The 50,095-nt window shown below is 45.0% G+C and carries 53 protein-coding genes and 1 pseudogene; 21 read left to right on the top strand and 33 right to left on the bottom strand.

What is annotated here, in order from left to right:
• Positions 1–173 precede the first annotated feature (173 nt).
• From H7708_RS13080 to H7708_RS13070, 3 genes are all read right to left on the bottom strand, one after another.
• A complete protein-coding gene (locus H7708_RS13080) occupies positions 174–1,610 on the bottom strand; it encodes a serine hydrolase domain-containing protein (protein WP_223671313.1) in 1,437 nt (478 codons plus the stop codon).
• A gap of 484 nt (positions 1,611–2,094) precedes the next feature.
• Complete coding sequence (locus H7708_RS13075) at positions 2,095–2,847, bottom strand: ceramidase domain-containing protein (protein WP_223671312.1); 753 nt, start codon at positions 2,845–2,847, stop codon at positions 2,095–2,097.
• A gap of 508 nt (positions 2,848–3,355) precedes the next feature.
• Positions 3,356–3,745 carry a hypothetical protein gene (locus H7708_RS13070; protein WP_223671311.1) on the bottom strand — a complete coding sequence of 130 codons (390 nt, stop codon included), beginning with the start codon at positions 3,743–3,745 and terminating at the stop codon, positions 3,356–3,358.
• A gap of 247 nt (positions 3,746–3,992) precedes the next feature.
• Between H7708_RS13070 and H7708_RS13065 the strand changes: the two genes are divergently transcribed.
• From H7708_RS13065 to H7708_RS13055, 3 genes are all read left to right on the top strand, one after another.
• Positions 3,993–4,484, top strand: a complete 492-nt coding sequence (locus H7708_RS13065) for a phage integrase N-terminal SAM-like domain-containing protein (RefSeq protein ID WP_223671310.1) — start codon at positions 3,993–3,995, stop codon at positions 4,482–4,484.
• Between the two features lie 66 nt (positions 4,485–4,550).
• Positions 4,551–5,510 carry a transposase gene (locus H7708_RS13060; protein WP_223671309.1) on the top strand — a complete coding sequence of 320 codons (960 nt, stop codon included), beginning with the start codon at positions 4,551–4,553 and terminating at the stop codon, positions 5,508–5,510.
• A gap of 216 nt (positions 5,511–5,726) precedes the next feature.
• Positions 5,727–5,975 carry a hypothetical protein gene (locus H7708_RS13055; RefSeq protein WP_223671308.1) on the top strand — a complete coding sequence of 83 codons (249 nt, stop codon included), beginning with the start codon at positions 5,727–5,729 and terminating at the stop codon, positions 5,973–5,975.
• A gap of 205 nt (positions 5,976–6,180) precedes the next feature.
• On the opposite strand, the gene H7708_RS13050 is transcribed toward H7708_RS13055, so the two are convergent.
• Positions 6,181–6,744, bottom strand: a complete 564-nt coding sequence (locus H7708_RS13050; protein ID WP_223671307.1) for a tetratricopeptide repeat protein — start codon at positions 6,742–6,744, stop codon at positions 6,181–6,183.
• A gap of 837 nt (positions 6,745–7,581) precedes the next feature.
• Positions 7,582–7,732, bottom strand: a pseudogene (locus H7708_RS13530) (RHS repeat-associated core domain-containing protein); the annotation flags it as partial.
• A 220-nt stretch (positions 7,733–7,952) separates the two neighbouring features.
• Here H7708_RS13530 and H7708_RS13040 point away from each other — a divergent pair.
• Together H7708_RS13040 and H7708_RS13035 are read left to right on the top strand one after the other, a co-directional pair.
• Complete coding sequence (locus tag H7708_RS13040) at positions 7,953–8,231, top strand: type II toxin-antitoxin system TacA family antitoxin (RefSeq protein ID WP_223671305.1); 279 nt, start codon at positions 7,953–7,955, stop codon at positions 8,229–8,231.
• Positions 8,224–8,721 (top strand): GNAT family N-acetyltransferase, encoded by a 498-nt coding sequence (locus tag H7708_RS13035; RefSeq protein WP_223671304.1) that lies wholly within the window; start codon positions 8,224–8,226, stop codon positions 8,719–8,721. Before H7708_RS13040 ends, H7708_RS13035 begins: the two co-directional genes overlap by 8 nt.
• 61 nt (positions 8,722–8,782) lie before the next feature.
• Here the strand turns inward: H7708_RS13035 and H7708_RS13030 are convergent, their stop codons facing one another.
• Together H7708_RS13030 and dbpA are read right to left on the bottom strand one after the other, a co-directional pair.
• The gene (locus H7708_RS13030; RefSeq protein ID WP_223671303.1) at positions 8,783–9,367 is read right to left on the bottom strand and encodes a tyrosine-type recombinase/integrase; all 585 of its coding nucleotides are present in this window, start codon (positions 9,365–9,367) and stop codon (positions 8,783–8,785) included.
• 259 nt (positions 9,368–9,626) lie between these two features.
• Positions 9,627–11,009: an ATP-dependent RNA helicase DbpA gene (gene dbpA, locus H7708_RS13025; protein WP_223671302.1), complete on the bottom strand. Its 1,383-nt coding sequence runs from the start codon at positions 11,007–11,009 to the stop codon at positions 9,627–9,629.
• 274 nt (positions 11,010–11,283) lie between these two features.
• On the opposite strand from dbpA, the gene H7708_RS13020 reads away from it, so the two are divergent.
• Positions 11,284–11,517 carry an HlyD family secretion protein gene (locus H7708_RS13020; RefSeq protein ID WP_223671301.1) on the top strand — a complete coding sequence of 78 codons (234 nt, stop codon included), beginning with the start codon at positions 11,284–11,286 and terminating at the stop codon, positions 11,515–11,517.
• Between the two features lie 22 nt (positions 11,518–11,539).
• Positions 11,540–11,872 (top strand): Tll0287-like domain-containing protein, encoded by a 333-nt coding sequence (locus H7708_RS13015; protein WP_328798991.1) that lies wholly within the window; start codon positions 11,540–11,542, stop codon positions 11,870–11,872.
• 25 nt (positions 11,873–11,897) lie between these two features.
• Here the strand turns inward: H7708_RS13015 and H7708_RS13010 are convergent, their stop codons facing one another.
• Together H7708_RS13010 and H7708_RS13005 are read right to left on the bottom strand one after the other, a co-directional pair.
• Positions 11,898–13,115 (bottom strand): bifunctional alpha/beta hydrolase/OsmC family protein, encoded by a 1,218-nt coding sequence (locus H7708_RS13010; protein WP_223671300.1) that lies wholly within the window; start codon positions 13,113–13,115, stop codon positions 11,898–11,900.
• Positions 13,116–13,225: 110 nt separating this feature from the next.
• A complete protein-coding gene (locus H7708_RS13005; RefSeq protein ID WP_223671299.1) occupies positions 13,226–14,956 on the bottom strand; it encodes a DUF3592 domain-containing protein in 1,731 nt (576 codons plus the stop codon).
• A 189-nt stretch (positions 14,957–15,145) separates the two neighbouring features.
• Here H7708_RS13005 and cfa point away from each other — a divergent pair, with 189 nt between their 5' ends.
• Positions 15,146–16,327, top strand: coding sequence for a cyclopropane fatty acyl phospholipid synthase (gene cfa, locus H7708_RS13000; RefSeq protein WP_223671298.1), 1,182 nt, complete (start codon positions 15,146–15,148; stop codon positions 16,325–16,327).
• A gap of 533 nt (positions 16,328–16,860) precedes the next feature.
• Positions 16,861–18,036: an enoyl-ACP reductase FabV gene (gene fabV, locus H7708_RS12995; protein ID WP_223671297.1), complete on the top strand. Its 1,176-nt coding sequence runs from the start codon at positions 16,861–16,863 to the stop codon at positions 18,034–18,036.
• Positions 18,037–18,424: 388 nt separating this feature from the next.
• On the opposite strand, the gene H7708_RS12990 is transcribed toward fabV, so the two are convergent.
• From H7708_RS12990 to mpl, 5 genes are read right to left on the bottom strand one after another with little or no spacing between them, the layout of a single operon-like run.
• A complete protein-coding gene (locus H7708_RS12990; RefSeq protein ID WP_223671296.1) occupies positions 18,425–19,018 on the bottom strand; it encodes an LON peptidase substrate-binding domain-containing protein in 594 nt (197 codons plus the stop codon).
• The gene (locus H7708_RS12985; RefSeq protein ID WP_223671295.1) at positions 19,011–19,772 is read right to left on the bottom strand and encodes an ABC transporter permease; all 762 of its coding nucleotides are present in this window, start codon (positions 19,770–19,772) and stop codon (positions 19,011–19,013) included. Before H7708_RS12985 ends, H7708_RS12990 begins: the two co-directional genes overlap by 8 nt.
• Positions 19,769–20,704, bottom strand: coding sequence for an ABC transporter ATP-binding protein (locus H7708_RS12980; protein WP_223671294.1), 936 nt, complete (start codon positions 20,702–20,704; stop codon positions 19,769–19,771). The genes H7708_RS12985 and H7708_RS12980 overlap by 4 nt, the downstream gene beginning before the upstream one ends.
• A 45-nt stretch (positions 20,705–20,749) precedes the next feature.
• Complete coding sequence (locus H7708_RS12975) at positions 20,750–21,370, bottom strand: flavin prenyltransferase UbiX (RefSeq protein WP_223671293.1); 621 nt, start codon at positions 21,368–21,370, stop codon at positions 20,750–20,752.
• Positions 21,363–22,721 carry a UDP-N-acetylmuramate:L-alanyl-gamma-D-glutamyl-meso-diaminopimelate ligase gene (gene mpl, locus H7708_RS12970; protein WP_223671292.1) on the bottom strand — a complete coding sequence of 453 codons (1,359 nt, stop codon included), beginning with the start codon at positions 22,719–22,721 and terminating at the stop codon, positions 21,363–21,365. The genes H7708_RS12975 and mpl overlap by 8 nt, the downstream gene beginning before the upstream one ends.
• A gap of 320 nt (positions 22,722–23,041) precedes the next feature.
• Between mpl and H7708_RS12965 the strand changes: the two genes are divergently transcribed.
• Complete coding sequence (locus tag H7708_RS12965) at positions 23,042–24,307, top strand: 6-phosphofructokinase (RefSeq protein ID WP_223671291.1); 1,266 nt, start codon at positions 23,042–23,044, stop codon at positions 24,305–24,307.
• Positions 24,308–24,354: 47 nt separating this feature from the next.
• On the opposite strand, the gene H7708_RS12960 is transcribed toward H7708_RS12965, so the two are convergent.
• Complete coding sequence (locus H7708_RS12960) at positions 24,355–24,972, bottom strand: energy transducer TonB (protein ID WP_223671290.1); 618 nt, start codon at positions 24,970–24,972, stop codon at positions 24,355–24,357.
• A gap of 144 nt (positions 24,973–25,116) precedes the next feature.
• Here H7708_RS12960 and H7708_RS12955 point away from each other — a divergent pair, with 144 nt between their 5' ends.
• The gene (locus H7708_RS12955) at positions 25,117–26,577 is read left to right on the top strand and encodes a rhomboid family intramembrane serine protease (RefSeq protein WP_223671289.1); all 1,461 of its coding nucleotides are present in this window, start codon (positions 25,117–25,119) and stop codon (positions 26,575–26,577) included.
• A gap of 39 nt (positions 26,578–26,616) precedes the next feature.
• Here the strand turns inward: H7708_RS12955 and H7708_RS12950 are convergent, their stop codons facing one another.
• On the bottom strand, positions 26,617–28,053 hold the full coding sequence (locus H7708_RS12950) for a hypothetical protein (RefSeq protein WP_223671288.1): 1,437 nt from the start codon (positions 28,051–28,053) through the stop codon (positions 26,617–26,619).
• Positions 28,054–28,206: 153 nt separating this feature from the next.
• A complete protein-coding gene (locus tag H7708_RS12945; protein ID WP_223671287.1) occupies positions 28,207–30,210 on the bottom strand; it encodes a sodium-translocating pyrophosphatase in 2,004 nt (667 codons plus the stop codon).
• Positions 30,211–30,479: 269 nt separating this feature from the next.
• On the opposite strand from H7708_RS12945, the gene ppa reads away from it, so the two are divergent.
• A complete protein-coding gene (gene ppa, locus H7708_RS12940) occupies positions 30,480–31,010 on the top strand; it encodes an inorganic diphosphatase (RefSeq protein WP_223671286.1) in 531 nt (176 codons plus the stop codon).
• 69 nt (positions 31,011–31,079) lie between these two features.
• Here the strand turns inward: ppa and H7708_RS12935 are convergent, their stop codons facing one another.
• The 4 genes from H7708_RS12935 to H7708_RS12920 form a co-directional block, all read right to left on the bottom strand.
• Positions 31,080–31,598 (bottom strand): hypothetical protein, encoded by a 519-nt coding sequence (locus H7708_RS12935; RefSeq protein ID WP_223671285.1) that lies wholly within the window; start codon positions 31,596–31,598, stop codon positions 31,080–31,082.
• A gap of 5 nt (positions 31,599–31,603) precedes the next feature.
• Positions 31,604–32,074, bottom strand: a complete 471-nt coding sequence (locus H7708_RS12930; RefSeq protein ID WP_223671284.1) for an RNA polymerase sigma factor — start codon at positions 32,072–32,074, stop codon at positions 31,604–31,606.
• A 520-nt stretch (positions 32,075–32,594) separates the two neighbouring features.
• Positions 32,595–33,602, bottom strand: a complete 1,008-nt coding sequence (locus tag H7708_RS12925) for a DUF2333 family protein (RefSeq protein WP_223671283.1) — start codon at positions 33,600–33,602, stop codon at positions 32,595–32,597.
• Positions 33,603–33,635: 33 nt separating this feature from the next.
• Positions 33,636–34,034, bottom strand: a complete 399-nt coding sequence (locus tag H7708_RS12920) for a copper chaperone PCu(A)C (protein WP_223671282.1) — start codon at positions 34,032–34,034, stop codon at positions 33,636–33,638.
• A gap of 115 nt (positions 34,035–34,149) precedes the next feature.
• Here H7708_RS12920 and H7708_RS12915 point away from each other — a divergent pair, with 115 nt between their 5' ends.
• The gene (locus H7708_RS12915; RefSeq protein WP_223671281.1) at positions 34,150–34,833 is read left to right on the top strand and encodes a fumarylacetoacetate hydrolase family protein; all 684 of its coding nucleotides are present in this window, start codon (positions 34,150–34,152) and stop codon (positions 34,831–34,833) included.
• Between the two features lie 31 nt (positions 34,834–34,864).
• On the opposite strand, the gene H7708_RS12910 is transcribed toward H7708_RS12915, so the two are convergent.
• From H7708_RS12910 to dusA, 6 genes are all read right to left on the bottom strand, one after another.
• On the bottom strand, positions 34,865–35,773 hold the full coding sequence (locus H7708_RS12910) for an MBL fold metallo-hydrolase (protein ID WP_223671280.1): 909 nt from the start codon (positions 35,771–35,773) through the stop codon (positions 34,865–34,867).
• A gap of 103 nt (positions 35,774–35,876) precedes the next feature.
• Positions 35,877–37,019: a phospholipase A gene (locus H7708_RS12905; protein WP_223671279.1), complete on the bottom strand. Its 1,143-nt coding sequence runs from the start codon at positions 37,017–37,019 to the stop codon at positions 35,877–35,879.
• Positions 37,020–37,130: 111 nt separating this feature from the next.
• Positions 37,131–37,670, bottom strand: a complete 540-nt coding sequence (locus tag H7708_RS12900; protein WP_223671278.1) for an SRPBCC family protein — start codon at positions 37,668–37,670, stop codon at positions 37,131–37,133.
• A 77-nt stretch (positions 37,671–37,747) separates the two neighbouring features.
• Complete coding sequence (locus tag H7708_RS12895; RefSeq protein WP_223671277.1) at positions 37,748–38,734, bottom strand: hypothetical protein; 987 nt, start codon at positions 38,732–38,734, stop codon at positions 37,748–37,750.
• 1 nt (position 38,735) lies between these two features.
• Entirely contained in the window at positions 38,736–39,707 is a 972-nt protein-coding gene (locus tag H7708_RS12890; protein ID WP_223671276.1) for a hypothetical protein, read from the bottom strand.
• 16 nt (positions 39,708–39,723) lie between these two features.
• Positions 39,724–40,695, bottom strand: a complete 972-nt coding sequence (dusA, locus tag H7708_RS12885; protein ID WP_223671275.1) for a tRNA dihydrouridine(20/20a) synthase DusA — start codon at positions 40,693–40,695, stop codon at positions 39,724–39,726.
• Positions 40,696–40,849: 154 nt separating this feature from the next.
• Here dusA and H7708_RS12880 point away from each other — a divergent pair, with 154 nt between their 5' ends.
• The gene (locus tag H7708_RS12880) at positions 40,850–41,401 is read left to right on the top strand and encodes a DUF2799 domain-containing protein (protein WP_223671274.1); all 552 of its coding nucleotides are present in this window, start codon (positions 40,850–40,852) and stop codon (positions 41,399–41,401) included.
• Between the two features lie 44 nt (positions 41,402–41,445).
• Here H7708_RS12880 and htpX read toward each other — a convergent pair whose 3' ends face one another.
• The 5 genes from htpX to dnaB all read right to left on the bottom strand — a co-directional run bounded on the left by htpX (position 41,446) and on the right by dnaB (position 46,154).
• Positions 41,446–42,342, bottom strand: coding sequence for a protease HtpX (gene htpX / locus H7708_RS12875; RefSeq protein WP_223671273.1), 897 nt, complete (start codon positions 42,340–42,342; stop codon positions 41,446–41,448).
• 217 nt (positions 42,343–42,559) lie between these two features.
• On the bottom strand, positions 42,560–43,261 hold the full coding sequence (locus H7708_RS12870) for a PepSY domain-containing protein (RefSeq protein WP_223671272.1): 702 nt from the start codon (positions 43,259–43,261) through the stop codon (positions 42,560–42,562).
• A 1-nt stretch (position 43,262) separates the two neighbouring features.
• Positions 43,263–43,676, bottom strand: a complete 414-nt coding sequence (locus H7708_RS12865; protein ID WP_223671271.1) for a secondary thiamine-phosphate synthase enzyme YjbQ — start codon at positions 43,674–43,676, stop codon at positions 43,263–43,265.
• Positions 43,673–44,758: an alanine racemase gene (gene alr, locus H7708_RS12860; RefSeq protein WP_223671270.1), complete on the bottom strand. Its 1,086-nt coding sequence runs from the start codon at positions 44,756–44,758 to the stop codon at positions 43,673–43,675. Before alr ends, H7708_RS12865 begins: the two co-directional genes overlap by 4 nt.
• Positions 44,759–44,762: 4 nt before the next feature.
• A complete protein-coding gene (gene dnaB / locus H7708_RS12855) occupies positions 44,763–46,154 on the bottom strand; it encodes a replicative DNA helicase (RefSeq protein ID WP_223671269.1) in 1,392 nt (463 codons plus the stop codon).
• Between the two features lie 245 nt (positions 46,155–46,399).
• On the opposite strand from dnaB, the gene H7708_RS12850 reads away from it, so the two are divergent.
• The 7 genes from H7708_RS12850 (at position 46,400) to H7708_RS12820 (ending at position 49,971) form a co-directional block, all read left to right on the top strand.
• Entirely contained in the window at positions 46,400–46,792 is a 393-nt protein-coding gene (locus H7708_RS12850; protein ID WP_223671268.1) for a thiol-disulfide oxidoreductase DCC family protein, read from the top strand.
• 31 nt (positions 46,793–46,823) lie between these two features.
• Complete coding sequence (locus tag H7708_RS12845; RefSeq protein ID WP_223671267.1) at positions 46,824–47,558, top strand: peptidoglycan recognition protein family protein; 735 nt, start codon at positions 46,824–46,826, stop codon at positions 47,556–47,558.
• 19 nt (positions 47,559–47,577) lie between these two features.
• A complete protein-coding gene (locus tag H7708_RS12840; RefSeq protein WP_223671266.1) occupies positions 47,578–47,997 on the top strand; it encodes a hypothetical protein in 420 nt (139 codons plus the stop codon).
• Between the two features lie 64 nt (positions 47,998–48,061).
• A complete protein-coding gene (locus H7708_RS12835) occupies positions 48,062–48,763 on the top strand; it encodes an aspartate/glutamate racemase family protein (RefSeq protein WP_223671265.1) in 702 nt (233 codons plus the stop codon).
• A 4-nt stretch (positions 48,764–48,767) separates the two neighbouring features.
• Positions 48,768–49,175, top strand: a complete 408-nt coding sequence (locus tag H7708_RS12830; protein WP_223671264.1) for a hypothetical protein — start codon at positions 48,768–48,770, stop codon at positions 49,173–49,175.
• A 40-nt stretch (positions 49,176–49,215) separates the two neighbouring features.
• Positions 49,216–49,617 (top strand): GFA family protein, encoded by a 402-nt coding sequence (locus H7708_RS12825; protein WP_223671263.1) that lies wholly within the window; start codon positions 49,216–49,218, stop codon positions 49,615–49,617.
• Positions 49,618–49,665: 48 nt separating this feature from the next.
• Positions 49,666–49,971: a hypothetical protein gene (locus H7708_RS12820; RefSeq protein WP_223671262.1), complete on the top strand. Its 306-nt coding sequence runs from the start codon at positions 49,666–49,668 to the stop codon at positions 49,969–49,971.
• A gap of 15 nt (positions 49,972–49,986) precedes the next feature.
• On the opposite strand, the gene H7708_RS12815 is transcribed toward H7708_RS12820, so the two are convergent.
• On the bottom strand, positions 49,987–50,095 hold a 109-nt coding region (locus tag H7708_RS12815), incomplete at its 5' end, for an IS3 family transposase (protein WP_223669690.1).

The following is a 50,095-nucleotide window of genomic DNA, read 5'->3' as shown; positions in this document are numbered from 1 at the left end:
CGCTTTCTGTAATGTGCTTGACGGCCTGAATTTTAAATTCTTCGGTATATCGCTTGGATGACATTTCATTCTCCTCTTTAGCTTCATTGTATAGCTAAAAAGTGTCTAGGAATATCGGGGCGATTCACACTTTCGCTTCTATTACACTTATAAAACTAGTGATATTTTCTGTTTTATTCAGTTTCGGGATAATCAATAAAGACAAGCTTATCACTCTTGTCAAGATAAACAGTCGTGTAAAGCACTTTCTTCCCGTTTAAGCGATAGTATCTTAAGGTTTGTATATCCACACCAAAGAATTCTACTTTTTGGTCCTGGAGATCCCTTTCCCCCAAGAACGTAATTGACTCCGTGCTCGATATGGATTCTTTCAAAGGTTTGGAATAATAGGAAAATGGAAAGTTCATATGAATATTTACGTTTTCTTTTTTTGAATTTATTGTTTGAAAAATTTCAAGATGAACATTAGTTAAAGCCATATTGGAGTCTTTGACAGCAAATTTTTTTGATAATTTCTCCAATTCAGGATAGTAAAGCGATGCCAGTTCCTTGGCCAAGGTAAAAGTCGCACTGCCACGTAAGTTGGTTAGAATGATCACCACAAATTTATCTTTAGGAACAAGAAGAGCCTGACTGCTGAATCCGGTCCTGAACACTCCACTATGTTCAGAAACGGCGAGTCCCCCCAAGGGCCAATTCATCCAGCCAGCTCCGTAAGAAACCTTGTCACCATTGTCCAGCCGTGTTGGTTCGAACATCAGGCTCCTGGACTGATCGCTTAAAAAATCGTCCGTAAAGAGGGCATTGTAAAACTTCAACAAGTCATAGGCGGTGGTTCGAATGCCAGCATCGCCTCGGCCATAGGCTACCGGAGCTATCAAAATTCCATTTCCTATTCCTGAAACAGGACCGTTTATGATTGCGGGATCATAGTCAAAATAACCAGAAACCCTGTGCGGTATGATCTTGTAAGGGTGATCAACAAATGTTTCTTTCAGCGATAATGGGCCTAAGATTTTTTCTTCAAGGTATTCTTCGTATGAACTGCCAGCAATCCTTTCAATTACAATGCCGAGGACAAAATGACCACTTGCATAACGGTTGTCTGTACCAGGTTTGAATTTTAGTTCTTGGTTGAAATGAACTTTAAGGAATTCCTCATTTGTCTGTGTTTTAAGAAACATTTCATTTGACTTATTCCAGTCATGCAACTCCCAATCTTCAACCAGTCCCGAAGAGTGCATAAGAAGATGCTTTATGGTCATTGTCTGCCATGAATCAGGAGCTTCCGGGATGTACTTCTTCACGGAATCTTCCAAGTCCAGCAATCCATTTTCTGCCATCAATAAAATCGCTGCTGCTGTATACGTTTTACTCATTGACGCTATAGCAAAATTCGAACTCTTGGTAATGTCAGCATCAAGTTCTACATTCGCTTTACCATAATACCCCTCATCAATAACTTTTCCGTCTTTCGCAATCAGGAAAACCATTCCTGGAGTATTAGTTGACTCCATTCTTTGCCTAACTATCCGTTCTGCTTCGTTCTCACAATAGACAGTACAATTTTGCAGGAAAAAGATTAAGGATATTAATATACTATTTCTCATTTAGTCCCTGTTTAGAGTTAATGGAGAATTTATTGGATCAGGATACATTTACTCTCTTTTGGTTCCGTCACTTTAACTACAATACAATATACTCTGATTCAATACACTCGCAACTTTTAATCAACAACACAGGTTTACTCTTGCATAGAATCTGGCGAATAAAACTATCTACCATCAATTTTCCGGAACTCATGTGTTCCGCAGCCGCATCCGTTCTGGTCACTAGTGAATGCGCATGCCATATAATCATCTGAAGCTTTTGCTGTATCAATGGTGGTTCGGATCTAACTCAATCTTGCCCAACCATTTCGTCACAATATCTCACGGCTATTTCACTGGCGTAAAATTACTATCTTCCGTTGAATAAAATGCACCTGCTGCAATCAAAAAAATAACACCAGATAATAAATATAAATAAATGAATTTAATGTTTTTCATGTTTAGCCCCCCTAAGTAAAGCCTATCGAGTTAAGCGAATTAATGTTCACCGATTAATTAACCTTGTAGGAATGGCATAAATGAGACACAAGACCGCAACAGCGGCCGCTACGTGCTTGATAGCGTGGCCACTCATAACTGCGGTTGCGATGAATATCTGCCCGTCGAAATACTCAAAAGCTTTAGCCAATAAGTAGAAGCCGAACGCCCATAGCAAGAGTCTGCTGCTGAGATAGCGTTGCCGAAACATGGCGAGCGTGAGCGGAATGAGCAGAACGGGTAAAAACTGGACAATGGCATAGGATCGGAGATCACCCTTGCCAAGCGATTCGGTCCATGCCCAATACAATGTGGCTGCGGCTCCAACCAATACCAAAATCCAAACCAGCTGTGGACGAGGGGTACGCAGTACACGCTCACCAAGCAGCAGCGACAGCAAGGCCATGAAGGCCACAGTCATCGGCAGCCTGTCCCACAGCAACGTCTGGTTTGTTGGGGCGTAGTGATAGTAGGCCGAGCCAAAACCAACCAAAACGATTCCAACACACAGAATTAAATAGGCATTAGCGCTCTCTTCGTGCAATAACCTAGGGTAGCGAAGCAACCCCAGAGTACCAACTATCACAAAAGGTAGGTTGGACGCCACGTTCCAGAAGTTGCTAATACCAGCAATATGACGCGAATCTGCGAAGAAATGGTAGTTAGGGTCTTGAGCAATAGGATCAACGAAAAACAGAGCCACGACAGCGGCAGCTGAGATGAGGATAAGGATTACACAGCGGTGTTCGTGAGATAACATTCTTGCCCCAAGTTGTGACCAAGCCGTTAACGCCTTGCTTAACGGCAGCCGAAGCGAAGCGTAGGCTGTCCGGTGGAGGCCGCGCTTTTGGCGGCCGGAACGAATTACAGCAACTTGTTACATGTTTGCTGGAAAAACATTAGGGGCGGTGTCTCGCCCCCTTTGCCCACTACCTAAACCAGCAAGATGATAGCTATGCGAATAGCCCACTTAACTAGCTCAGGGTGTATTCTGACTGTCAATTCAATCGTCATGAATAATCCTCAAGAGCAGATCCAAAGTACAGGTGAGGAACGGTAATTAGCCGCTCAGCACCATGACGAACCAAGACGCCTTGCTTGGTCGGTGGATGATAGATGCCACCTAATCAGAGCCACTTTTGCCTACTTTTATACTTGAAGAGTCAGAAATTCCCCTTTCTCGATTTACATGTAACGCCGCTCAGCACGCGCGGCTACGGAATGGAGGCGAAGCCGCAATGGAGTAGCCGTCGCCGTGACTGGCATTGTTATGCACCCTTCTCGCGCTTAGATTTGGCATAGTTTATCTGCTGAACAATAGCCGTACCAAAGTCGAGGTGAGAGGGTTGATTGTTGATTAGAATGTCAGGTGCTTTGCCCCAATGACAAAAGGGTGTTGCGATAACTAATTGCCCGCCATCTCTCCAAGCCACAACTACATCCAGTTGATCCCATTCAACGAACCAATCTTCGGGTATTTTTGACCAAGGCAGACCGCCGGATATTTTAGGCTCAATAGCTTCGGATGCGGCGGCCCCGATTTCCTTTCTATCTGCAGCGGAATGCAGCAAATATAGCGAATCATCCCGACGCCGAATGAACGTGATTTCACCTGTGACGTAATTCGAATAGATGTCTACTGCGTGATCTGGATTCATATTCTGCTATGCATAACATTATATTACCGGACAATGCCGATAACCTTTTGATTTTAAATTGATTATTTTTAATGTCTGCTTTTGTGGCTAATACCAAGCAAAACGGACAGTTCTGTTCTGGTATCCCTTTTCCCAACAAATTTACAAACACTATGGTTAATTACTTACAAACCTTATAGTAATTGGCTCTTTTGTAATTGCAATCACTTTTTTAGTATATAGTCTCAGTTAACAAACAGGACAAGGAATGTCTGGTTCTCCTTTTTTACAATCTATACGTTATTATCTAAGAACCAACCATTACAGTTATCAGACTGAGAAATGCTACCTTTATTGGATCAAGGATTTTATCCGTTATTTTCGTATGGAGCATCCACAAAACCTTTCAGATTCAGACGTGAGCAATTACTTATCTTTTCTGGCGGTTAAGCGTAATGTCAGTAAAAGTACGCAAAAGCAAGCGTTAAATGCGTTAGCTTTTCTTTATAGGAATATTATCGGTAATCCGTTAGGTATTCTGCCCGGAATTACACGCTCAAAAAAGCCTATTCGTTTACCAACTGTTTTCAGTCGTGAGGAAGTCTCTCGTATTTTTTCCACTCTAACGGGGGAATACAAAGTTATTGCTTCCTTATTATATGGCAGCGGCTTGCGCGTTACTGAGGTTTTATCTTTGCGAATCAAGGATACAAACTCTAGGACACCCACAATTATTTCGCACAAGCATAGCAGAGATTAGCCACTGACTATTGCGGGTTACTTGTCTATGCTTTACCTATGGATAACAACGCTAAGGATGGCGTTTATGACGGTGGCTCGAAGCCGATTAATTGATATAAACTCAACACCTTATTACCACATCACTTGTCGCTGTGTGCGCCGTGCTTTTCTGTGCGGTGTTGATAACTATACGGGTAAGGACTATGAGCATCGCCGCAGTTGGATTGAGGATAAGCTGTTTGAGCTAACCTCAGTCTTTGCGATTGATGTGGCGGCCTATGCCATTATGAGCAATCACTATCATCTGGTGTTGCGGATTGATAAGGAGCAAGCCGAGGCATGGTCAACACGGGAGGTGTTGGAGCGCTGGACACAATTGTTTAACGGCAGCATGGTTGCTCAGCGGTATTTAGCCGGAGCACCTTTGGGTGAAGCCGAGCTGGAGGTGCTGGGTCAGCTGGTTGATGAGTACCGTCAACGCCTGATGAATATCAGTTGGCTGATGCGCATTCTCAACGAGTCCATTGCTCGAATGGCCAACAAGGAAGATAACTGCAAAGGAAAGTTCTTCGAGGGACGCTTTAAATCGCAGGCTCTGCTGGATGAAGCCGCCCTCTTGTCCTGCATGGCCTATGTGGATTTAAACCCGGTTCGGGCCAAGATGGCGAAGACACCGGAAACATCCGATTACACCTCTGTGCAAGCACGTATCCAGCAGGAACCCAGCAAAGCCTTACTGCCCTTTATCGGCAATGAACGACAAGAGCAACCCAAAGGCATTGCCTTTCACTTAACCGACTACCTTGAATTGGTTGATTGGTCAGGACGAGCGATTAGACAAGGGAAACGAGGCAGTATTCCAGCATGCCTCCCTCCTATCCTTGAGCGACTCAACCTGACCGAAGACGACTGGTTACTCCAAACTCAGTTCTTCGAAAGACGTTTTAAAAGAGCAGCCGGACACTGGTATACCCTAAACAAGCTTGCCAAAAATCTGGGTCAAAGCTGGCTCCAGGGTAAAACGTTAAAGCTCAAAACCACGTAACAACAATTCCGATTTGAAAAATCCTAGTCATCAAGACCACTTGAAGCCGACTCCTGTCTGACGTTCAGGTAACAATGTCAAAACTATCCATTTAGACCAAAAAGCAGACATTTAAAACCAACCAACGAACCTCTCAAGCTGTGCCCTTAACGTCAAAACACCCAATGACTACCAAAGACAAATTGTGGGTGTCCTAGATTTTCATTAGATGACACAATGTCCAAAGAGCTGGTGGAATTTTTCCCCGTATTTGAACACTTCCTCAATCAGTCCGAGTTAATCCGCCAACGCTATAATGAGGTCCCGCTGTGTAAATACCTTTATAACTTCTTTTTGCTGCCACCAAAGCAACGAAAATCTGTCATGGATAAAATTCAGGCGTTGGTCGCTCAGGAAGATTTTTCACCCTCACACTTTACTCAACTAGCGTTGCTCCAGAGCGGTGAGTTTAATATAAAACGCTAGCTTCTAAGAATGCCTTGGGAACTCAAACCGGTTTTCACTGGGAACGCAAATCAGCAGGCATTCGGATTTTTAGCGGTGTCAGCAGAGTACTGGCACCGCCCCCACTTCCGAGTTCTGCTGCCCACACTTCCGAGTCCAAACCGAACCGCCATCCGAGGGCTGCTGGCGAATCTCCGAATCAAAACTAATTACGTGTACGGCACTTTTACTTTTTAGTACAAGTTCCTAGCTTTTCAACGTTTTCTTCGTTTTGCACTTTCTTTTCAATTTTATCAATCTCATCTTCACTTAAAATATTGATGAAATTATCACAAAACTTTTTATCAAAGACTTCAAGATCAGAGTTTGCTTTCACAAACCAGTAATATGCAAGAGGTATATCTTTGTCCAAGTATTCACCATCGAAAAATAATTGACCTAGCATTACCCTCGAGCCAACGATCCCTTGCCTTTCAGACTGCATAAACCAATAAAGTGCTTTAGTTATATCCGGCTTTTTACCAAAACCATAATAGTTTATGTGTGCCAACCTAAATTGAGATAGAGGGTTGCCATCAAAGGCTTCTTTTTTGCATACTTTTGTTACTTCATCTTGTAAGTTACTTATATTTTTTTCTGAACCCTCAGCTTTTTTAAGCTCACTAACTAAGCTTGGATATAAATTATATAAGTCCTCACAGTCACTTTTTTTATTAAAAGCAAAAGCAACTTCACAACTTATTAACGATATTAACAATACTGTCAATCTTATATTAATCATTCTCATCATAACGATACGTTCCTGTAATTGGGTCTTCGCTACATGTTAAATTACAAGCAGTTTTGACTGTATCAATGTGCCACAAGTTCACTCCGACATTCACACCTTTACCATAAATACCAAGTTTTTTCATTACTGGACTCATTCGAGGATGCTCCTCTAAAACTTCTCGGACTCTTTCTAAATTGCCAGCCATATTTTCTATATCTTGAGACATTCCATCGACACTATCAGTCAAAATTGCAATTGCAACGCACATACTCATACAGCCTGGTGTATTACTTGCAACCGGAATCTGGTCTTTAGTAGCAGAAGGGCCTCTCATAGCTTCTGTAAGAGCTGCTTTTTCCATCTGCCACCATCCGTTAGGCCCAACCACCATTCCAGGAGGACGCGGCCCACGATCTGACGCACTACCTTTCTTTAATGGTGGATAATTTGGGTTATTAAACTTACTACTAGACTTATCATCAGTCCCACCGAATGAAACTTGATTATCTGGGCTACCTTCAAAATCATCATAATTATCACCGCCACCTCCATAAGCTGCATTTTGACCAGCTGGTAGAGATGCGAACGCTGAATTACTATGATCTTCAATATTAGGAGTATTTATACTTGAAGGACTTCCGATTTCTTCAATCTTCCCAGACCAGCCAGAACCTTGATTGAAACTCATGCTCGTTTGAACACCATTACTCGTACTGGAAACGCTATCAACTTGGTAGGTATTGCCATCCGTAGTATTTACGTGAATAGAACCATCATCATTTACCGTAATATTATCGACCTCATCCATCGACATATTCCCCAAATCACAATTGTTTCCAGCATCATCACAAGCCACATACCCACTCGGATCTGTCCCTGCAAGTGGATTATTCATGATATAGCTGTAGGGGTTCATCGACTGGCTGTTGCCAGGGCTTTGAATGAATGGATCGACAGAGAGGAATCGACCGAGATTGTAGTCGTACGCGCGTCCATTCATATGTATTGTTGAATCCCTTCGATAATCCAGAACCAAGCTACCCTCAAGCCAATTCTCTGAAAATACAATAAGTTAAAGAGCTAAAGCAATCGCGTTAGTTTACTCGGTCATTTCTATTTATTCAAAGCCAAATCCTGCTTTAAACAAAGTGGTGACAAAATGGTACCGGTTTGGTAATATAAGCATTGGTACCATTTTGGCACCATCTATTGAAGAGGTATTTATTATGGCAAATGCACAAGAACGAGACCGTATTACGGCTCGTGTTCCCAAGCACATCAAAGACGATATTCAAGCAGCTGCTGATTTGGTCGGCTCGCAACTCAATGACTTTATTGTGCAAGCCGCATTGGCCAAAGCACATGAAATTATTGAGCGAGACTCTATGGTAAAGCTGACTCTGGCGGACTCTGAGGTATTCTTTAATGCTATCGACAACCCTCAAGATCCAAACGCCAAGTTAAAAGCTGCTGTTGCACGCTCACGGGAAATCGGTCTTGCTTAAGATAAGCCCGCTTTCGCGGGCATTTAATCGAGAAGACTTTGACTGTGGTTCTGAATCCCTCAATGTATTCCTAAAATCCTTAGCATTCCAGTCGCAAAAGAAAGCGACCTCTCGAACTTATGTATTACATTCTGAGGAAACCAAGCGCACCATCTTGGGTTTCTACACCTTGGTAGTTTGCACCGTATCCTCTGAAGCTTTACCCGAAGCCTATGCAAAGAAGTACAAGCCGAATATGCCTGGGGTGAACCTTGCTCGACTGGGCGTCAATACAGACTTTCAAGGCCAGGGCTATGGCGCTCACTTAATGAGCAATGCCTTATCGAAAGTATTAGAGCTTTCTGAAATCGCAGGCGCCGCAGCCTGCTTTGTCGATGCGAAAGAAGGCGCCAGAGACTTTTATTTAAACTATGGCTTTATCCCTCTGTCTTCCGATGCAAACCGACTCTTTCTTCCTATTAAGAGTATTAAGACGTTATTTAATACATAATAGTCAGACGGGTTCCCAGACTCAGATTAAACGCTACCTGTAATCGCTCAGTACCTATCATTCACTCATGGCGCTGTTCTCCTGTCTTATCCTGGGCATACGGGTGCGTTTTAAAATACACCTCCTTGAGTTTATTGGGACTAACATGGGTATACACTTGGGTTGTGGAGATATCAGAATGACCCAGCATACTTTGGATGTGTCGAATATCGGCACCATTTTCATGCATCAACGTTGCTGTAGCATGCCGCAACAAATTACATGCTCCATGCCGGTGAATGCCAACCTTCTGCATATACTTTTTCACCACATGCCCTAATTGGTACCGACGCATCCACGTCCCTTCTTTGGACAAAAACGGTGTTTCTCCAGAGCTAGGATGAGCCAGTTTAGGGCGCACTTCAATCAAGTAGCGCTCAATCCAGTAACAAGCCCTGGCTGCAATGGGGACACGCCGGTCTTTATTGCCCTTACCTTGACGCACCGTTAGCATGCGACCCTCAAAATCAATATCACCCACATCCAAGTGAGCCAGCTCCGAAGAGCGAATGCCTGAGGCAAATGAGGTTTCAAAAATGGCTCTGTCTCGAACGGGATGGGTACTACTAATCTTGATTTGATAATAAATTTTATCCAGCTCGCTCAAGGTAAAGTAACCCGTGGGTTAAACTCTAGGACACCCACAAAAATATCAAGTCTCAAGATAAACTCTAGGACACCCACAATTATTTCATTTCTTTCAAAGACGCTGGATCCAGCGGTTATCTAAGGGATTTCGACAAAGGGGCTTCTGTTAGTCGCTTAAGGTCATAGTGCGGGCAGGTAATTCTCCATGAATTGCTACTGTGACCGAAGGAAATGCCCGTGGTACATTCCCCACATCCTGGTGGGTCAGATGACAAACTTTAAATCTTTCTCGCTCTAAACTTTTTACCTTTCATTTTGCCTTTATTCAAAAGCTGTAAGGCTGTGTCGAGAACATCGGTTTTAACGGCGACGTAGGCCCAACTGTTGGCGACCTGGATCTTACCAACGTCGTTGCCTTCGATGCGGTAGTCGGCGGTGAGTGCGCCGAGGATATCACCGGGGCGGAGTTTTTGTTTTTTGCCGCCGTCAATCTGGATGGTCGACATGGGCGCTCTAAAAGTCGGTTCTTTTAAAAGCTTGGTGTCGGGCAGTCCCCAGGTTTCTAACTCCTGTCCTAGATACTCGCCGAGTCGTTTCAGTTTATGCTTTTCTTTATCGATCACTATCGAGCAGGCGTGGCCTTTGTTGCCGGCGCGACCAGTACGACCGACACGATGCACGTGGACTTCCGGGTCGCTGGCGATATGGTAGTTAATCACCAAATCCAGCGAGTCGATGTCTAGGCCTCGGGCGGCGACGTCAGTGGCGACCATAATCGAGACGCTGTTGTTACTGAAACGGATTAATGCCTGATCACGTTCTTTCTGATCCAGATCGCCGTGTAGCGCCAGGACACTGAAGCCGCTCTGTTTTAGATACTGGGTCAGGTCTTTGACGTGGCGCTTGGTGTTACAGAAAATCACAGTTGAGTCTGGGCGGAACTGTAATAACAGTAATCGCACCGCGACATCGCGCTCGCCTTCGTCGCTGATTCGGTAAAAATCCTGCTCGATACTGGCGCTGGTGTGCTGCTCTTTCGCATGGATCAAAGTCGGCTCATACATCACGCGCTCGGCGATGGCCTGAATCTCTTTAGGGTAGGTTGCGCTGAATAATAATGTCTGGCGCTGCCTTGGGATTTCTTCGACGATATTATCCATGGCATCCTGAAAGCCCATGTCTAACATTCGGTCTGCTTCGTCGAGAACCAGTGTCGATACCGAATCTAAATCCAGCGTCTGCTTATCCAGATGGTCGAGAATACGTCCCGGTGTACCGACCACGATATGGGCGCCATGCTTTAATGAATCGGCCTGTGGTCGCAGTGGCGTACCGCCACACAGGGTTAAGACTTTTACGTTGGCAATCGGTCGTGCCAGACGTCGAATTTCTTCCGCTACCTGCTCCACCAGCTCACGCGTCGGGCACATCACCACCGACTGTACCGAGAAATTTTTCGGATCGAGCTTTTGTAGAATACCTAAACCAAATACCGCCGTTTTACCCGAGCCAGTTTTGGCCTGAGCGATAACGTCCTGCCCTTCCAATACCTGCGGCAGGGCATCGGCCTGAATCGGAGTCATCCCCTCGAAACCTAACTCGGCGAGATTAGCGATTAGCTCCTGCTGTAGATCGAGCGTCGAAAATGCGGCATGACTCATGGCGATATCCTAATGGTTTCTTAGTTGTTTAGAGCAATCTGTTATTGCTTGTGTGAGAGCTGGATGAATCTTTCAGAACTGGGTTGGTCAGGCTGTTAGACAGAGAAGCAGTCTCTTATGCTGGGTGAATTATATACAGCCTTGGAGTGATGTAAAAGCGTTATCTTTCCTGTTATTGCATAAGCACTCCTTCTTAATTCGACTTGTTTGATTAAAATCATTGAGGAATCACTACCGAGCGATACAATAAAAGAAATATTCGTCGGAGTTGTCTATGAAAAAGGTTATCGCCATTCTGGTTATCCTTGTTCTGATCGCGGTTGGCGGTTATGCGGGCTGGGAATATTACAAGGAATCGCAAGAAAAGTTATGGGCAGAGAAGTCTGAGCTGGCAGCGAAAACCCTAAAGCCAATCAAGCAAGCGTTTAAATCGACCTTAATGCACGGCATGCAGCAGGGAGTGGTCGAGGCGGTCAACTACTGTAACCGAAGCATCAGGTATCACTGAAAAGCTTCCCGAAGGCGTTGAAGTGGGACGCACCAGCCATAAGGTACGTAACCCGAAAAATAAGCCGGATGCGTTGTTGGAAGGCCCCTTAAATTATTATCTCGAATTAGCCCAGGAAGAGAAGCAGGGGCGTCCCCAGATTACACAGCTTCCCGATAACAGCTGGCTTTACGTCGAGCCCATTTATGCGCAGCCAATGTGCCTAGCCTGTCATGGCTCGAATATCGACTCGAAGGTTAAGACGGTTATTGATGAAAAATATCCCGATGACGAAGCCTTTGGCTTTGAAGACGGCGATTTCCGTGGCATGTTCTGGATGAAGTTTAAAGAAGACTTTGGTGAAGACGAGTCGTAACAACTTCCCCCGTCATACGGAAGAGCTAGTTATTCGGCTCTTCCAGTTCGGTTTCGATAATAACTTTTTTATGCAGAGTTTGATGTACCGGACAGCGATCAGCAATCTCCAACATCCGTTGGCGCTGTTCGTCGGTAATGTCCGCTTCGATAATAATACTGCGCTTAAACTTATCGATCTTTCCCTTCTTTTCTTCACAATGCTCACAGTCTTGCGCATGAACCTTGTCGTGGCTGACGTTAACGATAACTTTAGAAACGTCGAGTTTTTTATGGCGTGCATACATATTCAAGGTCATGGCGGTACAGGTACCAAGGGCGGTGGACAAGAAGTCGTAAGGGTTCGGCCCAAGATTGGTTCCGCCGACATGTTCAGGTTCATCGGCTAGAAACTCATGACCATTAGCATTGACTCGACTTAAGAATCCTTCGCTCGCTTGGTTAGCAACGACCACTTCATCTTTCTCGGCTTTCAGTTTGGGCTGTTTGTTGATATCAATATACCTTTTTGCCCAACTGGCCAGCACATGGCCTGCATACAACGAGTCTTCTTTTTTACTCAGCAAATGATCGGCGTTATCCAGAGTAATAAAACTTTTCGGATGAAGCGCAGATTTATAGATTGCTTCCGCTTCGTCGATCGATACCGTATCGTCCACTGGCGAATGCATCACCATCAGCGCCTTGCGCAGACCATGAATATCGATGGCATATTGCCTAACATCATCCACAAAACCCTGCTTAAAAGTGAATGGTCTTCCCGCCAGTTCGATAGTCGCCTCCCCTTTCTGCTTTAAAGTTTCGAGCTGAGGTTCAAGCTGATGTAATACATGCTCTGGAGAAGATGGCGAGGCGATGGTCGCTACGGCTTTAGCTGATGGAATATTTTTCGCGGCGGCTAAGATCGCCGTACCGCCAAAGGAGTGACCAATGATAATTTGCGGCGCTTCATAGTTATCGCTTAGAAACTCTGCAGCGTCGATCAAGTCATTGACGTTAGTCGTAAAGCTGGTATCTGCAAACTCCCCTTTGCTGCCACCAAGACCAGTAAAATCAAAACGTAGCGTAGCAATCCCTTCATCCGCCAGTGCATTAGCGATATTGACTGCGGAATTTACGTTTTTAGTACAGGTAAAACAGTGGGCGAAAAGCGCATAAGCGGCTGTCACTGTGTGTTCCGGTTTGTGCAGAGCACCCGATAATTCCACGCCCGCTCGCGTCTTGAAGGTTACTTTCTCTTGCATAGCTCACTCCAACCATTGCCGTTTCACTATTATTAACAGCTTTCTGCCGAAATTACGAATCATGCTTATTGGAGCGAGCCTGATGCGAGGCGTTACAACCCCGCCTTACTCTAGCGAGTCATACCCAGCTCGCGTTTAAGCTTATCAATAAAGCCCTCAATATCAGCGCTATGTGTTAAGTATTTAGCCAGCACAACCTTTTTACCGTCGTTTAGTTCAGCATAGATGTTGTAGTAACGCTTGTTACCCACAGACATATTACTGCGCGATGAGATGTCCTTAACCGAGCTTCGGGGGATGGCCTGAGTCTGATCCGCTGATAGTAAACCTGCGGCAACATGTAATGTACCTGAACCAACTGTTACTTCTGTTCGATAAAACATGACGTTTAATGAGAAATAAAGCATCAGGAGGCCGATCAGACCAAAAGCGATTAAAAAGATAATCGGCGCTCCCATAAAATAGGAGCCGACTCCAGCACCCGAAAATACCAAGCCAAAAATTAACATCGAAATCGCTGCAGACTTTTGCCTCAAGGCAGGAAAATAATAACTGGTCCCCAAATTATTAATAGTTTCTTCAATGCCTAATCGTCGCCAATCACCCGCCCCATTATCGCTAAACGAATTATCAGAGTCCGTGCTCATAAACAAATCTTCTTCCGCAGGTTCGATAGCCTCACGGTGAGCCACAACGAAAGCCGGAACATCAAAAGCTAACTTCAAATCAACGCCAGGTTGTTTACGTTCGATCAACAAGACCCACTCGATTTTGTCGGAGGGGTTAGAGTCATCAGACTGCGGCTGATTCTTAGGGATGTCGAAATTAAATTCAAAACGATGGCTGCCATCAAATTGATTTTCAGCATAGGTGCGCTGATCGCTTTGCCATAGAATGGTCGTCCGTGTGCTTCTGTTCTTGCCGGTGCCAGTTTTGTATTTACGCTGACAGGTTAGGGTAATAACGGCTTCGGCATTCATCTCAAGAGGACCTCTAACCATCACCTCCCCTCTTGTTTTACCGCCAATCGCAAACGGCATGTCTTTTAGCACCATCTGCGACTGACCGTATTTTTTATGTCGTAAATAGAGCGTTACCGCGATAGCCAATAAAATAAGGCCGACCAGAGGGAATAGAAAAACCAGTAGCTTCTCTGGCTTATCCATCAGGTTGCCTTCCTGCATTACCGCAATCACTCCAGGGAGGCTAATCCCATTCCAGACGATGGCAAAAAATAAAAGGAACAAGAATCCGCTGCGGGTATTGGCCGACAGGCGATTACTCTGCCACTCTTCTCGCCATAACCATGGCTCGGAGTGGTGCTCGTCCTGTAGCCCTTGCTGTCGTTGTAGTTTCCGTCCAGAACGCCATGCAAAAATCATAATGCCAAGACCGACACCACCAAATACCAAGAGAAAGATACTTTGGAAACCCAACATGCCCCAGCGCATGGTGCGATCAACCACCGCTTGTGTCGGATCTTCCGGGTTAACCAATGCAGTCACGGTTCGACCCTTCTCCTCCGCGCTATTCAGACGATAGTACAGCTCCTGCTGATAGTGGCCGATATTGTCCGTACCACTGTAAAAAGAGAGCTGGTTAGATTGATATTGCTGTCCCTGAAACTCATATTGAAAATGTCCCGTCACACCATAAGTGGTGCTGCCTTCATCGTCCGTTGAAACCGTCTGGTCGATAGCAGACACCTGCGCGCTCACAGGCACCCAGTCGCCAGAGCGCCAGATGTCATAGGCAGAAGATAACCCCCAAGCGAAAATCCCTAAACCAGCTAGAAAGAAAATGCCGCCAAAGATAGTGGCACAACCGCTCCCTTTTTTCATTATAAACCTAACCTGTATCGTTAAAGTCCGCTAAAAATAGCAGAAAACGGGCAAAATAGGAAAGTGCATACCAACTTCGTATACCTGTTACACCCAGCATACCCTCACTATTAACAGATTGATTTGCACCATTTATAGTAAATACGTTAGGGTATTCTCAGGTTATCGAATAGGCACAAGGTCGTATCTATGAGTGAGTTACCGGATAACAAACCATCTTCAGCGTCTGCAACCAGAGAAGAGTCCTCTATTGCACCTCCCCCTGCAATCCTCTCTGAGCTTGCTCAAAAAGCCGGCGTGAACTTTAATGGCTCCCAGCCCTGCGATATTCAGGTTCTTAACGATACCGCATATCACCGCATCCTGACTCAAGGCTCCCTGGGCCTCGGCGAGAGCTATATGGATGGCATGTGGGAGTGCCAGCAACTGGATGAGTTATTTCACCGACTACAAAGAGCTGAAGTCGAAAACCAGCTGGGAGGAGTGGCGCGGTTGCGACTCGCCATCGAAGTGATACGACAGAATCTGTTCAATCGACAGAACGAAAAACGCGCCTATGAAGTTGGCGAACGCCATTATGATATCGGCAACGACATCTTCGAAGCCATGCTCGATCCAACCATGAACTACTCCTGCGCCTACTGGGCTAATGCCAACGATCTGGAACAGGCGCAGCTGGATAAGCTCGACCTTATCTGCCGCAAACTGGAGCTGAAACCCGGAGAAAGCGTACTCGATATCGGCTGTGGCTGGGGCGGTTTTGCGCGTTTTGCTGCGGAAAATTACTCGGTCAAAGTCCACGGTATCACCATTTCAAAAGAGCAAAAGAAACTGGCCGAACAACGTTGCCGCGATCTCCCCGTGACTATTGAGTTGCAGGACTACCGTAAAGTCAACGGCCAATTCGATAAGATCGTCTCCATTGGCATGTTCGAGCATGTGGGGCCGAAAAACTACGCGACTTATTTCGATACCGTGTTACGCCTGTTAAAGGATAGCGGCCTGTTTTTATTACACACCATCGGCAAATACAAAAGCACTCCTCACGTCGATCCCTGGATTAATAAATACATTTTCCCCAACGGCAAAATCCCATCTGCAGTTCAAATCAGTAAGGCGCTGGATGGGCGGCTCAATATAGAAGACTGGCACAACTTTGGGCCCGATTACGAGAAAACCTTACTCGCCTGGTGGCAGCGCTTTAACAATGCCTGGGACACATTATCGAAAAACTATGATCAGCGCTTTTATCGCATGTGGAAATATTACCTGCATTGCAGCGCTGGTTTCTTCCGCTCCAAACAGGGCCAGCTTTGGCAATTGGTATTAAGCAAAAGAGGACGCCGCGGAACCTATCGTTCGGTTAGGTAATTCCAATGCCACTACTTATTGTTAAGGAGCTTACTCTTTGCATAGCTAAGTATCCACAGCAAAGTTGTTACCTGAATGCCCACAGATATAACTGTGGCTAATATGGCTATAGTCAAGGTGACATTACCTTGATACCAATCCCTGAAAGTTTCTACCGATAACATCAGCACCACTCCTATCAGGATATACAGAAAAAATATCAAGAATTGAGAAAACGTTTTTTTAAAGTGGAGGAACATAATAGCCAGCAGGGATATCAGGAACAATAAGATTATGACGACTTCTTTAGTGAAATTGTCTGAAAAGCTAAAAGGCAGAGTTAATGCAATCATTTTGTAGCCAGTAACATATAGCAGGTATGTTACTGCTAGCCAAAAGACGATTTTTATTGTTTTTAGCATGTCCTTTCCCACTTACTAAACTGTTTCTCATAAACTTTATCACACATACCGACCTCTTTGTCGCTGGTAGTACCTTTTCAACCTAAAAACACGTTACAATAGCGCCATATTTTTATTTGGAGTTCTACTTTTATGATTATTAAGCCGAAAGTACGTGGTTTCGTTTGTACCACGGCGCACCCTCAGGGTTGCATCGCTCACGTTAATGAGCAGATTGAGTATGTTAAAAATAATAAACCTGCTGGCGAAGGCCCAAAGAATGTATTAGTTATCGGTTCTTCTACGGGTTATGGCTTGGCATCGCGTATTGTGTCGGCGTTTGGTTATGGCGCAAAAACGTTAGGCTTGTTCTTTGAAAAAGAGCCTACCGAGAAAAAGCCGGGTACGGCAGGCTGGTACAACAACCGTGGATTCGAGATTGCAGCTGATGAAGCAGGTCTTTGGAATAAAAGCATTAACGGCGACGCTTTCTCGAATCAGGCCAAAGAAGACGCGATTAAAATCATCAAAGAAGAGATGGGGAAAATCGATTTAGTAGTTTACTCGTTAGCTTCTCCGCGTCGTCAGGATCCAGAAACGGGCAAAGTCTATAAGTCTGTGCTTAAGCCTATCGGTGAAGCGGTCACTGAGAAGACATTAAATACAGATAAAGGTTTGGTCCACGATATTTCTATCGACCCAGCATCTGATGAAGACATCCAGAACACTATCAAAGTGATGGGCGGCGAAGACTGGGAGCTTTGGATGAAGGCGCTGGACGAAGCCGGTGTCTTAGCTGATGGCGTTAAAACCACGGCTTATACCTATATCGGTAAGAAGCTGACTTGGCCAATTTATGGTCACGCGACAATTGGTAAGGCTAAAGAAGATCTGGATCGCGCGTCTCATGCCATTCATGAAAAGCTACAAGAAAAATATAATGGTACGGCGAACGTTTCGGTCTTAAAAGCTGTGGTAACGCAAGCAAGCTCAGCGATTCCTGTGATGCCACTATATATTTCGTTGCTGTATAAAGTGATGAAAGAAAACGGTGTGCACGAAGGTCCTATCGAGCAAATTTATCAGCTCATCGTCAATCAGATGTTTGGTGACGACGCGACTTATGACGATACTCGCCGCTTCCGCGTCGATTTGAAGGAGCTTGATGACAAGATCCAGGGTGAGGTTGAGCGTCTATGGGACATCGCGACAACAGAAAATATCGACGAGATCTCGGACTACAAAGGCTACCAGCACGAATTCTTTAAGCTGTTTGGCTTTGAAGTTGATGGTGTGGATTACGATAAGGACACCAGTCCTATCGTGTAACCTTATACCGCTTTATATTAAAAGGCGTCCTAAAGGACGCCTTTTTTATTAAGTCATTTCAGACACATTTAAAGTCACATATGCATCAATTTAACTAATCCTTTCCAATTCAATGCAGATGTGATTTTTCGTTAAAGTCACCTACGCATCAACTGTCAATTTTCTTTACAACCCCTTGTAAATCAAAGACCTCATTCGTGGACTGGTTAACATTTTAACCATAACAGGCATGGAAAATCAGAATAAATAGAGTTAATCTATTTAACAAGTTTGAGCATCATTGTCTTCCCTAACAAGCTAATTGCTCTACGGAGCGAAAAGACAAAGGTTTATCAATGCGCAAGCCATTAGCCCACCACCTGGTGGGCATTTTTTTGTCCAAAAATAACTATTTCAACCAGGCCAGTATTTGATATAACGTCGCGATGCGAGTGTTCAGATCACTCTCTTCAAGGATAGCCTGTTTTTGCTGTTCGCTGACGGGCAGGAATTCCGTTAAACGCTCCACAATAAAATCCATGTGTTGCCAACGCTCCGGACTATCGAGGATCTCAACCTGTGGGTGTTGCGCCAGGTCATTCAGTAGTTGAATCAGTTCGCCCTGCTCATCCTTAATGGGCTTCGGCTCCATATTACCAATAAGCGACACGTTAGCGCTGATTAAGTTGTCCGGCATAACAGACGAGGAATTAATCTTAAAGCGTTGTTTACCCAGGCAAGTAATCAACAGAATACCGTCATCTTTTTGATCAAAATCGACAATTTCAACATAGGTACCGACCGTGTAAGGTGTCGCCGGGATACCGGTCTCATTACCCTTTTTGATTAAACAAACGCCAAAGCCCTCATTATTCGAGAGCTGTTTGGCAATCATGTCCAGGTAGCGCTGCTCAAATATTTGTAGGCGAAGCACGCTCTCTGGAAATACGACCCGCCGTAGCGGGAAGATCGGAAGAACTCGATTGTCTACCGTATCAGGCACGGAGACCAATACCTCGATTCAACAAGTAGATGGCAAAGCTGGTTAGCAGCGCAATGAAAACCAGAATGATGGCAAAGGCCACGCCGATCTGGATGTCCGAGCTACCGAGAAAACCATAACGGAAGGCATTCACCATGTAGATGATAGGGTTCAGTTTCGATACCCCCTGCCAAAACTCAGGCAATAGACTGATAGAATAGAACACACCACCTAAATAGGTCAATGGAGTCAGGATAAAGGTCGGTACGATGGCGACATCGTCGAACTTCTTGGCGAAAACAGCATTAATTAGGCCACCGATAGCAAACAGCACTGAGGTTAAAAAGACTACGCTGAAAACAACCCAGATATTATGGATCTGTAAGTCAACGAAGAACGAAGCAATGATAGTAACGATCAGTCCTGTCAGTAAGCCGCGTAAAACACCGCCGCCAACATACCCAGCAAGAATTACCCAATTGGATACCGGAGAAACCATCATTTCCTCAATCGAACGCTGATACTTGGAGCTAAAGAATGAGGAGACGACATTTCCGTAGGAGTTAGTAATCACTGACATCATGATCAAGCCAGGAACGATGTATTCCATATAGTCGAAACCATCCATCTCACCAACTCTCGAACCAATCAGGTTGCCGAAAATCACGAAATACAAAGTCATGGTGATCGCTGGTGGTAATAAGGTCTGTGACCAGATACGGGTCCAACGCATAATTTCTTTAACAACAATCGTTTGGAAGGCGACTAAGTTCATGCTACAGAACCTCCTTTTGGACTCTCAACCAGTCTGACAAATAACTCCTCAAGACGATTGGCTTTATTGCGCATACTTAATACCGTAATGTCATGTTTACTTAATTCCTGGAATACACCATTCACGCCAGCGCCTTTATGCACATCGACTTCAATGGTGGTTTCGTCACGGACCCGCACATCGTAGCCGTTTAACTCCGGCATTTGCGTCGGCAGACCAGTGGTATCCAGCACAAAAGTTTCCATATCCAGCTTGGCCAGAAGCCCCTTCATGCTGGTATTCTCGGCGATTTCACCATGGTTGATAATGGCGATATTACGGCATAAACTTTCCGCTTCTTCCAGGTAGTGTGTGGTCAATACGATAGTGGTCTTTTTCTCTTTATTCAGGTTTTCCATGAAATCCCACATCGAGCGACGCAGCTCAATATCCACACCTGCTGTAGGCTCATCTAAAATCAAGAGTCTGGGTTCATGAATCAAACCACGTGCAATCATCAACCGGCGTTTCATTCCACCGGACAATTCACGCGACTGTGCATCACGCTTATCCCACAAACCCAGCTGTTCAAGCAATGGCTGTGCACGCTTCTTAGCTTCTTTGCGCGAAATACCATAGTAGCCTGCCTGCTGCAGTATAATCTGCTCAACGCCTTCAAACATATTGAAGTTGAACTCCTGGGGAACCAGACCTAACTGTTTCTTGGCATTGGTCAGATCGGTATCAATATCATGGCCAAACACTTCGACCTTGCCCGCGCTTTTGTTGACCAGCGAGCTGATAACTCCGATTGCAGTGGATTTACCGGCGCCGTTAGGCCCTAAGAGTGCAAAGAAATCACCTTCCTCTACTTCAAGGCTAATGCCTTTCAAGGCCTGAGTACCATTATCGTAAGTTTTGCATAAGTCTTTGATGGATAATGCTTTTGTCATTATTTACTCTTCGTTGTTATAGCTTTAGCTATCGTAATTGAATAGTTAGTTGCCATTGTATCCCCAGCGATGACCGAGATTGTGCTTAATATCCAGATGGTCGAGGATCCTCGCCACCATAAAGTCGACCAAGTCATCAATCGACTTCGGATCATTATAAAAACCGGGAGAAGCCGGCATAATGGTGACGCCCATTCGCGACAGGCGCGTCATGTTTTCCAGATGGATGGTGTTGAACGGCGTTTCACGCGGTACTACAAGCAATTGACCTCGCTCTTTCATCACCACGTCGGCTGCACGCTCAATCAGGTTATCCGAAGCGCCATTGGCAATCGCACTCAAGGTGCCAGTGCTACAAGGGCAGATAATCATCTGCTTCGGTGCGCTGGAGCCGCTAGCTACTGGTGACATCCAGTTATCGCTGGAAAAGGCCTGAATTTTACCTGCTTCAAGATTAAGTTGCTGTGATAATTCCTTTTCAATACTGCTCGGCGACTTGTTAACCTGCACCCCACACTCTGTCGCCAATACCACCCGCGCGGCACTGGACAACATTAAGTAAACTTTATCGTAGTGCTGGGTGAGTTGCTGCAACAATCTCAACGCATATGGAGCTCCCGATGCCCCGGTGATCGCTAGCGTAATTGCATTAACTGAACTATTCATTATGCGCTAATTGCTCCAATAACTTGCCGTGAATACCACCAAACCCACCATTACTCATGACCAGTATTTGGTCGCCCGATTGTACCATTTTTGCCACGGCTTGCAGAATGTCCTCAACCGTACTTAATATTTGGACACTTTTCAGTTTATCAAGTTGTTGTTGCGGAAACTGCCACTCAAACTCAGCCGGTTTGTGAATGATCACTTCGTCTGCTTCAACTAGCGCCGGGATAAGCGTATCTTTATGGATGCCCGAGCGCATGGTGGCCGAGCGCAAATCTAAAATAGCGATAATTTTTTTCGCGCCAACTTTCTTGCGGAAACCTGACAGAGTCGTTTTAACTGCCGTCGGGTGATGCGCGAAATCATCATAAACCGCGATACCGCCCGCTTCGCCCTTGAATTCCATACGACGTTTAACATTTTTAAACGCGGATAAAGCATCACAGCAATGATGTGCCGGCACGCCAGCGTGACGCGCTGCAGCGATCGAAGCCAGGCCATTGACCACATTATGCATACCAATCAATTCCCACTGAACCTCGCCCTGCTTGGCGCCAGCAAAAAAGACTTCAAACTGACTGCCGTCCTGTTGCAACAACTTAAACTGCCAACCATCGTCGGGACCGATCAATTCTTTCTGCGACCAGAAGCCCATCTTAATCACGTCCTGCAGGTGCTGTTCATTGTCAGGATATATCACCAGCCCATTCCCCGGCACGATACGGATCAGATGGTGGAATTGAGTTTTGATCGCCTCAATGTCTTTAAATATATCGGCGTGATCGAACTCGAGGTTGTTCATGATCAGGGTGCGCGGACGGTAATGTACAAACTTGGAACGCTTATCGAAGAAGGCAGTGTCGTATTCATCGGCTTCGACCACAAAGAAAGGCGAGTCGGTTAGTCGCGCCGACAGACCAAAGTTCTCGGGAACACCACCGATTAAAAACCCAGGATTGAGGTTGGCATATTCCAAGATCCAGGCCGTCATGCTCGCCGTCGTGGTTTTACCGTGCGTACCAGATGCTGCCAGCACCCACTTATCTTTTAAGATATTCTCCGCAAGCCATTGTGGTCCGGAGCGATAGTTTAAGCCCTGCTCCAGCACACACTCGACTGAAGGATTACCACGCGACATGGCATTACCCACCACCACACAGTCGGTGTGCTCAGGAATGTGCTTGGGCTCAAAACCCTGAATCAGCTCAATTCCCTGCTCCTCCAGCTGAGTACTCATGGGTGGATAAACGTTCTGGTCACTACCACTGACCGATATGCCCTGCTGCTTTGCCAACAACGCAATCCCGCCCATAAAGGTGCCACAAATACCTAGAATATGAATATGCATCGAATATTTGGAATCTATTGTTATGAAACTTTGCTGACAATCATAAGCCAAGCATGATTTTTCGTCATCTTTTCGGGAAAGAAATCTTAAAATACGGTAAAATCGCCACAATTTTGCGGGTTTCTTGGCCCAAAGTATCAAATTCAGTAAATGAGCTGAACTATTCGCGTAACGAGCACAACAGCAAGCGCGGCAAAATTAGCGATAAACGATGATTTTATGAATAGATAAATGAAGAGTTTTGAGCAAATTTTAACAATGCTTGCGGTAGCGCAGTAGCTAATAGAAAGCTCGATAGCACAGTTTTCAAAGGAAATTCTATGCCTAAGAAAAAGTACAACGCCTTCTACGCCCAGTCTGGCGGCGTAACAGCAGTGATCAACGCAACCGCCTGTGGCGTGATTGAAACAGCTCGTAAGTCACTTAACATCAATAAAGTTTACGCAGGTCGTAACGGTATTATCGGTGCCTTGCGTGAAGAGTTGATCGATACCAGCAAAGAGAGTAAGAAAGACATTGCTGCACTGAAGCACACTCCCTCGGGTGCCTTTGGTTCATGTCGCCATAAGTTGCGCAGTATTGAAGAAAACAAGGCGGAGTATGAGCGCTTAATCGAAGTATTTAAAGCTCACGATATTCGTTATTTCTTCTATAACGGCGGCGGTGACTCACAGGATACCGCACACAAGGTATCGCAATTGAGTGAAAAGATGGGCTTCCCCATCATCTGTATTGGTATTCCAAAAACTGTAGATAACGATCTACCAATTACCGACAACTGCCCGGGCTTTGGTTCAGTCGCGAAATACGTTGCCGTTTCGATCCGCGAAGCCGCCTTCGACGTTAAATCTATGGCAGAAACATCGACCAAAGTCTTCGTTATGGAAGTTATGGGACGTCATGCTGGCTGGATTGCTGCCGCAGGTGGCCTGGCCTGCGAAAAAGAAGGCGATGCGCCGCACATTATCCTATTCCCGGAAATTGCCTTTAATAAAGAAAAATTCCTGAAGAAGGTCGAGCGTACGGTCAAAAAACATGGCTATTGTGCTATCGTGGTTTCTGAAGGTACGGCCTATAAAGACGGTACTTTCCTCGCTGACGCCGGCACTGTCGATGCGTTCGGCCATAAACAACTGGGCGGTGTGGCACCAGTTGTTGCAAACATGATCAAAGACGAGCTGGGTTATAAGTATCACTGGGCCGTCTGTGATTACCTGCAACGTGCCGCTCGCCATATTGCATCTGCGACAGATGTTGACCAAGCTTATGCCATGGGTCAAGCCGCCGTTGAATTTGCAGATGCGGGCAAAAATGCTGTCATGCCGACCATTGTTCGCAAAAATACAAAAAGCTATCGCTGGACGGTGGGTGAAGCAAAGCTGGCTGACGTAGCAAACGTTGAGAAGATGATGCCACGTAAATACATTAAACGCGATGGCTTCGGTATTACCGAAGAATGTCGTGAGTATTTGCAGCCTCTGATTGAAGGGGAAGCGTACCCGCCATACAAGAATGGCTTACCGCAGTACGTTGAACTAAAAAACGAACTGGTCAAAAAAAAGCTAAAAACCAAGTTCGAGATCTAGAACGGTAAAGGCCCCAACGGGGCCTTTTATTTTTGGTGCTCGGTTAGCTACTGATTATCCATATTAAACTCGATTTTAACCGTCTGTCCTCGACTGGCGACAGACTGCCCATTGCTCAGGGCCGGCTTAAACTTCCATTTTTTCAATGCCCTCATCGCCTCTCTATCGAATATTTTTCTGGGCTCAGAATCCATCACTGAGATGTTCGATAAGGTGCCACTGGCATCGACGTCATATTTCAATAGAACCCAACCTTCTACTCCTTCAATTTGAGCTTTTACCGGGTAATTGGGTTGAGTCCTGTACATTGGCATGACACTGGCATCCTGAACAGCTAACATTCCTTCCAGCCCAATACTAACACCGGTTAAAGGTGCGACTTCTGGGACGAGTGTCGAAAAGCTTTCGGCATCAACCTCAACTTCGGCCGTCTCAATAACCTGGCCCGTCGTGGATGGTGTCTGCTCAATGACCGGAAGTTTGGGTGGTTCTGGCCGACTTTTTGGAGGTTCTGGCTTTTCTTCTGGCATCGTCAGATTCGAAAGCTCTACTGGCTCAGGCTGTGGCTCGGATTTCACCTGTTCATCTTTAATAAACAGACTCATCAGAAACAATAAAGCAGTCGTTACGATAGCGGCTATCAGCACGGATATCATTATTCTCATTGTCTTCCCCTTTTCGTTATCGTTGCAGTTCTATAAACGTACAGATTAGAAAAAGGGGTTAAAAAATTTTCGATTGCTTTATAATCAGGTAAATTATAAATGCCGAGACATCATAATAACGATTGAAGGAACAAGAGACTTGTCATGTTATTAATACCTGCAGAGAATGCAATATCGAAAAAAAAACCGCCGTATTTAACAGTAACGCTCATCTTACTGAATATTTTTGCGTATATTTTCCTGCAGGGACAGGATAATGATGTATTTGAAGATGCATTTGAATATTACGTGGAAGCGGAGCTACTGGAGCAGGAAAAAGAAGTTTTTGAGGAATACGCTTTAGATAACCGAGTTGATGTCTATAACTCCATTCGTGGCAACTCTATGTTACCCGATGAGTACCTTGTTCAGATGATCATTTTGGATAAGCACTTCTCTAATTATATTCAGGATCTGAGTAGCTACTCACTGGAATGGCGACAAAAACGAGACAAACTTAATAACATTCTCGAAGAGACGTCTCTCTATAGTTACGCCTATTACCCATCTGAACCCAGCGTCTTTACTGCATTTACTCATATGTTCATGCATGGTGGGATCGATCACCTGCTCGGTAATATGCTTTTCCTGTTCCTGTTCGGCTTTAATCTAGAACTGCTAATGGGTCGCGGTAAGACACTTACGCTTTATATTTTATCTGGCCTGTCTGCGGTTCTATTTTTCTCATTTACTACCAAAGATCCATACACACCTCTGGTAGGAGCTTCTGGTGCTATTGCCGGCTTGATGGGCGGCTTTGGCGGTTGGTATGGACTAAAAAATATCCGATATTTTTACTGGTTCTTTGTCATTTTCGACTACATCAAGCTACCTGCGGCCTTGGTCTTTTTGTTCTGGTTAGCTAAAGAATTCATTATGTCCACCATGCAGGACGACAATGTCGCCTATATGGCTCACTTTGGCGGGTTAGTCGCAGGCTTTTTGTGTGCCATCGTCTTTAAGCTAATGCAAAAACCATCCGAGGAAACTTCGCTAGAAACTGTCGAAACAGAAACCGGCTCAGACAATCAACATAAACTAAAGTATGAGCAAGCGAATGAAGCCTTCCAGCAGCTGGATTTTGAACGAGCTCGAATATTATTAACGGAACTGATTGAGCAGGATCCGCTCAATATTCATTACTACACAAAACTCTTTACCTTAGAAAAAATCACGCCCAACTCAAGAAAATTTGAAGAGTTCTGCAACCTTATTCTGCTCAGATCGCTAAACGATAATCGCTTTGCAAAACTGGCTGACGTGGCGCTGGGAGAAATAACCAGCAACGGTAATGGCTTAAAAGCTCTACCGGCCGATACGCTGGTGAATTATGCCGGCGCCCTGATCAAGAAAGGACAGCTTCACCAGGCCAGACCTATCATTAACTTCCTGGTAAAACATTACGATTTTAATGAAGGAGTGCCAAAGCTACTGTTTCGCTTCGGCCTGGCCTGTGAACAAAACAATGATCACATTACCTACAAAAAAATCTTTAACTATTTAAGCCAAAAACACCCAGAAACATTTGTGGGTGAAGAAGCGAAGAAAGCTTTAAGTAAACCTTAAAGCTTTCATTAATTGCGGATATAGCGGTAAGAAGACCGATCAGGCTGAGGGTAATTTATGCTGCATGGAGCGACAAACCTGCCTCAGCTGCTCCGCTTCTCGTTGGTGTGCTCCATTAGGGTATTTGCTCAATAACGTATCAAGAACTTTCAAAGCTTTTGTATCATCGTTCATGGCTTCTGATTCAAAGCGAGCTCGAGCCAGCATCAACCACGGCAAATTTAGATCGCTCTTCATCTTCTCCGAGATACTGCATAATTTTTTTACTTCGTCAGCATAACGCTTATGCTTCATCTGCTTCACAAGAACGGCTCGGGCCCGGGCATTCATCGGCTTAAAGCGTGGTTCAAAGCCAATCATGTTTTCGTATAATCTCAATGCTTCGGCAGACACCTGCTCAAGATTAGGGTTATCAAAGTAGTTTTTAGCAGCTTTTAGTGCTCCGGCCGGATTTTGCCTTGCAATATTCAATCGCACCAAACGCTCCAGCGCTTTTACCGTGTGTTGTTTATTTTCAGCCAACTCATACAGTACATGCTCGGCATCTTCGAAACGTCCTTCCTGAACATAAACGTCTGACTTAGCCAACAACCTTTTGATTGGGGCATCCTCAGATTCATTATCAAGTAAATTCTCATATTCAATACCATATCCCAGCTCATTGTGGTATTGAAAGGCGACATAGCCAAACATATTAAACTTAACGATATAAAAATAAGCTCCTGCGCCAAATAATAACGGATAGGCGATAGCCTGAGGCAACCAGAAATGAATTTCACTCATGGCAAAGCCCAAGCCGTTATCAATTAAATATGAAAAGCCGAATAACAATAAATACGGCCAACCAACGGCTTTAATACAGGTAGCGATACGAGCCGGATTCAGCGCTGAAAAAACATGCTTCTCCATGGCTAAAATAATCAAAATCGCCGGCATACTGAACGATATCAAGGCTAAATATATTTGCAGCGCTGTTAATCCCATAGGGACAATCGCAAAGTAGCCAATGACTATTAGTATTAAGAAAAGCCCCATGACCTTACCCGTCATTCCCTCAGAGTCAAAAATGATGGCTTCATCATAGCTCGGCGCCTCGAAGTTACCTTTTGCCGTTGTGATCAAAACCTTAAAAACATAACCAATACCTATTGAGAATAGAGTGATAAGCAATAAACGGTTTAAAATCCAGAAAGGTATAAAGTCGTTGATTAAACCGATAACAAAGGCGATCCCCATATAGAGCATCAAAAAGTTCATAGCCCCCTTCTGCCAGGGGTACTTATTAAAATCTGATAACTTATTCCAGAAAGGCGTCACCTTATCGCTCACTCCCAACGAATTGAGGTGGCTACGACAAAGCAAGCAGCGAGGCGCAATTTCTCGCTCGTTCATATCACAGCAGTTTAAACAAAAAGAGATATCACAATCGTGACAAAACCACTGCGCCTTCTCTTGTGTATGATATTTACAGTTCATTCCCTGTCCTTGTTCTTTGTAGTTATATTCTGTAGTTGTAATGTTGCTAATATTAGCAAACCTTGGCTCAATTCTCACGGGCAATATTATGCCGCAATTTTCAGGGCAAAAAAAAAGCACTGCCCATAGGCAGTGCTTCTCAGGTACTTTAGATTACAATAATGGAGCAATAACAAGCGAGACAATCGCCATCACATTAATCAGGATGTTCATGGATGGTCCCGAAGTATCCTTGAACGGATCACCAACAGTATCACCGACCACTGTGGCTGCATGGACATCTGAGCCTTTACCGCCATGATTGCCCTTTTCTACATATTTCTTGGCGTTGTCCCAGGCACCACCGGCGTTGGCCATCATCAGTGCTAACAGAACCGCACTAACCAGAGCGCCACCCAGCATGCCACCTAGCGCTTCGGCACCAAGCAGGAAGCCTACGAGTGGCGGTGCTGCGACAGCAATTACGCCTGGTAGGATCATTTTCTTAAGTGCTGCATCGGTTGCAATGGCGACACATTTTTCAGTATCTGGCTCCGCTTTGCCTTCTAACAGACCTGTAATCTCTTTAAACTGTCTGCGTATTTCATGGATCATGGCGAAGGCTGCGTCACCGACTGCGGTCATGGTAATTGAAGCAATTAGAAATGGAATCAGACCACCGATAAATAAGCCCATCAAAACTTGCGGATCGCCTATGTGCAATACAAAATCATCTGCACCGTATTTGGCGTTCACGGTCTCAACGAAAGCAACGATAATCGCCAGGGCCGCCAGTGCCGCAGCACCGATGGCAAAACCTTTGCCAATCGCTGCGGTGGTATTACCCAGTTCGTCCAATGAGTCGGTAATATCGCGTGTTTCTTTACCCAGCCCCCCCATTTCAGCGATACCACCGGCATTATCGGCTACGGGCCCATACGCATCAATGGCCATGGTGATACCGACCGTTGCCAACATACCAACTGCGGCAATACCAACGCCATAGACTCCGGCGAGTTCGGTGGAAATGAAAATAATGGCCGCCAGGGTCAACACTGGCACGACAACTGACTGCATGCCTACAGCAAGTCCTGAGATCATCACGGTTGCAGGACCGGTTTCGCCTGATTTAGCAATATGGCGAATTGGCGCACCTGACGTGTAGTACTCAGTGACCAGACCAATGATGATCCCACCTACGGCACCACACAGTACTGCCAGCCATACATTATTAGAGATTTCCATATTCTGCAGTAAAAAGTAAGCTGCAATAACAAATAGCACTGCCGCACCAATCGTACCGATTCGGAGCGCCACCTCAGGTTTATTGCTGGACATCAGTTTAACCAACATGATCCCTAAAATAGAACACACTAAACCAACTGAAGCTAAAGCCAGCGGCGCTGCCATTAACACATTTTGTGCACCCAGCTCAGAAGTTGCCATGGTTGCAGCAATCGCTATCGACGCGATCATGGCGCCGCAATAAGACTCAAAGATATCAGAACCCATACCGGCGACATCACCCACGTTATCACCAACATTATCAGCGATAACTCCTGGGTTTCGGGGATCGTCTTCTGGAATGCCAGCTTCGATTTTACCCACCAGATCGGCGCCAACATCGGCAGACTTAGTGAAGATACCACCACCAACACGACTGAACAGCGCCACTGACGAAGCGCCCATACCAAAACCATGAATGTAGTGTGCCGTTTCCGGATCACCACCAAAGTGCCAGTAAAGACCGCCTAAACCCATCAAGCCCAGCGATGCGACACACAGCCCCATGATCGAGCCACCGAAAAAGGCGACGCTTAACGCCTCGGCCGCACCTTTAGTATGAGCGGCAGTAGTAGTTCTGACATTGGCTTTAGTGGCGGTGTACATTCCAATATAGCCAGCCAGTGCTGACGACACGGCGCCCACCGCAAATGCCAGGGCGGTATTGCCGCCCAGCGGAGAAAGCCACAGTATAATAAACAAAATGCCCGCAAACAGTGCGAGCATTCGGTATTCACGGTGCATAAAAACCATCGCGCCAGAGTGAATGGCGTTACCGATTTTCTTAATTTTATCTTGACCTTCTGGGTATCTTTTAACGACGAAATAAATGATAAATGCAAAAGCCAAACCTATCAGACCCAATAGTGGTGGCAATATCATGTTGTCTGTCATACATCCCCCATGCTTGTATTGATTGCTGTTTATATCTTTGATTGTTATCGGTTTTTTTACAAACCTCGGTTTCAGTCTATAGTAGTTTTACCCATTGTACAATTTATAGACAGGATGATTAATAAATCAGCAATTTATTTTGTGGACAAAGCCACCATACCCAAACCACGTGAAAAGGCATCCCGGGTCCTGAAACGTGTATTTTTCAGTGAATTGGGTATATAATACGCGCCCTCTGTAGAGCCCTAACACGCAAAAAAGGTAAAGTAATGAGTTTGGACAATGTACCTGCGGGTAAAGATATCCCAGAAGAAATTAATGTCATTATTGAGATCCCTGCACACAGCGATCCAATAAAATACGAAGTTGATAAGGACACAGGCGCCGTATTCGTAGATCGTTTCATGGCGACATGCATGCATTACCCTACTAATTACGGGTATGTAAACCAAACTTTATCTGCCGATGGTGACCCAGTTGACGTCCTGGTGCCAACACCGTTCCCTCTAATTCCTGGCTGTGTTATTCCATGCCGCCCAGTAGGCGTTTTGAAAATGACCGACGAGTCTGGCGAAGATGCGAAAGTTGTTGCTATTCCTACAGGTAAATTGAGCAGCATGTACCAGGGTATTCATGAAGTCGATGAACTATCTGAGTTGCTACGTAACCAGATCGAGCACTTCTTCCAGCATTATAAAGATCTTGAACCAGGTAAATGGGTTAAGATCGCTGGTTGGGAAAACGCTGAAGCAGCGAAGAAAGAAATTCTGGACAGCATTGAGATGTTCAAGAACAGCTAAACGCTTTTCTGCCTTATCAAAAAGCCCGCCAATACCTTTACAGTATTGCGGGCTTTTTTGTATCTAGTTCTAAACGATGAGATGTCGCAGTAGCTCTCGTTCTTTTTCATAAAGCCAGAACAAACGCTTCTGTGCTTTATAATCATCAGGATTCTGGATCAATGCCTGGCGATATTCCTGCTGAGCCTGGCGTAGACTATTTAAAGAGGACCAGGTGTCTCGTGGCAGCCGCGCACCTTCGGCCTGAATCTGGCTACCCAGCTTGGCATAATAAGCGGCATTTCCTTGTTGTAAACTCTGAATCGTTAAGCGAAATGTACCATCTGTTTTTTCACTCTGATTTTGTTCCGACTGCGTTGCCGTGATCTGAGGTGCCAGATCGTTCGACGATGGTGGCAGCCACACTGGAGACAAAGCAACGATCACTAATATGCTCGCTGCTACAGCCATAACCCACCAAGGCTTGCCTTTTGGTGATGCCTTCTCATCTGCTTCAATTTGTTGTCGAATCTCTGACCAACGATCAGGGGCTTGCGCCTCGTTCGGCAAGTTTTTAAGTTGCTTTAATATATCCTGTTCGTTACTCATATTATCTACTCTAATCGTTCTTTCACCATAGTTCGAGCTCGATTCAAGTGAGCCTTACTGGTTCCCGCCGCAATGCCCAACTGCTGAGCGATCTCTTGGTGAGTCAAGCCCATCAGATCATGCAATACTATCACATGGCGTGCTTGGGCTGGTAAACCAGCAATGGCTTTCTCAAGGTCAATCTGCTGACGACTGTGCGTATCCGATAAACTCTGCTCAAATTCTCTTTCCCAGTCATGGTCTTGAACCAAATCTAATGTATTCTTTCGTTTATCTGCTAATACGGTATTTGTCGCGATACGGTATATCCAGGTAGAAAATTTACTGTCACCTTTAAACTTTGGTAGTGCCTGCCATGCTTTAATAAAAGTTTCCTGCATAAAATCTTCAGCATGACTTTTACAGCCAGACATACGCAAACATAACAGAAACACCTGATTCGAGTGTTGTCGATACAAACTTTCGAAAGCACTCATCGAACCGTCTTGCGCTCGATGAACGAGTTCAAGTACAGCCTCTGGTTGTATCTGTGATGACCCTATTGCCGACAAAGTTAAGTTTTATCCACGGTTTTCTTTTTAGATGATGATTACAGCAAAAAGGTTTAAAGGCAAAAGAAAAATTATAAATAAAAAATACCCCGCTTGGGGTCACGGGGTAAGGAGCCATACCCAAAAGGTATCCAGGGAAAGGTATGACTTAAACAGCTTCCCTGCTTACTACTATTGAGTCGTCAGTATGGGAAAGAATTACCAACGCATTTAGCCTAAAACACAAAACGTGAAGAAAACGTCAACGTAAAATCAACAATATTTCTTAATATAGAAAAACATTAAATAACAATGAGTTAGGTTCTATTGTTCACTATTTTAAGATAAGCCGCCTTCAAATATCAGCTTCGAGGAGTGTGTATAAAATTGGAATATTAGTTAGAGAAGTTGATTACATAAAAGCAGGCGATAGCCTAGAGCTATTGCCTGCCTTAAAGCGATGTGACTAACCGCGCTTTAATAACTCGATCAGATCGATAATCGCAGCATTAGCCCGCGAAATGTAGGATGACATGACCAATGAGTGGTTGGCCATAAAGCCAAACTCACTGCCGTTGACTATCATCGGGCTCCAAATAGTTTCTTGTGTCGCCTCTAACTCCATGATGATTTGTTGAAATGATGCCACGGCATTTTTGTTACGTAAGACACGATCAAAATCATGCTCCATCGCTTTAAAGAACTGTATCAAAGCCCAGGTTGAACCACGCGCTTCCCAGAAGACGTCATCAACTTCCATCCACGGCGTTTCCACCGTCACCATTTGTCCTTTACTCGTAGACTGGGTTGCCGAAGGATCATTAGCGAGATCGGTGTTCATGCGCGTTCTGCCAACGCTGGCACTTAAACGCTGCGACAAACCACCCAGACGTTTACTGACGAGATACAACCAAGAACGTAAGTTATCAGCACGAGCATAAAACTGTGTTTCGGTATCCGAAGGGTCGGTTAAACGATCACGATAATCTCGCAAAAATTCAATACCCTTTTCATACTCTCGCTCCGCTCGCGGGAACATCCACTTTTTATGGTGGATATTAAAAGCCGGTTCTGCAAATTTGAGCGCTTCATCTTCCAACGATTGGGATTGGGAGCGACTGATATCGTTACGAAGAACTTGGGTAATATCGCGAATCTGGACTAAGGCACCAAACTCATAGGCTGGCATATTATCCATGAACACACTCGGTGGCATAATATCATTACTTAAATAGCCGCCACTTTTATTCAGTAGTTTCTCGGCAACCTGCGCCACAGTCTCCACCGTGACGTAACCCACCGGCGGCTCACCGGAATAGTCTTTGATCAGATGGTTTGGGTCAACGGGATCCGGCTCAGAGCTCCATATGAAGATGAAAATAAACATCAGAATCACCAGCACGATAAAGCCGGTTAAGATCCAGGTCCACTTTCCCCGCTTACCTTTGTCTTCAGGTAGTGTATCAATATTCATTACTCTTCCTCATGTTCCGTGAGCCACTAGATTCTATTGTTTAGCATTACGTACTTCCGCAGTAACATCAAGCGTCGGCTTGTTAGCGAAATGTAACTGTATATTATAGCTTTGGGTCCCTTCCGGGATACTCAATCCCATCACCATGACATGTTTACCACCCGGTGCGAAAGTGACGCTTTCTTCAATCACCACTTCCTCCAAGTGTGCCATTTTTGCCATACCGTCCACAACTTTTGTCTCATGCATCATCACGTGCCCGGCACCTTCTATGCTGACTCCGGTTAAGGTCACAGACTCGCCAGTATGATTATGAATGCTAAAAAAAGCGGCTGTATTGGTCACACCTTCAGGCATTTTTCGGATCCAGCTGTCGGTTACTTCAATCCCCTGTTTTGAACAGGCCACTAAAACTGCTGTGGCTAACGCCATTAATATTCCGCTCTTTAAGCTTTGAAAAAATTGAAAAGTCACGTGATTTTCCGTTGGCAAATTTTGCAATAGTGGTATTGTACTTCTATTCACCCACAAACTCTATGTTAGAAACATGACCACACTTTTCCCAAAACCAGAACACTCTACGGTCCCTATCCTCGGAAGCGAGCTGACTTTCCCTGTTCGCCGGGTCTATTGTGTTGGTCGGAACTATGCCGCCCATGCAAATGAGATGGGACATAGCGAACGTGAAGCGCCTTTCTTCTTTACCAAACCGGCCGACAGCCTGGTTATCAACCCCAAAACGATTCCGTATCCCAGCATGACTGAAGAATTGCATCATGAAGTGGAGCTGGTTATCGCCATTAACCAGGAGCTCAGCGATGCCGATGAGTCAGAAGCCGAGGCTTGTATTTATGGTTATGCTCTGGGAATTGACCTGACAAAACGCGACTTACAAGCAGCAGCAAAAGATCAAGGCCGCCCGTGGGATTTAGCTAAAGGATTTGATCAGTCAGCCCCTATCTCACCTATTTTGCCGCTGGATAATTTAGCTGACATTGAACGGGGCCCTATCAGTTTATCGGTCAACGATAAGCTGCGCCAACAAGGCGATCTAGCTGACATGATATGGTCATCCGTTGAAATTGTGGAAGAGCTATCCCGGCACATTACGCTAAAACCGGGTGATTTAATTTTTACCGGTACTCCTTCAGGGGTAGGTTCGATTGAACGCGGAGACAGAGTCGTTGCCAACCTCAACCAAACCTTGGATCTAAACTTTATTATCGAATAGACCGAGGCTGGATAAACTCCAGCCTTCCTCTTTATAGGCTTTTATAAATAAAAGTCACGATCTGTTTGGGCTTGATAAATGCCTGACCATTTTCAGCATCATATTCAGCGCTGGGTTTGGCTGCGATAACCTCTTGCAACGACATTCCTTTATCTTTAAGGGTAGCAATTTTCTGACGTAAATCCTTCAGCATATTGCCGAATTTTTGTAGCTCTTTTTTATTCGACATAGGCCCGTGTCCCGGAATGATCTGTGTATCGTCGTTAGCTAAGGCCAAGCCACGTTCTACCGCAGAAATATAACCGTCAATCGAGCCACCACCTCCAGTATCGATATAAGGGTATCCAATATTGAAGTAGGTATCACCCATATGGAGCACATTATCTTTTGCAAAATAGATGATGGCATCGCCATCAGTATGAGCATTCGCGACGTGATACACCCGCATATCGTCATCATTCAGATGCAGACTGATTTCACTATCAAACGTTACCACCGGTAGCGCGGCATCCGGCGATGCCGGGATAGGTTTACCAGAAAACTCACTGATATTCTCAACGCTCATGCGTTTACGCACATTATCGTGCGCCACAATAACGGCCCCCGCTTTACCATAATTCTCATTGCCACCGGTGTGATCACCATGCCAATGAGTATTAATCACAAATCGAACTGACTCATCGGTTACTTCTTTTATCGCCTGATTAATTTGGGGAGTAAGCGGGGCAAACTGATCATCAATGATGTAAGTGCCATCCTCACCAACCGAAAGACCGATATTCCCTCCTTTTCCAAACAAAACATAAAGGCCATCGCTTAACTGCTGAGTTTCAATGGTCGCTTCCGGACGAGCGTCTGCATGAGATAATGCTTGATGCGACCAGGCAAAAAATATAACGGTTAAAGTGAGAGTGGTAATTCCGTTGATTAGTCGAGTCATAATGCTTCCTCCAATGATTACAATAGGCCATTAACAGTAGCACAAACTTTGCAGTAGTTCCTAATAGCAAAAAAGCGCCTTACCGGCGCTTGAGAAAAGATACTTACAACCAGTCCGTAAGGACAAATCCCACACCGAGCCGGTTCACATGACGGTTATAATCAATCAAACTTTCGCCATAGCCGTTAAAATACTGCACATAACCACGTAACTTACCATCATCATCCAACGGGAAGGTCCAATCGAACTGGATAGCGCCTTTATTATCACTGCGCAAGTTATTTCTCAGTAAAATACCAAAATTATGTTCATCCCACTGGTAGGCCGAGTACAGCTCAAAATACCCCATGTAATCATCGATATCCGGGTTATCATCGCCGTCAGGATCCATAGGATCTTCCTTACGATCTTCTGGAATACGCCACCAGGGCTTAAAAGCAACCACCCAACGATCACTCTCAAAGGCGAACTCCGTATAGATACGATTCCAGCTACGCGAGTATAAGCCACTCTGACCATTTGATTGGTGCGAAACACCCATAGAGAAATACGGGATTTGCCATTCGCCTAATGCCCAGTCGGTTGCCCAGGCGGCGAAAATCTCTGGCTCATGATTGGTTTCACGGAAAGGGCTGGAAATGTCCTTGTTATAGGCCTGCCAATAAGACTGTCCGGTATAAGCAAAGAACAAAGCACTGTTATCGCCGAAAGGCTCTTCCCAGAACGGTGTTTTGAAGCTTACCTGAAATTTAATTTCCGCATTATCAACGTCACGCTCATCACCTGCCGACTGCAAACTGTCACCATTGGGCGTATTGTTAAAGGTCACTGGCAGTAGATAATTAGGTTTATGCGGGATAATGGCAAAGCGGTTGTCACGAATGCGATACTCTAATCGCAAACGCTTCTTTAGCAACTCAGACTCTTCCGCCGCGCTTTCTTCCTCCCCCTCTGTTGCCTTAACCTCTCCCACACTATCTTCTTCCGACGCTAATAAGTCTTTACTGCGACGAAAGAACGCCTTATTGCTGGCTTGTTCACAATATTCCTTAATTTCTTTGACCGAGGTATCACCGCTCACAACCTCCAGCCGTTGCAATAAACACTGATCGTAATCGCTGGCAGCTTTTTCCCTTGGTGCCACGCGCTCTTCTTCGCCAGCAGATACGGCAATAGGTGCCCCCACCAGAGGTAACGAAAGTAATATACAGCGGTAAATACGGTTAAGCTTGGGGGTAAATTTCATGGCATAGTTCCGTCATTATTTGTCTTGGATTGTAGCAAATCCGGGGGCAGGAAACATGACATACATAAAAAAGCCCCGATAAAATATCAGGGCTTTACAAAATATTAACTTTTAGTTCTCAATCTTCTGTTTTAACGACTGCAACCCTTTTTCATAGTCAGGGCCCAGCATATCGTCCATAAAGACCCCAAAGTAACGCCCCATGATGTTATAGCCAAAATCCGCATCAAAACTCCAGGTCAGCTTGGTTTTCTGAACATCAATTTCTTCTAGAGTAAACACCGCATAGCCCGGGTTGGGATCTTCTCCAAATAACAGCTTAGTCTTAACGTGACTTGGGTAATCACTCTCCACAATCTCCTGAGAGCCATTTCCTACCTGTGAATTATCACTCTCCCACGCCATTTTGGCACCAACGCCACTTTCCGGTCCTGTAAACTCATACTTCGCATTGGGATCGCGCTGATACCAGGGTGACCAGGAATTATAGTCCTTAAACGTATTCACCTGTTGGAAAACTGCATCTCGTGGAGCGTCTACCGTAATCGAACGTTCAACATGAGCCTTTTGTGGTAGAAACAAACCAACCACGATAAGCACGATGGCAATCGCCGCTATAATCAACAATAAACTCTTTAAAATCTTCATCATCCATCCCCCTGGAAATTTGTGAACAAATTCACTTTAGACTAGATGCATACATCTTCGCAAGAAATATTACTGACTTATCAGTTCGGATAACAATTCTCAGCCATAGTCTGGGTAAAGCTCTTAAGCTCTTTTCCAAATAAATCAGGATAAACTTTAAGCCCCTGCATTGCCCTTACCTGATTCCACTCATTTTTCTTTTCTTCGAACTTCTGTCGCCCCTTGTCTTGTATAGGAGTCATTAACTCATCAAGAGTTTCTTTTTCTGGATAAATTCGCTTGAGGGCACGTTTTAAGCTATCGCGTTGTGACATCATTTTAACAAACAACTTATTCTTCCTAAGAATGTCTTTCTGCAACAATTCATATGCATAGCTAGTTGCCAGAGCGTCATTGATTTTTTCTTCTTTCCAAGAACGCTCGCTCATTTGATATGCAAGTAATCTGAAATACAACTGAACCTCTACAAATGCTGCGAACTTACCTTGAGCTGCAGCTCTGTGGATATATTCCACGCCTTCATTGAACTGCTCCAAATCCGGTTCATAAGCCTCCCTTTTTTGTTTGGCTTCATCCATCCGGTGCTGACGCTCCAGCTCGGCTCTTTTCATCGATGATAGTCCTAAAGCAGCCGTCTGCATGAGCTCAACACCATAAAAAATCATGGCGTCTCTATCACCCGAGTCAGCAAAAGCCTTTAAACTCTCCACCGGTAAATTTGTGTATGCATTCCCATCAGGATCGAGATAAGATATATCAATGAAAATTTCTTGCTGAATCTTTTGTACTTTTTCCCACTCAGGTTTAGCAGAGTAGCGCTGATAACAACTTAACTCTGAATTCTCTGGGTTGGTGTCTTTGTTTGTAGTTTCTTTTTCTTCTTGCGAATTTTTGTCACCAGTAGAAGTCTCCTCAGAACCTACCTCTTCTCCCCCTTCACTTTGCTTTACAGCTTCACGGCTTTCATCACTAGATTCATGGTTTACATGAGAATCTATTCCTGGAAATAAAGTGTATAAAATAATTAGAAAACTGATACCAACTAAAGCTACTATGATCTTTTTCATATTACTGTCCACACTCCTGTTCCATATCCGCCAGAAACTGATCTAACCTCGAACTCATCACATCAGGGAACGGTTCCAGCCCTAACGCTTGTCTGTCAGATTTCCACTGTTGCAGTAACTGCTGTGAGTGTGTTTTTATTTTGCTCTCTAGTTCTTCCCTTATTTCTGGCTGTAACTCCTGCTCGCTGTAGATAGTATTCAAGTCATCCTGAAACTCGTCAGCACCAGAAAAGAACGTTAACAAACCAGGATCATTGGTATGCATTTTTTGCATTAAGCTTAAGGAAGCGTGCCGGTGAATCAGAGCTTTTTCTATATCTTCTGTAGAACTACCTGATTTGACCATGCGCCTGATTAGACGTTTTTCTAAAATGGCAATTTCCATGATTCCGCCCAACTTCCCTTTTATCGCAGCGCGGTAAGCATAATCAGCGCCCTGTAAAAATTCATCAAAATCAGGGTTGTGTTTTTTAGCTCGCTCACTTAACTCACTTAGTGTTTCACCCGGGTTCCGGTTTATCGAGTTGAGATGCATACCAAAAGCCGCCTTCCACATTAATTCGGAACCATAGTGAAACATAGCGTCTTTGTCGCCGGTATCGGCATAAGATTTAACGGCTGCAATCGGTAGCTGCTGATAGACCCCTTGCCCAGCAGCCTCATCACCGTTCATAAAGATTGAACTGAGGACGGCTTCAATTTCCTTCCACTCAGGCTTTTTCTGATATTTTTGGTAACAGGGAAGTTCGTTATCAGGCTTAGTCCTTTTTTCACTCTTAGGTGGCACTGCGTTTTCCTGAGGCTTCTTTCGAGGCTCATCAGCCTCTTTAATTACTTTTGCACTGGTTGTTACAGCAACTTCCACTGGTTCCTTTTCTTTAGTCTCTTCCCGAACTATCTCTTCAGGCCAGACAAGCCAAACAGTCCCCAACAAGCCTATAAAAATCAGCATTCCCCAGAATAGATTCTTCATCCCTTCCCCTATTTAATTATCGAAATAACTCCAACGCTTCCTCTATGACTTCCAGTCCTGCGCCTTTTTTATAAGCGTTCTCACTAAGATGTCGACGCCACAGTTTTCCTTTAGGCTGGGCATAAAACAGTCCCAAAATATGACGCGTCATATGGCCTAAATAAACATCATTGTCTAATTGTTGCTGGACATATCGGCAGAATTCTTCGGCGACTTCGATACGGCCAGGAATATCATCATTCTGTCCATAAAACCGATTATCGACTTCAGACAGGAAATACGGATTATGATAAGCCTCTCGCCCGATCATAACGCCATCCAGATGTTGCATGTGTTCTTCGGACTGCTCCAGACTTGTCACTCCACCGTTTACAATGACCTCTAACTCAGGGAAGTCTTTTTTCACCTGATAGGCCACATCGTATTTTAACGGGGGAATCTCACGGTTTTCTTTAGGACTTAAACCTGACAACCAAGCTTTTCGCGCATGGATGATAAACGTCTTAACGCCCGCCTGCTTCACAGTATCCACAAAGCGATACAAGTGCTCGTAAGAGTCCATGTCATCAATACCAATTCGTGTTTTCACCGTCACCGGAATATCCACCACTTGCGCCATGGCGTCCATACACTCAGCAACTAGTTCCGGCTCAGCCATGAGACAGGCACCGAAACGGCCATTCTGTACGCGATCACTGGGACAGCCCACGTTCAAGTTAATCTCATCGTAACCATAGTCTTCACAGACCTTGGCGCAGTGTGCCAAGTCTTTGGGATCGCTGCCACCAAGCTGAATAGCGACAGGATGCTCTTCCTGGTTGTACTGCAGGTGCCTTTCTTCACCACCATGAATAATAGCACCCGTGGTAATCATCTCCGTATACAACACCGCATGCTTGGTAATGCAGCGCATAAAGCGGCGCTGATGACGATCGGTCCAGTCCAACATGGGGGCAATACAAATTTTTCTATCGAGTGGCGCTGTCACGAGAAAATACTTTTCATAGGAAATTTCTGTTTGGGGCGCTATTATATGATCCTTTAGCGCGAGACCCTAATTTTGTATTGATCATTCAGCAATACTTCAGGGAAACGCTGCCATAAAGGAGTGGAGACATCGAATAATTCAAAAGAGTGTGATTATGAACTTTAAACAATTTTGGGGTTGTCTAGCGATTCTTAGCTTACTGTCAGGCTGTGCAACCCTTTCTGAAACGGAATGTATATCGGGTAACTGGCAACAGATCGGCTATAAAGACGGCAAGTATGGCCGTGACTCTGACTATATCCTCAAACATGAGTCGGCCTGTGCAGAATATGACGTTCGGGTGAATAGAGAAGCCTATGAAGCTGGACGTATAAAAGGGCTTGATCTTTACTGCACGGCGGACAATGGTTTTAATCGAGGGAATACCGGCTCTTATCCAAACCCTAGCTGCAAGAGGGGTTATCCGGATTATGATGACGGCTACTATGACGGGTTGCTGGCACGACATGACCGCCTACAGCATCAATTAAAGGAAGCCCATCACGAACACGATGTGCTAACCGAAGTACAGCGTCGGGTAAAAGATGAAGAAGAAATTGAACGGGTTAATCACGAGCTGGAAGAGCTGGATGAAGACATTGAAGACCTTCATGATGAGATTGACAAGGTCAATAACCTGCTCGACCGCTACCGACCACAGCGATAAAAAAACGGGGCCTGGGCCCCGTCCTTTTATTCACATCACTGAAATTAACTATTACGCAATGCCGCAATCCGTGCATCCAGAGGAGGATGCGACATAAACAGGTGACCAAACTTTTCCTGGAATGAACCAGTTCGACCATTTTTCAGGCCAAAGGCGGTAAAAGTTTCGCCCATATCCGACGGCATGTCATACTCCGCTTTCAGCTTTTCCAAGGCACCAATCATCGCTGTTGAGCCAGCCAGTTGCGCACCGGCCTCATCGGCTCGGAACTCACGACGGCGTGAGAACCACATCACCACCATGCTCGCCAAAATGGTTAATATGATTTGTGCAACCATCACCGAAATAAAGTAACCGATACCGTGCCCCTGCTCATTCTTAAGCAGTACGCGATCAACGAAGTGACCGATAACACGCGAGAAAAACAGAACGAAGGTATTCACCACACCCTGTATCAGGGTTAAAGTCACCATGTCACCGTTAGCCACGTGGCCCAGTTCGTGCGCCAGAACGGCACGCACTTCATCGCGGTTCATACGCTGCAACAAGCCTTCACTTACGGCAACCAATGAGTTGTTTTTATTCCAGCCTGTAGCAAAAGCATTAGACTGTGGCGATGGGAAAATACCCACTTCCGGCATACCCACACCCGCGTCTTTTGCCAGGGTTTCAACCGTATTCACCAGCCACTGCTCAGTTTCGCTCCGAGGCTGCTCAATCATTTTGACGTGCATGAACTTCTTCGCCATCCATTTCGACGCGAATAACGAAATAAATGAACCGGCAAAGCCGATGACCGCACACCAGATAAGTAGAGCCGTCAGATTAAGGTCAACACCATTCTGTGCCATGATGCTGTCGAAGCCCAAGAAGCTCAGAACCGCACCAGCTAATATTAAAATTGCAAAGTTGGTTAATAAAAACAAACCAATTCTTAACATTGATATCTCCAGTAAAGATCAATTAACAGTATTAATTATGGGGGTAAGTCGGCAGGAAACAAGTGAATTTAGACGTCACCAATCACGAATTTGTAAATATTCATGTCTAGGTTACAGCAAATAATTAAAGATCAATAACTTAATCAGCCAGTAAGCGCCAAAGATGATGATGATTGACGCTATAATTGCTTTCCAATGAGGCTTTCTCTGCGCCATATCAGGTACGTCTTTTTGGCTTAAAAAAGATAAGCTTTAACACCAGGTAGAGGCCACTGATACTCATCAAAATCGCCAGCAACGCCGCAAAAATCAGCAGAGGATTATTGAAGTCCGTACGTTCATCATAATCCATAATGTGCAGCATCCAGAAGAAATCAAACAGACGCCAGGTATCGTTACGTCGCGCCACAACTTCACCGCTATGTTGCGAAACATACACCCGAGTCTCGTCATCATCACTGAATGTCACCTGCCACAGTGGCAACGTTTTACCACGGACTTCGCCCAGAGGGTTTTCGATTAACGATACCTGTGCGATAGCCTCTTCACCTGAAAAATCAGATATCGCCACCTGACGAGCCATGGTTTCAGACAGCGGCGTCAGCACTTCGCCTCGAATAGCATCGATCAACACCTCAGTCTTACCTTCCTTTACCAGCCATACCGGCTTGCTCAACCATGACTTGAGAACCACCTGTTCGGCATTCAGGCCAGAAAGGCTCATGGCTTGACTGGCCGTTACAGTCAGCGGCTGCGATAAATCTGCCTGTTTTTGTTCAGCAATTCGATCTTCACCACGCACTTGTTCAATGTCGAAAAAGCTCATGACAAAGCCACCGACAACCCATAGCAATAATTGCAGACCGATAATCAAGCCAAGCCATTTATGAAATTTACGAAAAAAGATTACAGGTTTCATATCAGTCACTTACATGTAAAATTATTCTTCTTTGCTGCGCATGATGCCGATGTTCCCACAGATAAATCCCCTGCCAGGTACCCAGCGCCAGACGTCCATTAACAATAGGAATACTCAGGGACACATTTGTCAGGATAGCCTTTATGTGTGCAGGCATATCATCTGGCCCTTCCATGGTATGGGTATACAAAGGATCGTTTTCGGGCACTAATCGGTTAAGCCAGTTTTCGAGATCAGCCTTTGCACTGGGATCGGCATTTTCCTGAATCGTTAAACTACAGGAGGTGTGCTGAGCAAATAGATGACAAACGCCTGTGGTGACTTCCTGTTCACTAACCCAGGTCTCGACCTCGCGGGTAAACTCGTATAGCCCCTGCCTCTGTGTCGCTACTTTAATTATTTCCTGATAACTCACCAACGTTTACCTTTATAAATCATATGAACTCGACCAGTAACTCCACAGCTTAACGTATAAGGAATGGTGTCCGCATACTCGGCTACAATTTCAGCCGGCAACTCTTTGCCCCAAAGCACCACCCTATCACCGATCTTTTCGTTATGCTCAGGACCTAATTCAACTGCCAGCATATCCATCGACACTCGCCCCACCAACGGCACTCGACGCCCATTGACCCACACAGGCGTTCCGTTACTGGCATTACGCGGATAACCATCGCCATAGCCAATAGCCACCAACCCTATCACCGTGTCCTTTTCAGCAAACCAATGGCGCCCATAGCCGGTCGACTCACCTTTTTTCAGGTGTTTTATCGACATGATTTGTGACTCCAGATTCATCACTGGCTGTAGCCCATAGTCCGCTCCTACCGAACCTATCATCGGTGAGCAGCCATACAGAATCAGGCCTGGCCTTACCCAGTCAAAATGTGCACCTTTGGCTTCCAGAATACCGGCCGAATTAGCCATTGATCGCTCCCAGCGCAGGTGCTTCGTGGTACTGGCAAAAGCCTCCAGCTGCTGCTCGGTAAACCCGTCATTCACATCATCGGCACTGGCGAAGTGCGACATGATCCGAATAGGTTTCGCAATAGATTTGATCGTTGCCAACTGCTTTTCCACTTCAGGCAGTTCATCAATTTTAAAGCCCAGCCGATTCATGCCGGAATCGACTTTCAGCCAGATTTTGACTTTCTGCTCTGTCTTAAAGTTTGCTAACGCTTCAATCTGCGGGCTGTGGTGCACCACAATCTGTAAATCCTGCTCAACGATTTTCGGCAACTCGCGCGCTTCGAAAAACCCCTCCAGCAATAAGATTGGTTGCTGAATACCTGCTCTCCTTAAGGTATAAGCTTCTGCCGGTGTCGCCACGGCGAACATTTCGGCTTCTGGCAGAGCTTTAGCAATTTTGGATAAGCCGTGACCATAGGCATTGGCCTTAACCACGGCGATAACACGACTGGACGGTGCTATTTTCTGAATGGTTGAAAAGTTATGGCGTAGCGCATCGAGATCGATAACGGCCTTGGTAGGACGCATACGGCTAGTACCCTTCCCCCATAGCTTCGTAATCGTTGTGCGCTAAATTATCAAAACGAGAATACTGGCCCTGGAAACTTAATTCCACCGAGCCAATCGGACCGTTACGCTGTTTACCAATTTTAATTTCGGCAATACCTTTACGCTCAGTTTCAGGGTGGTAGACCTCGTCACGGTAGATAAACAGAATCAGATCCGCATCCTGCTCAATCGCACCTGATTCACGCAAATCCGACATTACCGGACGACGGTCGCTTCGCTGCTCCAGTGAGCGGTTCAGCTGCGATAGTGCAATCACTGGAACTTCCAGCTCTTTAGCGAGAGCTTTTAATGAGCGGGAAATCTCACTCACCTCGAGCGTACGATTGTCGCTCATGCCTGGCACCTGCATCAGCTGGAGGTAATCCACCATAATCAGGGCAACCCCGCCATGCTCGCGCGCGACTCGTCGAGCCCTTGAACGCATTTCCGCCGGTGATAAGCCCGCCGTATCATCTATCAGCAACTTAGTATGATTTTTTAACTGTAAGACACCGCTATTAAATTTGTCCCAGTCTTCTTTCGACTGAATTTGTCCGCTTCGGATCTTGTTTTGCTCGAGACGCCCCAGCGAAGAAATCGAACGCATGATAATTGATTCACTCGGCATCTCAAGACTGAATACCAATACCGGTAAATCACTGGCAAGTGCAGCATTCTCCACCACATTCATGGCAAAAGTAGTCTTACCCATCGAAGGACGTGCCGCGATAATCACCAGATCCGCTTTCTGTAGACCCGAGGTCATATTGTCCAAATCCGTGAAGCCCGTGGAAAGACCGGTTACCCCCCCTTTGGTCTTCTGAATTTCTTCAATACGCTCGATGGTCGACTTAAGGATATCCTCGACCTTGCTTGGCCCTTCACCGCTGGTTTCGCGGGATTCGGCAATCGAGAAGACTTTACGCTCTGCCAGATCCAGTAACTCCGCCAGGCCTCTGCCCTGTGGGTTAAAGCTGGCATCTGCAATTTCATTCGACGCCGAAATTAACTGACGGACAATCGCCTTTTCTCGAACAATCTCCGCATAAGCGCGAATGTTAGCCACCGTTGGTGTATTTTGTGCCAGCTCGCCCAGATACGACAAACCAATTTCGGATTCACCAACTTGCTCCAGATGCTCGGATAGGGTAATGACGTCCATCGGCTTGGCCATATTGGCCAGCTCAGCCATCGCCTTGAAGATCTCACGGTGATTTTTAACGTAAAAATCCGTCGACAGCAGGATCTCCTCGACTTTCTCCCATTGGTCATTATCAATCATGACCCCACCAAGCACAGACTGCTCAGCTTCGATAGAATGCGGAGGAACCTTTAAGTCTTTGATTTTATTGTCAGTTTGTTGTGCTGATAGCATGATTTGCTTCTAATTATTAAGTTGGATGGCTAAGTTATACAAGTAAACCCAATAAGCCTACTTGAAACTATTTTATATACTAACAGTTTTTAGGCAATACAATAAGTCTGTGGATAAGTTCTGGATAAGTCTAAAATCTATAGCCTGGAGCTAGAGTAAACATTTTTAACATAATTTATCACCTAAGTTGGCACCGACCAGTAATTAAGTTATTGTGCAACCTGATTTTTCGTTATGATAGACCTATGAGTTCAGTAATCCTTTTCGATGGTGAGTGCGTCTTATGCTCTAGATGGGTACCCTTTGTCATAAAACGTGATCCTGGGGCGCATTTCAAATTCTGTTCAGTGCAGTCCCCTAAAGGACAAGAACTGCTACAGTTCCTCGGATTACCAACAAAAGAATACCAGACCATGGTCCTATTGAAGGATGGAATGCCTTACTATCGCTCTGAAGCATTCTTTGAAGTCATCAACGATCTTAAAGCACCTTGGCCTTGGCTTAGAATATTTCGAATCTTTCCGCTAAGCTTTAGAGACTGGATTTACGATCGTATCGCACTCAATCGCTATACACTGTTCGGGAAACACAATTACTGTATGATTCCAACGAAGGATATTACAGACCGTTTTCTCTGAACTTTTTTGAGATTTATCACAGAAAACCCAATTGATTCAGGATAAGGTTCTGTATCAAACAAAAGGATTATTAGGTTATAAAATGGAACAGTCATACTTTACCGTCAAAACTTCACCGGAAAACTGGCAAAAGCGCAACCAAAAAAACAGTGTCGTTAGCATAGAACCTTGGCAACACACCTCAATGACGATTGGAAAAACACAAGTCGCAGGTCGAAAGGCTTGGGGGGCCTCTAACCCCATATGGGAAAATGAAGTTATATACTATAACACTGAAAAAAAATCTCTTAAGAGTTACCTCAACTCTGTAGTCATTCATCATACTAATAACAGTTATGATATTAGGAGCAACGAAGCTAAACATAAGAGCCAGGGGTATGCTGCTCTAGGCTATCATTTTTTTATTTTTGGCAATGGTCGAATATTCGAAGGCCGGCCACTAGAGGTTATGGGAAGCCATGCCGGAGTTGGGAAGAAAAAAGGGGCCTTAGCCGATCCAGACTGGGGAAAGATTGGCATAGTGTTACAAGGTGATTACCACGTAAAAGACAACTGGTTTGAATGGGCTTCTGAAACAAGTTTTCCCGAAAAGCAAAAAAATGCTTTAGTAGAATTACTTGAAGGTTTGCAAAAGAAATACCTTGTTAACAAGGTTTTAATGCATAAAGAAATAGATAGAGGTGGTAAGGGGACAGTATGTCCTGGTGATTACCTGTATGAGCCGATAGAGGATATACGCCAAAAACTTTTCAAGAAAGAATCATAAAGGTAATAAAGACATGTTCATGTTAAAGAAATTATTGATAATTGCTAGTTTAACATTTGGCATATTTAGCTGCAGCTCGAATAATTCAGATCAGATGAAGAACTTAGATGTTGAACAACTCAATCAAGAGTTACTAACGCTTCAAAGTACCACTCCACCAACTTACAGCCTTCCGGGCTTACTAGAACAGCTGAACTTTATAAAGCCATCCTCTCAAGAACTGACTCTTAGCATATCTAAAGACAAGAAAAAAAATAGTTACCTTGTATCTATCACAAACTTAAATGTTCCAGGCGACGACTCCATCAGTAGCTATAAATATCTGTTCACCATAAAAAATAATCAAAGTGGTAAGTTAATCTTTACCGAAGCTCAAGAAAGTTGGTCTTGCTGGCCAGATAGAGGACACCAAGATTTCTCGACTGAGAAGTGCCAGTAAGTACCCAATAGCTAACTTTTCTGCTGTATAGTTATACCTATATCTAGCTATGGGAAAATAACAAATGAAAACCATTGGCCTCCTCGGCGGCATGAGCTGGGAATCCACAGCAAATTACTACAAAGCGATTAACCAGGAGGTTAAGCAGCGCCTGGGCGGTCTTAGCTCAGCCAAGATATGTTTATATAGCGTGAACTTCGCTGAGATTGAACATTTGCAACATCAAGGTGAGTGGCAAAAAACCGCTGATATATTGTCCGAAGCAGCACAGTCCGTCGAAAAAGCAGGTGCTGACTTTCTGCTGATTTGCACTAATACCATGCACAAGGTCGCCCCCGAAATTGAAACAGCGATCAATATACCGCTACTTCATATCGCCGATACCACGGGACAACAACTCGTTCAGAACGGCATCAAATCAGTAGGCCTACTGGGCACCCAGTTCACTATGGAACAGGAGTTCTATAAAAAGCGCTTAACGGATAAGTTTGGGATTGAAGTCTTGGTTCCACAGGAAAAGGAACGTAAACAGGTGCATGAGATAATCTATAACGAACTGTGTCGAGGTGAAATCAATCAGAGTTCAAAAGAGACCTACCTCGATATCATTGATAACTTAAAGCAAGCAGGGGCTGAAGCAATTATTCTAGGATGTACCGAAATAGCGATGCTGGTAAAACCCGAAGATACTTCTGTCCCACTTTACGATACTGCAGCCATCCACGCCTCGGCAGCTGTCGAGCTGGCCTTATCTGAGGAAGGTTAAAGGGATGATGTTTACAGAGAAATGGCTGAAGTCCATTGCCGTGATTCATATCATTGGCGGCCTACTATTACCGATTATGGTATTCACACCAATCGCTGGCTCCTATTTTGCTCACCTGTTGGAAGCATTCCCGCAAGGCGACCTAAACTCCATGAAGTTTCTAATCGGTGTTTTCGGTCCCACCGTTGCCAGCTGGGGGCTATTGTTTTATTACAGCGTTGGTAAAGCATTTCAAAACAGAACATCAAAAGACTGGTGGTTTATGGTCTTTGCGATTCTAGTCTGGGTGATTCTGGATACTGCCTATTCACTATACTTTGCTGTCTCTTCCCATTTGTATATCAATGGGGCGATAATGCTTTTGTTGTTAACACCACTTCTGCTTCAAAAATCGAATTTTTCAGAACAATAGTGGTATGGTGTTTCTATAACCACGATTCAAGGAGTGCGAAATGTCAAACAAAGGCTCATGTCTATGCGGTAAGATCCAGTTCGAGATCGATGGCGACTTCGACAAATTCTTTTTGTGCCACTGTTCGCGCTGTCGCAAAGGAACGGGGACTGCTCACGCTGCCAATTTATTCTCCAGTACCGCCACCATTAATTGGTTATCAGGCAAAGAACTGATAAAAACCTATCTCCTGCCCGAAACGCGCCACGCCAGAAGTTTCTGTACTAGCTGTGGTTCGGCAGTACCGACTGAAGTTGCCGGAGGTAAGTTAATTGTCGTCCCTGCTGGATGCCTGGATGATGATATACCTATTAAACCGACAGCGCATATTTTTATGGATGACAAAGCAAAGTGGGAGGCTGGCTTAAATAGTTGCAAAAAATATAGTAATGCCCCAAAGTAAATGTTAATTACAAATAAATACTTAGCATACTAAACTAAGATTCTATTTATGAAGAAAATAATAATATTGGTTTCACTCCTTTTCATTGCTGGGGCTAAAGGTTTTAACTCATGGGAAGACATTGATCAGCAAGATACAACTGCTATAAAGCACTTCTATAGTGGGGAGCTCAAAAAGGCCTTCGTTCACATAAAGGCAAGAGCAGAAAAAGGTGATCCTGTAGCACAGTACACTTTAGCCCATATGTATGACTTTGCAGCTAAAAGACTAGGTTGTGGAGGATACAGAAACTGTCGCATCAATTTCTTCAAGCCCATAGATGGTTTTGAGCTATCTAACTTCAAAGCTATCTGAATCGCCCCAAGTTTTCTAGATACCTTTTAGCTTCATAAAATAGTTCTTTTCAAACTCGACTGGTGACACATCATCATTGTTACCATGTCGTCGCTTGGCATTGTAAAACATTTCGATGTAGTCG

Source organism: Kangiella shandongensis, from assembly GCF_020005365.1.
Classification (GTDB): domain Bacteria; phylum Pseudomonadota; class Gammaproteobacteria; order Enterobacterales; family Kangiellaceae; genus Kangiella; species Kangiella shandongensis.
The sequence above is the reverse complement of the archived record's forward strand: the minus strand, read 5'-3'. Positions and strand labels throughout refer to the sequence as shown.

Excerpts from the sequence above, each read along its gene's own strand:
- H7708_RS13040 (WP_223671305.1), top strand. The coding sequence starts at position 7,953 with ATGGCAAATGCACAAGAACGAGACCGTATTACGGCTCGTGTTCCCAAG.
- dbpA (WP_223671302.1), bottom strand. The coding sequence starts at position 11,009 with ATGAGTCATGCCGCATTTTCGACGCTCGATCTACAGCAGGAGCTAATC.
- H7708_RS13080 (WP_223671313.1), bottom strand. The coding sequence starts at position 1,610 with ATGAGAAATAGTATATTAATATCCTTAATCTTTTTCCTGCAAAATTGT.
- H7708_RS13020 (WP_223671301.1), top strand. The coding sequence starts at position 11,284 with ATGAAAAAGGTTATCGCCATTCTGGTTATCCTTGTTCTGATCGCGGTT.
- alr (WP_223671270.1), bottom strand. The coding sequence starts at position 44,758 with ATGCGTCCTACCAAGGCCGTTATCGATCTCGATGCGCTACGCCATAAC.
- H7708_RS13065 (WP_223671310.1), top strand. The coding sequence starts at position 3,993 with ATGTCTGGTTCTCCTTTTTTACAATCTATACGTTATTATCTAAGAACC.
- H7708_RS12895 (WP_223671277.1), bottom strand. The coding sequence starts at position 38,734 with ATGAAAAAGATCATAGTAGCTTTAGTTGGTATCAGTTTTCTAATTATT.
- H7708_RS12965 (WP_223671291.1), top strand. The coding sequence starts at position 23,042 with ATGCCTAAGAAAAAGTACAACGCCTTCTACGCCCAGTCTGGCGGCGTA.
- H7708_RS12905 (WP_223671279.1), bottom strand. The coding sequence starts at position 37,019 with ATGAAATTTACCCCCAAGCTTAACCGTATTTACCGCTGTATATTACTT.
- H7708_RS12820 (WP_223671262.1), top strand. The coding sequence starts at position 49,666 with ATGAAGAAAATAATAATATTGGTTTCACTCCTTTTCATTGCTGGGGCT.
- H7708_RS12830 (WP_223671264.1), top strand. The coding sequence starts at position 48,768 with ATGATGTTTACAGAGAAATGGCTGAAGTCCATTGCCGTGATTCATATC.
- fabV (WP_223671297.1), top strand. The coding sequence starts at position 16,861 with ATGATTATTAAGCCGAAAGTACGTGGTTTCGTTTGTACCACGGCGCAC.
- H7708_RS12890 (WP_223671276.1), bottom strand. The coding sequence starts at position 39,707 with ATGAAGAATCTATTCTGGGGAATGCTGATTTTTATAGGCTTGTTGGGG.
- H7708_RS13005 (WP_223671299.1), bottom strand. The coding sequence starts at position 14,956 with ATGAAAAAAGGGAGCGGTTGTGCCACTATCTTTGGCGGCATTTTCTTT.
- H7708_RS12835 (WP_223671265.1), top strand. The coding sequence starts at position 48,062 with ATGAAAACCATTGGCCTCCTCGGCGGCATGAGCTGGGAATCCACAGCA.
- H7708_RS13075 (WP_223671312.1), bottom strand. The coding sequence starts at position 2,847 with ATGTTATCTCACGAACACCGCTGTGTAATCCTTATCCTCATCTCAGCT.
- H7708_RS12980 (WP_223671294.1), bottom strand. The coding sequence starts at position 20,704 with ATGACAAAAGCATTATCCATCAAAGACTTATGCAAAACTTACGATAAT.
- H7708_RS12925 (WP_223671283.1), bottom strand. The coding sequence starts at position 33,602 with ATGAATATTGATACACTACCTGAAGACAAAGGTAAGCGGGGAAAGTGG.
- H7708_RS12880 (WP_223671274.1), top strand. The coding sequence starts at position 40,850 with ATGAACTTTAAACAATTTTGGGGTTGTCTAGCGATTCTTAGCTTACTG.
- H7708_RS12910 (WP_223671280.1), bottom strand. The coding sequence starts at position 35,773 with ATGACTCGACTAATCAACGGAATTACCACTCTCACTTTAACCGTTATA.
- cfa (WP_223671298.1), top strand. The coding sequence starts at position 15,146 with ATGAGTGAGTTACCGGATAACAAACCATCTTCAGCGTCTGCAACCAGA.
- htpX (WP_223671273.1), bottom strand. The coding sequence starts at position 42,342 with ATGTTAAGAATTGGTTTGTTTTTATTAACCAACTTTGCAATTTTAATA.
- H7708_RS13055 (WP_223671308.1), top strand. The coding sequence starts at position 5,727 with ATGTCCAAAGAGCTGGTGGAATTTTTCCCCGTATTTGAACACTTCCTC.
- dnaB (WP_223671269.1), bottom strand. The coding sequence starts at position 46,154 with ATGCTATCAGCACAACAAACTGACAATAAAATCAAAGACTTAAAGGTT.
- H7708_RS13060 (WP_223671309.1), top strand. The coding sequence starts at position 4,551 with ATGACGGTGGCTCGAAGCCGATTAATTGATATAAACTCAACACCTTAT.
- H7708_RS12915 (WP_223671281.1), top strand. The coding sequence starts at position 34,150 with ATGACCACACTTTTCCCAAAACCAGAACACTCTACGGTCCCTATCCTC.
- H7708_RS12840 (WP_223671266.1), top strand. The coding sequence starts at position 47,578 with ATGTTAAAGAAATTATTGATAATTGCTAGTTTAACATTTGGCATATTT.
- H7708_RS12850 (WP_223671268.1), top strand. The coding sequence starts at position 46,400 with ATGAGTTCAGTAATCCTTTTCGATGGTGAGTGCGTCTTATGCTCTAGA.
- H7708_RS13050 (WP_223671307.1), bottom strand. The coding sequence starts at position 6,744 with ATGATGAGAATGATTAATATAAGATTGACAGTATTGTTAATATCGTTA.
- H7708_RS13070 (WP_223671311.1), bottom strand. The coding sequence starts at position 3,745 with ATGAATCCAGATCACGCAGTAGACATCTATTCGAATTACGTCACAGGT.
- H7708_RS12825 (WP_223671263.1), top strand. The coding sequence starts at position 49,216 with ATGTCAAACAAAGGCTCATGTCTATGCGGTAAGATCCAGTTCGAGATC.
- H7708_RS12960 (WP_223671290.1), bottom strand. The coding sequence starts at position 24,972 with ATGAGAATAATGATATCCGTGCTGATAGCCGCTATCGTAACGACTGCT.
- H7708_RS12920 (WP_223671282.1), bottom strand. The coding sequence starts at position 34,034 with ATGGCGTTAGCCACAGCAGTTTTAGTGGCCTGTTCAAAACAGGGGATT.
- H7708_RS12945 (WP_223671287.1), bottom strand. The coding sequence starts at position 30,210 with ATGACAGACAACATGATATTGCCACCACTATTGGGTCTGATAGGTTTG.
- H7708_RS12930 (WP_223671284.1), bottom strand. The coding sequence starts at position 32,074 with ATGAGTGCTTTCGAAAGTTTGTATCGACAACACTCGAATCAGGTGTTT.
- H7708_RS12955 (WP_223671289.1), top strand. The coding sequence starts at position 25,117 with ATGTTATTAATACCTGCAGAGAATGCAATATCGAAAAAAAAACCGCCG.
- H7708_RS12950 (WP_223671288.1), bottom strand. The coding sequence starts at position 28,053 with ATGAACTGTAAATATCATACACAAGAGAAGGCGCAGTGGTTTTGTCAC.
- H7708_RS12900 (WP_223671278.1), bottom strand. The coding sequence starts at position 37,670 with ATGATGAAGATTTTAAAGAGTTTATTGTTGATTATAGCGGCGATTGCC.
- H7708_RS12985 (WP_223671295.1), bottom strand. The coding sequence starts at position 19,772 with ATGAACTTAGTCGCCTTCCAAACGATTGTTGTTAAAGAAATTATGCGT.
- ppa (WP_223671286.1), top strand. The coding sequence starts at position 30,480 with ATGAGTTTGGACAATGTACCTGCGGGTAAAGATATCCCAGAAGAAATT.
- mpl (WP_223671292.1), bottom strand. The coding sequence starts at position 22,721 with ATGCATATTCATATTCTAGGTATTTGTGGCACCTTTATGGGCGGGATT.
- H7708_RS12935 (WP_223671285.1), bottom strand. The coding sequence starts at position 31,598 with ATGAGTAACGAACAGGATATATTAAAGCAACTTAAAAACTTGCCGAAC.
- H7708_RS12870 (WP_223671272.1), bottom strand. The coding sequence starts at position 43,261 with ATGAAACCTGTAATCTTTTTTCGTAAATTTCATAAATGGCTTGGCTTG.
- H7708_RS12975 (WP_223671293.1), bottom strand. The coding sequence starts at position 21,370 with ATGAATAGTTCAGTTAATGCAATTACGCTAGCGATCACCGGGGCATCG.
- H7708_RS13010 (WP_223671300.1), bottom strand. The coding sequence starts at position 13,115 with ATGCAAGAGAAAGTAACCTTCAAGACGCGAGCGGGCGTGGAATTATCG.